The sequence below is a fragment of the Terriglobia bacterium genome (assembly GCA_036496425.1).
Taxonomy (GTDB): Bacteria; Acidobacteriota; Terriglobia; order 20CM-2-55-15; family 20CM-2-55-15; genus 20CM-2-55-15.
Genome location: DASXLG010000367.1, coordinates 1 through 57,671, shown reverse-complemented (window position 1 = coordinate 57,671; position 57,671 = coordinate 1). Strand labels below are relative to the sequence as shown.

The window sequence follows — 57,671 nt, the reverse complement described above, 5'->3', positions numbered from 1 at the left end:
ATCAGCATGACCCGGGCTTTCGGGCCGCCTTCTCCAAAAACGGTCTGGGTACCCCGTTTCCACAGTTCACAGGCGCGGCAATTCGAGGCCGCAAGACGCAGTCTGGGAATCGTCGGATCGGGTGGAATCAAAGGAAGTGCTGTCGTTTCAATTCGTTTCGGCATCGGATTGACTACCATACAAATGTACGGTATAAGAAATCTGTTCTCGATTAACTTTATGCAATCAGTGATCCGCTCCCGGTTGGAATCCGCCTTGAGTGAACGGGTTCCATTGCCATTTACCGACCTCGACCGACGTGTTCTCGAAAGCGTTCCGACAGGAATCGCACCCTTGGACACGCTGACGGGAGGACTGCCCCGCGGCGCCATCACCGAAATTTTTGGCCCGCCGACATCCGGACGCACGTCGGCCATGGTGTCCATCCTTGTGGAAGCCACGGCCGGCGATGAAGTCTGTGCGCTGGTGGATGGAACGGACGCGTTCGATCCGAAATCGGCGGCGGCCGCTGGCCTGGACTTGCAGCGTTTGTTGTGGGTGCGCTGCCACAAACTCGATCAGGTTCTGAAATCCACGGATCTGTTGCTGCAGGGCGGCGGTTTCGGCCGCGTGGTGATGGATCTGACGGATCTTCCGCTGCCGCACGTTCAATCGATCTCCCTGGCATCGTGGTTCCGATTTCAACGCACGATCGAGAAGACGCCGACTGCGCTCGTTGTCATCAGTTCCGACAGTATCGTCAAATCCGCCGCCGCACTCGTGCTCCGAATGAAAACCAGTGGCGCGGAATGGTCGACCCTTCTGGACGGCTTGAATTTGAATATCGAAGTGGTGCGCTCCCGCAGGCCACGCTCTTTGAAATCCCATGAGCGGAGCGAATGTGAGTCCGACAGGGCGAAACCACTAACTCATGAGCGGAGCGAATATGCGCCCGACAGGGCGAAACCAGTAACTCATGTTCGCGTGCATCTATATTCCGAATGCATCCGCTGAAACGGATGCCATCCTGCTCGACTGCGCGGCCGCGTTCTCGCCGCGCGTGGAAAAGACATCGACCGGTACCGTTGTTTTCGATGCGGAAGGACTGGAGCGGCTTTTCGGATCGTATCCGCAGATTGCCGAGCAGGTCGCCGAACGGGTGCGCGAACGCGGCATCCAGGCCAATATCGCGCTGGCGGCGAATGCGGATGCGGCCATCTGCGCCGCGCGCGGGTTCAGCGGCATCACGGTTGTGAATCGCGGAACCGAAGCGGCGCGATTGAACCATCTCCCGCTGCAGGTTCTGTCCCCTTCTTCCGAAATTCTGGAAACGCTCGACCGCTGGGGCATCCGCACGCTCGGCGCATTTGCGCAACTCCCGCCGATTCAGGTGGCGGAGCGTCTTGGCCAGGACGGCGCCAAGCTTCACAAGATGGCGCGCGGCTCTGGCGCCCGCACGCTGGTGCCGCACGTGGATCCGGTTCGATTCGTGGAAGTCCTGGAACTGGATTATGAAATCACGACGATCGAGCCGCTGACATTCATTTTGTCGCGAATGCTGGAACAGATCTGCTCGCGGATGCGATCGAGGAATCTCGCAACGCATGAAGTGCGGCTGGCGCTGGGAAAGTATTTGCGGGTTTTGAATCTGCCGCTGCCTGTAAGGAATGCGCGGCTGCTGACGCGGCTCCTGACCCTGGATCTGGAAGCGCATCCGGCCCGGGAGGCGATTCGCCGAGTGGAGCTGGAAGCAATTCCGGCAAAACCGCGCGTGGTGCAGAACGGGTTGTTCGTGCCGCTCTCGCCGGAGCCGGAAAAACTGGAGCTGACGTTAGCGCGGTTGAAGGCGGTGGTGGGTGAGGAGAATGTCGGTGCGCCGGAGATTCTGGATACGCATCGCCCGGATGGGATTGCAGTCAAGAGGTTCTCGAGTGCCGCGGGCGCTACGGGCCTGTTGCCCAACAGGGCCGGAGGCCCGACTTACACACCTCCGGCGCTGCCCGCTGTTACAGACCGTTCACCCCAGCCTTACGGCTGGGGCTACACTCTGTCGGGCCTCCGGCCCTTGAGCGGGGAGAGCAATCTATCCTGTCGTGTTTTCCGCCCGCCGCTCGAAGCCACCGTCCAACTGCGCGGCGGCATCCCCAGCTGGATCGCGTGGCATGGCAAGCATGGACCGGTGGCCACAGCGAGCGGACCGTGGCGCACGTCGGGTGACTGGTGGCGGCCCAACACATGGGATCGCGAGGAATGGGATATCGAGGTCCTCGATGCGCTTTACCGTATCTATTACGACGTCCATCTGGATCGCTGGTACGCCCACGGAGTCTACGATTGACCGCGCCGTACATCGAACTTCATGCCGGCTCCGCATTCAGTTTTCTCGACGGCGCCGCCCTGCCCGAGGAATTCATCGGAGCCGCCGCGGAATACGGCATGCCGTCCATGGCGCTCATGGACCGGGACGGCGTCTACGGCGCACCGCGATTTCACCTGGCGGCGAAGAAGGCCGGCATTCAAGCCCATATCGGCGCGGAGGTGACCGCCACAACCGGCATCCGTTATCCAGTGCTTGCCGAAACGCGGGAGGGCTACCAGAACCTTTGCCGTCTGCTGACGCGCATGAAGCTGCGCGCGCCGAAAGGCAAAGGCGCAGTCACAGAAGATGAGATGGCCGCGCATGCGCGCGGGCTGATCTGCCTGACCGGCGGTGAGCACGGGCCGCTCACCACCGCTATCCGCAACAGGAACGGCAGCGGTGCGCTCGACCGTCTAACCGGAATTTTCGGTTGCCGGAACGTTTATGTCGAACTCCAGCGCCACTACGACCGCGAAGAAGAAGCCGTCAATCAGCAAGCCATCGCGCTTGCGGAAACATTCCGTCTTCCGCTGATTGCCACCAATGGCGTGCGCTATGCAACGCCCGCTCAACGGGAGATCCTCGATGTCTTCACCTGCATCCGAAACCACCGGACATTGGAAACCGCTGGCCGTCTGCTTTCGAAAAACTCCGAGCGGCATTTGAAAACGGCACAGCAGATGACACGGCTCTTTAAAGACGTCCCCCAAGCGGCCGCCAACACCTGCGAAGTATCCTCACGCCTGCGATTCACATTGAAAGACCTGGGTTATGAGTTTCCGGTATATCCAGTAGGCGACGGCGAGACGATGGCTTCTTTTCTGCGCAAACGCACCTCTGAAAGCGCGCGGAATCGTTTCCAGCCCTACGATGAAAAATCACGGCAACAGATCGAGCGTGAACTGACGTTGATCGAGAAGCTGCACCTGGAAGGTTATTTCCTGATCGTCTGGGATATTGTCCAGTTCTGCCGCAAGAACAATATCCTCATTCAAGGCCGCGGCTCGGCGGCGAACAGCGCCGTCTGTTATGCGTTGGGTATTACCGCGGTCGATCCGGTGAAAATGGGCCTGCTTTTCGAACGATTCCTTTCCGAAGAACGCGGCGAGTGGCCGGACATCGATCTCGACCTTCCCAGCGGCAATCAACGCGAACGCGCCATTCAATATGTGTACGAACGGTATGGCGCGCTCGGGGCCGCAATGACGGCGAATGTCATTACCTATCGCGGCCGGTCCGCGGCGCGTGAAACCGGGAAAGTGCTGGGTTTCGATGCGTCCACGCTTGATCGCCTCTCCAGCCTGGTGGGACATTTCGAATACAAAGACGCCTCCGATACGCTGGAAGCGCAGTTCCATACCGCCGGCTTCGATATGCGGCAGCCACGCATCCGAAAATTCCTCGAGCTGTGCCTGCGATTGCAGGATCTGCCGCGCCACCTCGGACAGCATTCGGGCGGCATGGTGATCTGCCAGGGCCAGCTGGATTCGGTCGTACCGCTGGAACCGGCGACAATGCCGGGCCGCAACGTCGTGCAATGGGACAAGGACGACTGCGCCGATGTGGGCATCGTGAAAGTCGATCTCTTGGGGCTGGGAATGATGGCGGTCATGGAGGATTGCATCCACCTGATCCGGGATCATTATGATGAAGAAGTCGATCTCGCCCATCTTCCCGAAAACGACCCCGCCTCGTACGCCGCAATGCAAAAAGCGGACACGGTCGGCATGTTCCAGATTGAAAGCCGCGCGCAGATGTCGTGCCTGCCTCGGATGCGGCCCGACCGATTTTACGATATCGTCGTGCAGGTGGCGATCATCCGGCCCGGTCCGATCGTCGGCAACATGGTGCATCCATATTTAAAGCGGCGGCAGGGGCGGGAGCCTGTCGCGTATCCGCATCCATCGCTCGAACCTGTACTGAAACGAACGCTCGGTGTGCCGCTCTTCCAGGAACAATTGCTGCGAATGGCCATGCTGACCGCAGGATTCAGCGGCGGCCAGGCAGAAGAATTGCGCCGCGCGTTCGGGTTTAAACGGTCCGAAAGGCGGATGAAGGAGGTCGAGGTCAAACTGCGCCAGGGAATGGATCAGAATGGGATTGCCGGCGAGGTGCAGGATCAGATCATTCATTCCATCACGTCGTTTGCGCTTTATGGATTTCCGGAGTCGCATGCCGCCAGTTTCGCATTGCTTGCCTATGCCAGCGCGTACCTGAAATGTCATTACCTCGCCGCATATACGGCGGCGATGCTCAACAACCAGCCGATGGGTTTTTACAGTCCCGCGACATTGGTCAAAGATGCGCAACGTCACGGCCTGAAGGTCAAACCGATCGACATCACGAAATCGGACTGGCTCTGCACTCTCGAACATGGCGCCATGCGCGTGGGGATGCGTTACGTCAGAAGCATGCGCGAATCCGCCGCGCATGCGCTTGTCGAAGCTCGCAACCGGGCTCCATTCACGTCTGTGGACGATCTGGCGCGCCGCGTTCCGGAATTACAGAAACGGGAATTGATTCTCCTCGCGGAAGTAGGAGCGATGAATTTCCTGAATCTGGAACACCGTATCCACCGGCGCGACGCGCTGTGGCAGGTCGAACGCGCGAACCGGAAAACCGGTCCGTTACTGGAGCCGATCGACGAAGCCGATGGAGACTCGCCGCTGGCGCAAATGACTTCCGAAGAACGCCTCGTTGCGGATTTTCATGGAACCGGCATGACGGTCGGACCACATCCGATGGCGTATTACCGCGATGCAATGAATGAAATGGGAGTTCTTTGCGCCAGCGACCTGACAACAATCCCTAATGGCGCGCACGTTCGTGTTGCCGGCGCAGTAATCTGCCGGCAACGGCCGGGAACGGCCAAGGGATTTGTTTTTCTGAGCCTCGAGGATGAGACTGGAATTTCGAATGTCATCATCACACCCGACATCTTCGAGCAGAACCGGTTCACGATCGTGTCCGGCAAGTTCCTGCTCGTCGACGGCCGTCTTCAGAATGTCGACAACGTGGTTTCCGTAAAGACGGCCAGGCTTGAACTGCTGCCGGTCAGCAATGCCCCGGTAGCGTCGCACGATTTTCACTAACCGCCTGGATCCGGCCGCTCCCTACAGTTCGCACTTCCGTTTCAAGCCGGCAGCTTCCATGGCAAGGTATTCATCCGTCAGCTTGCCGAATGCGAGGCCGGCGAGTCCGCCCAATAAGCCCTTGAACTCCACCGACAAGGTGACGCGGCTGCCGTTGCCGGACGGCTCGATGAGGTGACTTCCGGTCGCCCGAAACAAGCCCGAGCCGCCGGACGTCCATGTGAAACCCCGGCCTGGCTCCAAGTGCGAGACTGTCCAGATCGCCTCTCGCAGTTTGGGTTGCGAGACACATGCACTGCTTCCGACAGTAAACGGACCGCCTTCCAATCGCCTGATGCTCCGGATCGACGGCGTCCATTCATGCCATCGCTCCACGTCGGCCAGGACCGGCCAGACCCGTCCCGGCGGCGCGTCGATCTCTACGGTCTTCTTGATCATTGGTGCTGAAACGTCAGTCTACGCAGCAGTGCCGCCGGCAACGTGACGATAGTCCAGATCAGGTCGAGGGCACCGGTCACCACAATCCCCACCAGCCGGAAAGGAAACAGAATCAGCCACACGATGGGATACAACACCAGCGCCAGCAGCGCAAGCGGCCAGCACAGTACCAGTAGGACGCACCAGAGAAGGAATTTGATCACGCTAAATCTTAACTTTGATGCTGTCGTTCACCTTGGCGCCCGCGAGCCAGACCGCACAGGCTCCGATCGCCACGACCGAAAACCACCGGCCGTAGATGCCATCGGACGAAAACGGCTCGGTCGCATCGTGCAGGGCCTCGCTGTTGGGAAGAACCCGCGCCTCGGAAAACTCATGGAAGGAGTAGATGCCGATCTGCACCATGAACAGCATCAGGAAGATCGCGGTGACCTGGAAAAATCTCTTGATGTTGATGAGATGTCCAAATCTCACCCAACTCCAGGCAAGCGCCGTCGCACCCACGACTCCCAGGAACACGCCCGTCGCCAGGCTTCGGGAACCCTGGATCTGGAACAGCATCAACACCGTCTCCATGCCCTCTTTGGTGATCATCACCAGCGTGAAAAAGAACACGCCGGCAAATGCCCACCGCGAAGAACGCTGGGAAATCTCACTGAGCTTGCTTTCCATATCGCGCTTCATGTGCGCGCCGGCCTTCCACATATGGACGACCAGCGACCCGACCAGAACGATAGTCACAAGACCCAGTATGCCTTCCCACAGGGACTCGTTCACGCCGCGAGACAACATGTATCCAAGACCGGTACTGGCCAGAACGGAGGCTGCGATTCCCCAGTACATCGCCGGCACCAGCCGATGCTGGCCGATGCGGCGAAGGTAAGCCAGAATGACGCCGACGATCAGGAATGATTCGAACCCTTCTCGGAAGACGACGATGAATGCCTGCAACATGGTTACAAGCCTAAGTGAAAATGATTCTCATTTTCAAGGAAAAATAGGAGGGGGAAATTAGCCGCAGATGACGCGGATGGCGCAGATGGGCGCAGCAAAGGTCTTTCGTGCGCGCCCATCTGCGCCATCCGCGTCATCTGCGGCTAATTTCCCCCTTCATAGAATTCACCGGCTTTCATCACTCTGGAAATCTTCCTGGTGTTCTTGATATCGACGAGCGGATCCGCGTCGAGAATGACAAGATCGGCGTACTTCCCTTTTTCGAGCGTCCCGAGCTCGGCCTGGCGTCCCATGACGGCTGCGGCATTCTTTGTCGCCGATACGATGATGTCCATCGGCCGCATGCCCGCATCCGCCATCAGTTCGAATTCACGATGGAGCGAGGCCCCGTGAAGTGTTCCGATATTGCCGGCATCGGTGGCGCCGACAATCCGGACCCCTGCAGCTTCCAGTATCATCAGGTTGTCATAGGCGACCGGCCGCTTCGGCGGCGGAAGGATGTCCGGGATACCGCCGGGAATCTGCTCCGGTGGAATCTTGGCGAGATCGCTCCAGGTGGCAATCACTTCCGGATCGCCGACCTTCTTTTCGAAGTCATTCAAAGAGACCTGCTGATTGAGAACCATGCGGTAGCCTTCCTCGACCCACAACGTGGTCATATAAATAATGTCGCGGCTCTTCACGAGATTGATGAACTGCGCGTCGACCCGTTGATCGCTGACACTGTGGACGAGGATGTCCGCGCCGGCGCGAAGGGCGGCTTTCGCGGTCTCGAGTTCGGTGGCGTGTACGGCCACGCGAACGCCACGGGACTTGCTTTCATCGATAGCGGCCGACATGATCTGGACCTGTTGATCGAGATTATCCCCGGGTGTCCGGATCCACCACAGCTTGATCAGATCCGGCTTATGTTCTAACTGCTTGCGTACAAGCGCGCGGGCCTCGGCCGGAGTATTCGGCTTGACGATGTCGGGGTCGTTCGGCCAGGTCGTCGGGGGAAGATAAGTTGCAATCAACGGCCCTGCGACGGCGACGCGGGGCGCCTTTGCCGTACGATTGGCGATATCGCGCATCTCGAAATTCCACATTGGCCCGCCGCAGTCGACCACGCCGGTAATGCCCGAAGCGATGTAATGCGCAAGGGTGTACGGCAGCCGCTGCTTGATCCAATCCATTTCCTTTTCGTACGGACGCCACTTGCGGAGGTCGATGACGTCCGGCCGCGTATAGAGACCGGCCGACTGTGAGAAATGAACGTGCGCATCGATCAGACCGGGAATGATCCATTTGCCGCGCGCATCGATGACCTGGGCATCTTTCGGCACCTGGACCTCACCTTTCGCGCCAACGCCTCGAATGCGGCCGCCGTCGATCAGGATCGTACCGTTCCGGATGGATGGACTGCCGGTTCCGGTGATGATCGTCGCGCCCTGAATCACGATCACGCCATTCGGGCGCTGCTGCGGTTGCGCGCCGGACACGGGCCCAAGAAGCAGGCAAACCAGGCAGACCAGAGCAGCCTTAATCTTCCACGTATTCATGCTTCCCTTCCTCGAGCAGAATCTGAATCCCTTTTTGCGCCATGAATGGAAACATCACCAGCGCACCCAGCGGATCGCCCCACCGCAAGTTCATCCCGTAGCTCACCAGCAAAGCAGTCAGAAGGACCATCGAAAGGTACGAGTTGCCGAATGTGAATATCGCTGCCGATTTTAACGCCTGACTGCGAAGTTCCACCGCTAAAACTTTCATGTAAGAGCCAACGATGGGAATAACGAGCATCGAGACAGCCGCCAGGACGATCCCGAGGATGCTGGTCCGCGGACGCCGGCCGATCCACAACATGGACGCGCCAAGATAGAAGGACAGCGCGGCGGCGAGCATATAACCGTATGCAATGAATTTATTCCGCCAGTCGCGCTCGAGGCGCGCCGCGAGAACGAGAGCGGCAAACGCGCTGACTGCAGCATCGACGCCGTACGCCATGAGAACGGGGGAACTGGTATTGACCCACAGTAAGAGCGAGGCGAGGAACTGAAGACTGTGAAATGCCGCCGCAAACAGGGCGAGATACAGGAAATGCCGGATCCAGGTCCCGCGATCGTCAGACATGATGAGAGTCTAGGGAACGGAACACAAGAAGCACAAGAGGCACAAGAAAGACCGATTCTTGTGCCTCTTGTGCTTCTTGTGTTCCGTTCTTCTAATATGCTCGCGCAAAAATAACCCGGCGCTCGGAAGGCGCACCGCACTTGATGCATTTTCCGGACTCGGGTGGGGAGTCCCGTGGAATATTCCGGATGGTGGCCTTGGTCTCATCCTTGACCTTCTCCTCGCATTCACCGGAGCCACACCAATGGCACCAGAGGAATCCTGCTTCGCCGTCGAGGATTTCGTTGAACTTCGAGTAATCGTCGACGCGATAGCTGTGCTTTTCCCGAAATTCCTTGGCCCGTTCAAACATGGACGTCTGAATCGTGTCGAGCATCTGGCGCACGGTCTGGCCTAATCCATCCTGCGAAACCGGTGTCTTCTCCCGGTTGTCGCGGCGGGCCAGCATCACCTGGTTCTTCTCGAGATCCTTCGGACCAACTTCGATTCGCAGCGGGACGCCGCGTTTCTCCCACTCGTTGAACTTCCAGCCCGGACTATGCTGATCCCGGTCGTCAACTTTGAAGCCGATCCCGGCGGCCTTGAATTGTGCCGTAAAACCATCCACAGCCTGCATGACACGTTCGCGTTCTTCAGGTTTGCGGGAAATCGGCACGATGACCACCTGTATGGTTGCAAGCTTCGGCGGGATCATGATGCCGTTGTCGTCGCCGTGCGCCATGATCAGTGCGCCGATCATGCGTGTCGAAAGTCCCCAGCTTGTCGCGTAAACGTATTCGCGGGTTCCCTTCTCGCTCTGGAAAGTGACGTCAAATGCCTTGGAAAAATTCTGTCCCAGGTTGTGAGAGGTGCCGGCCTGTAAGGCTTTGCCGTCTCCCATCATGGCTTCGATCGAATATGTATGCTGGGCGCCTGCGAATTTCTCTTTGTCCGACTTCCGGCCTTCGATCACCGGCAGCGCCATGTACTCTTCGGCGAAGCGGCGATACACGCCGAGCATCCGTACCGTCTCTTCTTCCGCATCTTCCGGTGTGGCGTGCGCAGTATGGCCTTCCTGCCAGAGGAATTCCGCGGTCCGCAAAAACAGGCGCGTCCGCATCTCCCAGCGGACGACGTTGCACCACTGGTTGATCAGCAGCGGCAGGTCGCGGTAGGACTGGATCCAGTTGCGATATGAATTCCAGATGATCGTCTCCGACGTCGGCCGGATCACCAGCGGCTCTTCGAGCTTGGAACCTCCCGCGTGCGTCACCACCGCGACTTCAGGAGCAAATCCTTCGACGTGCTCCGCCTCTTTCTGAAGAAAACTTTCCGGGATGAATAGCGGGAAATACGCATTCTGATGCCCTGTTTCCTTGAACATGGCATCCAGTGCCTGCTGCATCTTTTCCCAGATCGCGTAGCCGTTGGGCCGAATGATCATGCACCCCTTGACCGGGGCGTAGTCTGCCAACTCTGCGGCGGCAATTACGTCTGTATACCATCGAGAGTAGTCTTCGCTGCGCTTGGTGATCTTTGCTTCGGCCATAATCTTGCAATGATAGCACCATGCGTATAATGGATTTTGGAGCGTTCTAATGGCCAAAGACATCACTGACCGGCCGTTTACGACGGTTTCCGGCGTACCGATCGACAGGCTGTACACAGCGGACAACGTCCGGGATCTCAACTACGAAAAGGATCTCGGCGATCCTGGTGAAGCTCCATATACCCGCGGCATTTATCCGACGATGTATCGCGGGCGGCTCTGGACGATGCGCCAGTTCAGCGGATTCGGCACTGCCGCCGACACCAACGAACGCTTTCACTACCTGCTGAAAAACGGGCAGACCGGGCTTTCCGTCGCTTTCCACCTTCCCACCCTGATGGGTTACGACTCCGATCATCCCATGTCGGAAGGCGAGGTCGGCAAATGCGGCGTTGCGATCGATTCCCTCGCCGACATGGAGATGCTTTTCAAAGGCATCCCTCTCGATCAGATCAGTACCTCGATGACCACGAATGCGCCGGCCACAATTCTCTGGGCGATGTACCTGGTCGTCGCCGAAAAACAGGGTGTGGACTGGAGGAAGCTGCGCGGCACGATCCAGAACGACATATTGAAAGAATACATCGCGCAGAAGACATACATCTTTCCGCCGAAACCGTCGATGAAGCTGATCGTCGATACCTTCGAGTTTGGGACGCAGCACGTTCCACAGTGGAACACGATCTCCATCAGCGGCTACCACATTCGCGAGGCCGGCTCCACGGCACTGCAGGAACTTGCGTTCACGTTATACGACGGAATCGAATACGTCGAATGGGCGCTCCGCCGCGGCCTCGATGTCGATGACTTTGCGCCGCGACTGTCTTTCTTTTTCAACGCACACAATGATCTCTTTGAGGAACTCGCCAAGTACCGGGCGGCGCGCAAAATCTGGTACAAAGTGATGACCGAACGGTTCCATTGCAAGAATCCGAAATCGGCCGTTCTGCGCTTCCACACGCAGACCGCGGGCTGCTCGCTCACGGCGCAACAGCCGTACAACAATATCGTCCGCGTCGCGATTCAGGGGCTCGCGGCCGTGCTGGGCGGAACCCAGTCGCTGCACACCAATTCGCTGGACGAAACGCTCGCTCTGCCGACCGAACATGCCGCTCGAATCGCCTTGCGGACGCAGCAGATTCTTGCCCACGAAACCGGCATCACGAATACGGCCGATCCTCTTGGCGGCTCGTACTTCCTCGAGCGATTGACACTGGATATGGAGAAAGGCTGCTGGGCATACTTCGATCGCCTGGATGCCATGGGCGGAATGGTTGCGGCGATCGAAAAGAGTTTTCCCCAGCGCGAAATACAGGACGCCTCGTATGAATACCAGCGGGCGATTGAGCGCAAAGAGAAGATCATTGTCGGCGTGAATGACTTCGTTATGGAAAACGAACCGCCGATCGATGTCCTGCTCATCGACGAATCGGTCGAGGCCACGCAAATCGACCGGCTCCGGGAATTGCGTGCAGGCCGTGATCAGGGCCAGGTGAAGAAAACGCTGAAAGCCTTGAGGGAGGCGGCGGCGACGGATCTCAACATGATGCCGTACATTGTCGACTGCGTACGGGCATATGCGACGCTTGGCGAAATCTGCGACGAACTCCGCGCCGTGTACGGCACATATGAGGAGCCGGCATTCTGATGAGTACGACCGAAAAGATTCGTGTGGTTGTCGCGAAGCCGGGCCTCGACGGTCATGACCGCGGCGCCAAGGTGATTGCCCGCGCGTTCCGCGACGCCGGATTCGAGGTGATCTATACCGGCTTGCGGCAGACGCCGGAGCAGGTGGTCAACGCGGCCCTGCAGGAGGATGCCGACGTCGTCGGATTGTCCGTGCTCTCCGGCGCGCACATGACGTTATGCCCGCGGATCATGGAGTTGATGAAAAAAGAGCGGCTCGATGACGTTCTGGTGATTGTCGGCGGTATCATTCCGGACCAGGACGTCACCAAGCTCAAGGAGTTGGGCGTCGCTGAAATTTTTCAGCCTGGCGCCTCGACCGAAGATATCGTCCGTTATGTTCGTTCGCATGTACGCAAAAAATAGCGACGCCATTTTCCAATCCAATCACGCGGCCATGACAGCGCTGGTCGCGAATCTCCGGACAAAACTCGACACAGTTAAAAAGGGCGGCGGGGAAGCTTCGGTCAAGCGCCACAAGGAACGCGGAAAGATGTTCGTCCGGGAACGCATCGATGCGGTGGTCGATCCCGGGACGCCTTTCCTCGAATTCAGCGCTCTGGCCGCCACCGGCATGTATGACGACGAAGCTCCCTGCGCCGGCCTCGTCACGGGCATAGGAGTCATTCAAGGTCATCAGACCATCATCGTCGCCAACGACGCCACAGTCAAAGGCGGAACATACTTCCCGATCACGGTCAAAAAGCATCTGCGGGCACAGGAAATCGCGATGCAGAATCACTTGCCCTGCCTCTATCTCGTCGATTCCGGCGGCGCCTTTCTTCCGCTTCAAGCCGAGGTTTTTCCGGACCGCGATCATTTCGGACGCATCTTCTATAACCAGGCGCGAATGTCCGGCACGGGGATCTATCAGGTCGCTGCGGTGCTCGGGTCATGTACGGCAGGCGGCGCATATGTTCCTGCCATGAGCGATGAAGCTGTCATTGTTCGAAATCAGGGAACCATTTTCCTCGGAGGACCGCCGCTGGTGAAAGCAGCCACGGGCGAAGAAGTCACGGCGGAGGAATTGGGCGGAGCGGACGTTCATTGCCGGATTTCCGGCGTTGCCGACCATTGCGCCCGGAATGACGCCGATGCTCTGCGCATCGTCCGCGATATTTTCCGTTCGATTCCTCAATCCACGAAGCAGGCGCCGCAGGCCGCCGAGACTGAAGAACCGCAGCAGGATCCCCGGGAGCTTTACGGCATCATTCCCAGCGATCTCAGAAAGTCGTACGACGTCCGCGAGGTGATTTCGCGGATCGTCGACGCAAGCTGGTTTCATGAGTTCAAGGCGTTATACGGGCCGACCGTCGTTTGCGGATTCGCGCGAATCTGGGGTTATTCCGTTGGGATCATCGGAAACAACGGCGTCCTGTTCTCCGAAAGCGCATTGAAGGCAACCCATTTCATCGAACTTTGCGCACAACGCAACATTCCTCTCGTATTCCTGCAGAACATTACCGGCTTCATGGTCGGCAAAAAATTTGAAGAAGGCGGCATCGCGAAGGACGGCGCCAAAATGGTCAATGCCGTGGCCAGCGTGGCCGTGCCGAAATTTACAGTGATCATCGGCGGATCGTATGGCGCCGGTAATTACGGGATGTGCGGCAGGGCCTACGGGCCTCGTCAGCTTTGGATGTGGCCGAACGCGCGAATCTCCGTCATGGGCGGCGAGCAGGCCGCGAATGTGCTGCTTCAAGTAAAGCTCGATCAGCTTAAGGCACACGGAAAAACCATGACCGCGGAGCAGCAGCAGGAATTCATGAAGCCGACGCTCGACAAGTACGCCGAAGAAGGTAACGCGTTTTACAGCACGGCACGGCTGTGGGACGATGGCGTTATCGATCCTTTAGATACCCGAATGGTTCTTGCCCTTGGTATATCGGCCGCAATGAATGCGCCACAGGAGGAAACCCGCTTTGGCGTGTTCCGGATGTAACCTACATGAGCGGAGCGAATGCAAGCCCGCCAGGGCGCAGCGTGTACTAGATGAGCGGAGCGAATGCAAGCCCGCCAGGGCGCAGCGTGTACCAGATGTTGAAGATTGATATCCACAAGAAGGTCGCTTTTGTCTTCCTCGACCGTCCCGACGTCCACAATGCATTCAACGACGAACTGATCAAACAGGTCACCGATGAGTTCATCGAGCTCGGCCGCCGCGACGATGTTCGCGTGATCGTTCTGGCCGGAAACGGCAAGTCGTTCTGTGCCGGCGCGGATCTGAACTGGATGAAGGGGATGGTTCAATACACCTACGAAGAGAACCTGGCGGATGCGCGCGCTCTCGGCCGCATGTATCTGGCGATCGCGAAGTGTCCGAAGCCGGTAATCGCCCGCGTCCACGGCGCTGCGCTTGGCGGAGGCGCCGGGCTGGTTGCTGCATGTGATATCGGCGTGGCTCTCGAGTCCGCGCAATTCGGGTTTACCGAAGTAAAACTCGGCATCATTCCGGCGATCATTTCTCCATTCGTCATCGCGCGTGTAGGGCCGGGGCGCGCCAGGGAGTTCTTCATCACCGGCGAGCGTTTTCTCGCCCCCGTGGCGATGAGCATCGGCCTGATTCAGCATGTTGTTTCGCACGAAGCCGCCCTCGACGCGCTGGTCGAGTCGAAAGTTTCCCAGATCCTGACATCGGCGCCCGGAGCGATCGGCGCGGCGAAAGATCTGATCTTCGGCGTCGCCGCCCGCACGCTCGAAAGCTCGCTGGAGTTTGCCGCCGAGGCGATCGCGCAGGCCCGCACGGGCACCGAAGGGCAGCGCGGCATGCAGGCCTTTCTGGATCATCAGAAGCCACCCTGGATCGACAAATAATGCGGAAAGTTCTCATTGCCAATCGCGGCGAGATTGCCATCCGGATCGCTTTCACCTTGCGCGAGATGGGGATCGAACCGGTCGCCGTTTTCACAGACCCGGACAAGGAATCCCTCCACGTCCGGACAACCCGCGAAATACGGGAGATCTCGAGCTATCTCGACGCCGCGGAGATCGTTCGTGCTGCCACGGAGACCGGCGCCGAGGCGATTCATCCCGGATACGGTTTTCTCTCCGAAAATCCCTCACTCGCCGAAGAATGCGATCGGGCCGGCATCCTCTTTATTGGTCCGCAAGCGGAAACAATCCGGACGATGGGCGACAAGCTCGAATCAAAACGGGTGATGCAAGAGGCCGGGGTTCCGGTCGTCCCGACGTGGAGCGGAGATCCGCCGGCCAACGAATTCCCGGTTCTCGTGAAAGCTGTCGGAGGTGGCGGCGGAAAAGGAATGCGCCTCGTGGAATCTCCTGCCGGATTGAAGGAAGCGATGGCCTCCGCCTCGCGGGAGGCTTCCGCAGCGTTCGGGAATGAAAGGGTCTTCGTCGAAAAGTACATCCGGCAGCCCCGGCATATCGAATTTCAGATTCTGGGAGACGCCAATGGCCATGCCGTCCACATTTTCGAACGCGAATGCTCGATCCAGCGGCGCCATCAGAAAATCATCGAAGAGACGCCTTCGCCGGTGATGACACGCGATCTGCGCGCGCAAATGGGCGCGGCAGCGGTCGCGGCGGCGCAGGCCGCCGGATACCGCAGCGCCGGAACGGTCGAATTCATCCTCGATCCGTCCGGGAAGTTTTATTTTCTCGAGATGAACACCCGGCTTCAGGTTGAACATCCCATAACAGAAATGACGACCGGACTCGACCTCGTTCGAGAGCAGGTGCTGATCGCCTCCGGCCAGAAGCTGGGCTACGCGCAATCCGACCTTCGCCAGACCGGTCACGCGCTGGAATGCCGGATTTACGCGGAAGTTCCGGAAGAAAACTTCAGGCCGGCAACCGGTACGGTCGAGATTTTCGAGCCGCCACTGGGTCCCGGAGTCCGGCTCGATTCCGGCATCGCGCGAGGATCCGTCGTAACGCACCACTTCGATCCGATCCTGGCGAAGCTGATCGTGTGGGCGCCGAGCCGCGAGGCCTCGATCGCTCGCATGAAGCGCGCACTGGACGACTTCGTTCTGTTAGGCGTCCGCAACAATATCGACTTCCTGAACCGCGTCATCTCGAGCGAGGACTTTGCCGCCGGGAAACTCGATACCGGATTCATCACGGCGCATGAGCAGTTGCTTGCGCCGCCTTCGGAAATTCCTCCGGAAGTAAGGGCCGTGGCATCCGTCAAACCCCGCGCCGCGGCGGCGAAACAAGATGCCTTTCAAGACGTCTGGACATCGGGCGCCTGGCGGAATTCATGATCGAGTACATTGAAATCGGCGGGAAACGTCACCGTTATCGCGTTCTCCACGGGCGCGGCGCAATTGCGGTCTGGCTGGACGGCAGAACCTACTATCTTCCTCGACCGACCCAATCCGATTCAGCTCACCAGAGCACGGACTCCGGCTCGAACGAAGTCACGGCATTGATGCCTGGCAAGCTGCTGCGTCTCGAAGTCGCGATCGGCGATGCCGTCGCTCCAAAGCAACCGGTTGCCATCATGGAGTCCATGAAAATGGAAACCACTCTCTACGCCGCCAAAGCGGGACGAATATCGGAAATCCGCTGCCAGCCGGGAGAGAGTTTGGAGATGGGCCAGGTTGTTGTTGTCATCGAATAATCGGACAGCGGCAAGAACACGAACGGTTTTCTTTGGCATCCGCGGCGCGGGACTGATACAGTACGCCCGAACTGATGAATATTCTCTTATACAGTCCCGACAATGGCGTGACGCGGAACTTCATGCCCCATCTTTGGATGTTCCTGCTGAAAGCGCTCACGCCGCCTGAGCACGAAGTGTATCTCATTGACGGCAATGCGCATCCGATGACAGAAGCGGAGATCGCGCAATTTGTCCGCGACAAGAACATCCAACTTGCAGGAATCAGCGCGATGACGCGAATGGCGGCTCGCGCCTACCGCATGGCGGACGCGATTCGAGGCGCCGGCGCCAAAGTCGTGTTTGGCGGACCTCATGTTACCGAAGTGCCGGACGAGCCTCTCGGCAGAAGCGGCGAACCGCGGCACGCCGACGCGATCGCTCTTGGGGAAGCCGACCACACATGGCCCAGGATTATCGCCGATGCGGCCGCAGGTAACCTCCAGGAGATATACAAGCCGGTCAATGAAGGCGGCGTCGAGGTGAAACCGTCGCTGGCGGACTATCCGCCAATCCCATGGGAGACGCTGGATCTCCAGCAGTTCAATCTCATGCAAAAGGTTCCCAAACCGATACTCTCCCTGGTCCGCCGATTCACAAACAACTGGGAGAGTCTGTACGTCGTCCCGATCGAATCCGGACGAGGGTGCCCGTACGGCTGCGATTTCTGCACCGTAACGGGATTCTTTGGTGATGCGATTCGATTCCGCTCGAATCAGAGCGTGGTCGACGAACTCTTGAGCTTGAAGCGCCGGGCCGCCGCCGAACGTGGTCAGATGGGAGTCTTTTTCATTGATGACAACTTTGCCATCAACGTCAAACGAACGAAGTCGCTGCTGCGCGACATCATCGCTCAGGGCGCGGCGATGCCTTGGGTCGCGCAGGTCAGCATCAATTTATTGAAGGATGAAGAACTGCTCGATCTGATCAAGGCGAGCGGAGGAAAGTGGATCTTCATCGGGCTGGAATCCGTCGACAGCGCGAATCTCGCTGCCGTCAACAAAGCCTTCAACAAACCGGGTGACTACAAGCTGGCATTAGACCGTCTGGCCGATCGTGGCATTTACGCGATCACTTCCTTCATCTTTGGGATGGACGGTGACACTCCTGGCGTGGCGCAACGGACACATGACGTGATGGACTCGTGGCCTCCGGGCCTTCCGGTCTACGGCCTGATGACGCCGTATCCCGCCACTCCTCTATATGACCGGTTGCTCGAAGCCGGCCGGCTCACGCGGCCTAAACATTGGCTCGACTTTCGTCCATTTCAGATGGCATACACGCCCGACAAAATCAGCATCGAGGCAGCTGAAGCCGAGGTCCGGGAAGCATGGACCCGCGCCTATAGCGCCAGAGCGATCGCCGAAGGTCTGCAGCGGATCCGCAAGCGCCCTTTCCCTGAACGCTCCATTATGTTTTTTGCCAGGCTGGCCTTCCGCGGTATCTATTTCCCGCAAATGAAACGCCGGCACTGGGTCGCGCTGATATGGAAGAATCGTTCGCCGCTGTTCTCGCTCTGCTATGAAGCGTTCGTCTCATTGCGAAAGAACAACGCGCAACCCGGAAACCCGCAGATTCAGACGTCCAGTTCCTAGGACGAGCCGTTCGTTATACAATCGCCTGGAAAACCTATCAGGAGGACGCATGATTCGTCTCGCCGGCATCGTCACAGCCCTTTTTATCGGATTCGCCTCTCTGAGCGCAGCCGAACTCAACCCGAAGGCCATCAATATTCAGCTTCCGAAGGACATTAAATGGGTGAAGCAGGGCCAGGGCGCTGAAGTCGCAACACTGGTCGGCGATCCTTCGAAAGAAGGACTCTACATCGTCCTGCAAAAGTGGCTTCCACATAACAACAGCCGTCCGCACTTTCATCCAAACGATCGCTACATCACGGTTCTGTCCGGAACGTGGTGGGTCAACACGGGCCCGAAATACGATCTCGCGGGAATGAAGCCCGTTCCTGCGGGGAGCTTCGTCGTGCACTACGGAAAGCAGATCCATTATGACGGCGCAAAAGACGCAGAATGCGTCCTCGAAATTGTCGGTATGGGACCGGCAACTTCCACTCCTGCCGAAGAGAAATAACAGGCAGGGGAAGGAACCACAAGAAGCACAAAAGGCACAAGAAAGACCGGTGAATCCTTTACCCAAGCAAGTCCGGATTGTCGAAGTGGGCCCGCGCGACGGTCTGCAGAATGAATCGGCGATTGTCCCGACTGCAAAGAAAGCGGAATTCATCCGCCTGCTTGTTGCCGCAGGAATGAAGGACATCGAGGTCGCTTCATTCGTTCACCCGAAGTGGGTCCCCCAGCTTGCCGACGCCCAGGACCTCATCCAGCAACTCGAACCGCTGCCCGGCATTCGATATTCCGCACTGGTTCCCAACATGAAGGGTCTCGAACGCGCCCTGGAAAGCGGCATCCGCCGGATTGCAGTATTCACGGCCGCTTCCGAGACGTTCAATCGCAAGAACATCAACATGGGTATCCAGGAATCCATCGATGGATTCAAACCGGTTATGGCACGAGCCTTGAAAGAAGGGATGTCAGTCCGCGGCTATGTCTCAACCTGTTTCGTCTGCCCCTACGAAGGCGCGATCGCGAAAGAGAAAGTGGCCGACGTCGCGGGCGCGCTGTTCGATTTAGGAGTTGATGAAGTCTCGATTGGAGACACGATCGGCGCCGCCACTCCGCGCGACGTCGAGAGCACGGTCGGACTCCTTCTTGACCGCTTCCCTGCTTCGAAGCTGGCGATGCATTTTCACGACACCTACGGGATGGCTGTCGCGAATGTCTATCAATCGCTCCAGATGGGAATCACCACCTTCGACAGCTCGGCCGGCGGCCTCGGAGGTTGTCCTTACGCTCCCGGAGCGTCCGGGAACGTCGCGACCGAGGATTTGCTCTATCTTCTCGATCGTCTCGGAATCGAAACCGGCGCAAACCTGAAGCTTCTCCGCCGGGCGTCCCACTTCATCGGACAGGAACTCGCGCGCGATCTGCCGTCCAGGGTGCTGAAAGTTTCCTGATGGGACAGGTTTCTACGAGCCGAATCCGTGTGCGCTACGCCGAAACCGATCAGATGGGAATGGCGTATTACGCAAACTATCTCATCTGGATGGAGGTCGGCCGGAGCGATTTCTGCCGCCACTGCGGCTTCAGCTATCGTGATCTCGAGCGGGAGGAGAAGGCGTTTCTGACCGTCGCGGAAGCCACCTGCAGGTACATCGCTCCTGCTCGTTATGAAGACGAAATCCTCATCGAAACAGAACTCGCGCGAGTGCGGAGCCGCGTGGTGGAATTCACGTATCGGATCAAGCGCGACGAGACGCTCCTGGCCGAAGGCAAAACGATCCACGTTGTGATCGGGCCAGATGGCCGCCCGAAGGCAATGCCGGGGCGATATTTGAATCTTCTGCGCGAGAACTCAAAACCGAGCGAGTGACTCAACATGGTGTGTGGGGATGGTGCAGCTCTCCCCCTGACACAGGGGGAGAGCTGGCCGCGAAGCGGTCGGCAGGGGGTCGCTCACACACCACCATATTCTAAAACGGCGACTGTCCATTCGCATCCCTGGGCGACAAGCTCAGTGCGCCATTCGGTGGGATGGAATAGCTAAAAGCGCTTTGGCGGCTGCCATTCCATAAGATCGCGAACGGGTTTCCGTTTGAGTCGAAGATATCGACGCGCCCGGACATCGGGTAGGATGTGTTGTTCAGGAGGTCCAGTTCGGTTGCCCAGCCGCCGGACATGGCGAACTGCGGAAACATCGTGGCATTCGGGCCTCCGACAAGTCCATTAGCGGGAACCGCTGCCGGATTCGAAACCGGAACCGGCACCGTGCTGAACTCCGCTCCCGAGAATCGCAAGCCGATAATCGAAACATGCGTTGAACTCTGAACGCTGATGCTGCCTCGAAATGCAGCACCGACCGTCGTTGTGGGAAACAACTCGGACAGGAATCGCGCGATTTGCGCCGCTGCTGGAATCGAGAGTGTTACCGGCGATCCCACCGTTGTGCCGTCGAGCCCGCTCAGCGTCAAGGTGATCACGGCGGCGCTCGCTCCCGGATTTGCGATCGCCAGCCCGAGGTTTCGGCCGATTCCCGGAACGATATCCACACCAATCGAAGTAGCGGCAGTCAGCGGCGCCGGCAATACAGCCGCCTGGGACTGAACGATTCCACCGCTGACGCTACCGTACGTGAGAGTGGCCACCGGCAATGCGCTTCCATCTCCCGTCACAACGACATAGCCGGTGTGTATAGAGCCGGTCTCGACGTCCGTTATGGGAAGAGGAACAGTCGCGGTATAGCCGGCAGGTAAAGGCGCCGATCATCAGCAAGCGTCCGTCGAGCAGCTTTACGACAGGGCCAGGTGAAAACGAAGGCAAAGCGGAGGGCGTGACATCTGTCCATGTGCCCGCGATTACAATGTTAAAAGTGCACGGATTTGCACCGCATGTTGTGGTCGATCCGGCCAACCTCGAAATCGTTACGGTTCGTGCACCAAGCGGCGCATCCGGTGCAATGACAACAAACGCAGCCGCCAGGGATGCCGAAAAGCTTGGGGGGCTGCCTCCAGTTATGCCGCTACCTTCAATTGAAACTGATGCTCCAATCAGGTTCTCGCCGTGGGCATTGAGGGAAACCATCGTGCCGGGGGCGGCACCCGCTGGATACATCGAAGTGATCGCGGGGGGTGACGTGCTCTCGACGGCCAGGCTGGGACCGAAGGAGTTTGGAAGTCCCCCATTTGAAACCCTCACCAGCAAGGACTGCGGACTGGCAAGGAAGGCGGCAGGTACAACCGCCTGAACGGTTGAAGAATCGATGAAGGTGGTCAAAAGGTTCTGGCTGGCCGGATTCCAGATCGTCGGATTATTCACCATCACTGAAACGACCGCGCTCGAAATGAAACCATTGCCTTTAACCGTGATTTGAGTATCGCTCGAGCCTGCAAGGACCGCAGATGGCGTCACGGACGTCGGGGTCGGTGTAGTTTGAGCGGACAACCGCTCCGCGAATAATAAAGATAAGGCGATCACCAGAAACCAGCGTGTCGACATACAACGCTAAACCTCTTCGACCCATGCAGCTTCACGCTGGACGGGCGATTCAGCCTAGCACTTTCACTGACAACTGTCTGTAGTCGGTCATGATAGTTAGGAGCCGCCACCATCCGGCGGCTCCCGCCTACTGCCGGAACTGCGGAATCTCTGCAGATAGAGTTTTGTCCTTCGGCGCGCTGACATAGCCGCGGATGTGGTCCTTCTCGACGGAGTTGACCACGACTTCATATCGAAGCTGATCGCGGCCGACCAGGAACTGGACCGGTTCGTTCGCGGTCCGGTCTTTTTTCTCGAGACGGTTGTCATCGACCTGAATCGCAACATTGTATTTGTGTTTCCCCGGATCCGTTTTCAGCAACGAAAGCTGAATGTCGGCGACGCGGTAAAACGGCGGTTTGGAGTTCTTTCGAATATCGAACTCGAAATAATCCCGCTCACCTTTCTTCTTCAGCTGTGCGAGTTCGCCGGAATTCCGTGCGATCCCTTCGCTGAGAACGGTCTTGACGTCCGTCAGCTGGCGTCCCCAGTCTTCGCGGGTGGCGGCGAGATCCTGTTTCAAACCCGCAAGTTCGCCCGAAACGCTTCCGATCTTGCCGCTCGAATCCTGCTGTACCTCGGCTAATTTCGTCGTCGTTTCCTTCAGGCCGTCGATATCCGTGGAGTCCGCTTTGGAAGCCAGCTGGCTGGCCAGCTGTTCTTCCGTTTCCTCCTGCTTCCGTTTCAGCGACTGGGCCGTTTCGCGCGCGCGTTTCAATTCTGTGGAAGTGACGCCGATTTTCTCTTTGATGACGCCGAGATCCGAGAGGATGTCGGCCATCTGCTTTTCATCTTTCGCGGATTCCGCTCTGGAAGATTGCTGTTTAGAAGATTCGTGCTGCCGTTCTTCCTGGCTGTCCGCCGCGGATTCGAGCCTGGCAACGCGATCCGTAAGCGTGTTGTTCGTGGAAAAAAAGGAATAACCGAACGCTATAACGAGTATCAGATTCATGGCCGTCATGGCTCCGAGAACCGGACCCTGCTTGTCTTTCATCGGGACCTCCAGTCCAGGGCTGGGGCAATACCAATGCCATCTTTAACTTGTTGAAGACACAACGCGCCCGATGTCCGGATCTATCAACTTACTGGAGGTTCGGGGTGATGCCCACAGGGGATCTTTCGCCGCGGGAACTCACGACCGAGTGAGCGAAAACAACGGCGAGAACAACGACGACGCCTAAATAAAATCCCGGCGTCAATTGTTGTTCCTCCCGGAATATCAGGATCGCCAGCACGATCGCGTACACCGGCTCCATGTTGAGAGCGAGTGCGGTCGTGAAGGCCGAGATATGACGGAGAGCAACCAGCGATAACGCGAATGGCGCGAGCGTGCAAGCCAGAGCAAGCGTCAAGAGCAGCACTGCGTCGTGACGGGTCGGCACAACGAAAACCGACGCTGCAGGGAGAATCGGCGCGATGATCGCAAAGCAAATGGCGCCGGCAGCCATTTCCAACCCGGTAATAGTCAGCGCCGCCCCGCGATGAATGAAGAGCTTGTTCAGGATACCGAACATGGCGGCGAGGAAAGCCGAAAGCACGCCCACAGCCAGGCCGGTCCTCATATGTGCCGGTGTGCCGCCCACCAGTAACGCGACGCCGGGAATGATGGCGAGACCGAAGAATATCTCCCTCACATCGAATGGCCGCCGGATCATGAAAGGCTCGAAGAATGCAATGAACACGGACGTGAATGCCATGCAGGTCGCCGCGACGGAGGCATTCGACAGCTTGATCGAACCGTAGAACGTCAGCCAGTGCATCGCCACAACCAGACCGATTCCCAGATATACCGCCACCGAATGTCCAGAGAGCTTCGCCAGTCCCCGCCAGAATCCCGGTACGATCACCAAAGCCGCTGTAACAATCAGCATCCGCCACCAGACCAGCGGCAACGCCGACAACGTGATGGCTTTACCCAGAATTGCGGTGAAACCCCAGAGGAAAACACAGAAATGAATCTGCAGGAGCGCCTTACTGGCCGGCCTCATATCGGAGTCAAGGTAACACAGTGCAGGCGCGGACCATGGCCGACCGGTACGCATCGTCGATAATCCGGGCTATCTCGTGCCTTTAAGCTCTTGGAATCCGAACAGCGACGCTTGCTGATTCCTTTACAATCAATAGAGCTTCTTGCGTATTTTAATGGAATAATCGAACTCTACTATGCAAATTGCGGCGGTGAAGCTTAAACATTGGTTTAAGTCTCTGATCTCGGAGACTCTGCCGAAGAAAATCGAGCCTGTCCATGGCTGCCATTTGAACTCAGCACAGAGAGTCTCAGAGGGTGATCTCCGCAGAATCATCCAGAAAATAGAAGAACTCAAACCCTGGTTTCACAACTACGAAATTGCTTCCGGAGTGTGGACCAATCCTTCAGGTGCACAACCAGGCATTGAGTATCCGCTCGCACGATGGAGACTTGTCGAGACCCTGTTGCCGGACGTTAAGGGAAAATCCTGTTTGGATATTGCCTGCAGCTCCGGCTTCTTCTCGCTGAAATTGAAGGAACTCGGCGCAGGGTACGTCCTTGGCCTGGATATGGGAGAACAACCGCAAGCAATCGAGCAGGCTCGGTTCGCCGCGGATACATTGGGATTGGATGTCGATTTCCGCAGCTTGTCTGCTTACGATGTCGCCACTCTCGGAAGGAAGTTTGACATCGTGTTATTCATGGGCTTGTTCTATCACCTTCGACACCCGCTGGTTGCGCTGGAAGCTGCCCGTGCTGTCTGTTCGAAAACGATGATCTTCCAGACGATCACAACCGGACATCATCAACGAAAACTAACAGAAAGACGACGCGCAGCAAGGAATCTTGAACTCAATTCACCTATGATGTCCGACGGTCAAGTCCCGTCCCTGCATTTCGTGGAAGGCGCATTGAACGGCGACGGAAGTTGCTGGTTCGTTCCGAACATCGATGGAGCGGCCGCCATTCTTCGTTCCTGTGGTTTCACTCTCGAACAGATGATATGTACGAACGATCACGACGTGATCGTTCGTTGTGGCTAGATTCGCCCTCGTTGAGGGGGACGGCTCAACTGTTTCAACCAATTGGAGAGGCGAATATCCGCCTGGGCGATTTCCTGCTCGCGGCCGAAACGTCGAGTGGCGATTCCCCTGAGGCAACGGATAGCTAATTGAGCGGCTTTGCGCCCAAGGGGATTCCGGCCGCTCTCTTCCACGATCCGATTCAGTACGAGATAAGCGCGCCAGCGTTCCTCTTGCAGATCGCGCAACTCCCGCTCGCCTGACGTAAATGCATCACGCTCTTCGCGCGTAAGCCGGCTGTCTGAGTCTGCAATCAATGCATCATTCTGAAAGTGGTCCCAGAGCCTGTTGTTGAAATAAACGCGTTCGGAATTGTTATCCAGAAACTCGGCGAATCGATACTCGGCCTCCATACGTTGCTGGTTAGTGAATCCGGCATCTTTAGTCTGATCGAATAAAGCAGCCACCTGGCGCATGCGGGCGGCACGGCCGGATGCACCAATGGCGGCATAAGCCGCAGCAGCTTCCTCATACCGATCTTCGCGAGCCTTCCGGACGGCGACGGCATATCGAACGAGTTCCAACCGCGGCAGGTCCCGGTACCGATTTATAAACTCAACCAAAACATCGACAGGAAGTTGATAGTCCAGAAGCGCTGCCAGATCCCACCCAGAAAATGCCAGGTAAAGTGTGCGATCCTCAACGCGGGTCGGGATTGATACAGATCGTGCGCTTGGAGGTCCGTCCCGTTGTGCCTGCAACCACAGAGCAAAGTGAAGTTGCTCAACCGGGTTATTCACCTTTTCGTACACTCCGACCAATCCGTACGCGGCGGCAGCTTTATCGTCGGCCGACGCTCGTCGGGACATAAACATCTTTTGCAGGGGTTTTTCTGCCTCCTGATAGTCATGCAAAATGAAATACGCGGATGCCTCCATCCAATTCAGATCGACATCTTCGAAAAGGCTGGAATCCGCCGGCAGCATTCCGGCGACGTTCCGGGCGCTTTGCGGGTCGCCCATCCGCAATGCGGTTCGCATCAAAAGCAGCGTTAAGGCCTCCGGTCTGGATGGGGAATCGAACAGGTTTCTATGCTTGTCCGCCAGTTCCATAATGGCATTGTAAGCCTCGGTATCCGCCTTCAACTCATCGGGCGTCCTGTTCTTTGTATGAGGATTTGATACGAGTTGTATCGCAAATGCCGCGTGGGCCGCCGTGTCAAAATAATCGGCGATATGGGATCTCAGGTCCGCTCCGCCGTCGTAACCGTAAACGAGCTGTAGTGAATTCAAGATCGTTTCCCGGCTTAGATTCGAGCCGTCACGGTTCAGTTCATCAAGATAGATCTTTCCCGCCGCAGTCCGATCCCCAAGCAGCCAATCGACATGACCAATCCACCCGCGGGCTTCACTGGCAAACGCGCGGCTCCGTGCGGAGCGGACAAACGACTGAAACTTCTGGCGCGAGCCGCGGAGACCTTGCGGGTCATTTGCATTAAGTTCCGCCTGCCGCATATCGATCTTCGCGGCAACCAGAGCGACTTCCTCTTTTTGTGGAGCCGTCAGTCGGGTATCCGCGGAAGCCGCTTCCAATGCCTTCCTCGCCCCACTGATTGCTGTTAGCCGTTCCACTCGCGAAGGACTGCCGAACCCTCCGTAATACTCCCCGCCATCGATATCCGAAATATCCTCGTATGCCCTGCGCAGCGCAACCAGCCTGTCATTACCGGGATGATCGGCATCCATTCCCGCATAAGGTGTGGAGGCGCGCCGCACATTTTTTCGTTCGAAGGGAACGGAGTGCCTGCTGAACTGCAACCAGAAGTGACGATTGAGATATTCGCGAAGAGTATCGTCGAAGGCGCAGCTTTCCAGAACGACCACCGCGCTCAGCAGCAGCAACAGGGCAAAGGGTATTCGTCTCACCCTCAGTTCTCCTTCTCAACAGAAAAGACGGACGGTCCAGCAGTGACGACGCGGCCAAGGTCAACATGATCCGTACCTGGAAAAGGTGGGAGAACAAGTTCCAGCGCGTCGGAACCCGACGGGCGAGCACCGGCTCCCGCTTCCGGCAAGAAGTACTCCAGCGGAATCGAACTCGTTATTTTGTACCGATGACGGGTGTTGGACTGCCGATCGATGTTCACCACCGACACATCCGCGCACTGTACAGCGACACAGCCGCCATCCCTTGCCGCCACCCGTGGTGGACCTGCCTTCACTTGAGACGCTCCAATCGCTTCGAGCACCTCTTTCGGACTCAAAGAAATCTCACGGTCCGGTATCGGCCAGCGGAAGAAAATGACTCCAGCGAAGTTGCCGCCCAGGGATTTCGCACTGCTGTAGGCATCCCGTACGGATTCCGCTGTCGGGATCACAAATTCGATGAGATCACCCTCCTGAAACGTTGTATAGGAGATACTCACGCTGCGGTTTGCGCGGTACTTGAGAAGAAGCTCACCAGCGGGCGTCCGGGAGGGCTGCAGCGAAAAGGCAGAGTTGTTTGCCACGGTCAGCGGAACCAGGTCGCCATAAACCATGAGGCTGCCCTGAGAAACGACGGCGGAGCGGCCAAATGTGGAGATTCCGATACGATACCGCTTCGCGTACTTATTGAACCGCCCACGCCAGACATTACTATCAATCCTTGCAGCAATGGGCCGAATATCGTCCGGCTGACTCGCAGACAGATTGACAACGCTGCCGGGTTGCTGCGCGGGAATGTTGCGGCCGACATACCATCTCGACGGGGGTGTCTTGCTCAATGCGCCCCGCATAAAAGTAGTCGGCGTCGAGAGGGACATCGAGCGACAGGCTGCCGGATTCCGGTGTTAAATCGACGTCATGCCAATACCAGAACGAAATACCCGGCTTCGATGGTGGTGTCCGAGTCTCGCTACGCGCAGTACAAGATATGAGACCTACGACGGATAGGCCGATAACCAGGAAGAAATATCTTCTAACGAAAAACTCCACGCAATTGCCCCCATCGAATTGGCCTCGAACAGTTTAACTGCAAATGAGCAATTTCCAGAATTGCTCACTGTCCCCCCATTTCCCGAAAAAACCGCCTCGCCATGCTCAGTACGGCAAGTTGCCGGGGCGGCATTCCCTCCGGAGAAATGATTGCAAGATCGAGGTCCGCGAATGGTTTCGAGCTTTTTCGAACTCGCGAACGAAAGCCCATATTCACAGGCCGGCGCATATTCCTTGAGAATCTTTTGGACCCTGCGAAGAAGGTCAGCGTCCAAATCAATCGGCATTTCGCTTTTCCATGGGTAGCGTAGTAATTGCCACCGCCCTTTCCCGTAGTCAAAAATATCAGGGATTGCGTTGTATTTCCCGAAAGTCCGCTTGCCTGAGGTTCAGGGCTGAGCCAGACTGTAGATGGATTGCGGAGAAGACCCGTCATGCCTGCCGTTGAGATGTCCGAGAGAGAAGACGAAGTGCTGCAGATTGCTGTATCGATACTGAAACACGAAATCGATCCGCGGCGGATCCTCCTGTTCGGATCGCGGGCTGAGGGCACGCATAGGCCGGGCTCGGATTTCGATCTTGCTGTCGACGCGCCCAAGCCGCCCGACAAGGCATACCGTATCCGCGAAGCGGTCAATGATTCTGTGGGTCTTTACAGCGTCGATATCGTTTACTTGCCGGACGTCGAACCCGGCTTACGGAATCTCATCCTGAATACGGGAAAGGTCGTTTACGAGCGAAAAGTCTGATCTCGCAATATCGAAGTTCTCCAAAGCGGCCGGGCGTCTCGGCGAAGCCATCAACGCGCCCGAGTCGCCAATCCGGTCGGACGCCATCCTTCAACGCTTTGAATTCACCTTTGAGCTGGCATGGAAAGCGCTGCGGGTGTACCTCGCAGAAAACGAGGGGATTGTTGTCTCGTCACCCAAGGGCGTTCTGAAGGCTGCGTTCAAGCAGGGACTGATCGAGACCGTCAGCGAATCCGGGTTTCTCAAGATGCTGGAGGACCGGAACACCTCGACACACGTCTACGACGAGTCCGAAGCCAACGAGATTTCTGTTCGCGTGCGTGATAGCCACCTGTCGGCATTGCAATCCCTTCTGGCTCGACTTCAACGGCCGTAGTTACCTCGATATCACACAGTATGTTCATCATGACATTCGCGTGCCTCGGTTACGGCCTGCATCTGACCGAGCCTTTCCCGGCGCTTCGCAGGAGCCGGCCCTGTACCCGCACCGGGCGATAGATCGTTCAGGCGCCGGTCAAAGCGGCAGCGCCCGAAAGTACCGTTACGGAAAACCTTTCAGCTTTGCCAAAGCTCAATGTTGTGGCGGTCGGCCGCGGCGGCGATCAGGCGGTCGGCCGGATCCGTGGAAGAGTTGCTGGTCGGATTGGTGGATAACCAACTGCTGGAGCCGAAACAGTTGCAACGACTGGCGGCGAAGATTGCCTCGCGAAAGGAAAAGAAAATATGACAGCCATGAGCTTTTTAGTGGAATGGCCGTTACGTTCCTCGATTCTGATCCTGAGTGGGGCACTGTTGCTTCTGGCGGCGCGAGTAAAGGACCCCGCGATCCGCTGGGCCGCCTGGACAGTAATACTGAGCGCATCGCTGGCAATTCCGCTGCTCGGCGCAGTGCTGCCGGGCATTCCCTTCGCGACGTCGATGACAACTCGTTTTGAAAAACCGGTCGCCCTTCAGGATGGTCCGGCAGTGGCATCGCTTGCAGGTCCTCAGGCGGACATGGGGATGGATCAGCGCAATTGGGGCATATTCGGGCGCCTTAACTGGGGTCGCGCGGCTCTGTTGATATACGTCGTTGGCGTTTTGGTGCTCATGCTGCGGCTGGGCGTAGGTATAGCGATCAGTATCCACTTGCTGCGCAACAGCCGCGCAACCGATCGTGCGCTGGAAGGAATTGAGGTTCGTGAATCAGAAGACATTACTGCTCCAGTGACACTCGGGATCTCGCGGCCCGCAGTCGTGCTTCCTTGCGATTGGCGTCAATGGGACGCCGCAAAGGTCAATGCCGTACTGGCGCATGAGTGCTCCCACGTCCGTCGCCGCGATCCGGCAGTACAGTTCGTCTCGGCGATTCATCGGGCTCTGCTGTGGCACGACCCCCTGAGCTGGCTCCTTCACCGGCGTATCGTACAGGTGGCAGAAGAAGCGAGCGACGATGCGGCCATCGCTGCAATGCCTGAGCGCGCCGCGTACGCTGAAATGTTGCTGGACTTCATGCAGCGGGGAGTGCGCAGAGCCGGCTTACAGGGCGTTCCGATGGCGCGATACGGCCGGCAGAAGGATCGCATCCAACGCATTCTGGATGGAACGAAATGTTCGCGCGGAGTCACTCTCTTCAGCATCATAGCGATTCTGGCATTGGGAACGCCTCTCGTATACGTGGCAGCGGCTGCATATCCACAGAACGTCTCACAGACACCGGTAACGGTTACCCCCAAGGTCAAAATCCAAAAGATCAATATCCAGGGGAATCATGTCTTCACTGCTGCCCAGATCAAAGGCGCGATGAAACTGATCAAGGAAGGGAGCAATTCCAGTGTGCTGGTGGGAAAAGATACCCCTGATTTGAAGCTGCAGGATGATGTGACCAGGATAAAGATACTCTACGCCGACCACGGTTACATCCGCGTCAACCTCCCCGATCCGGTTGTCGAAGTAAAAAGAGTCCAGGTCGGCCGGAGGTTGGAGAATCAATATTTCATCACGATCAAGATCGAAGAGAACGATCAGTATCGGATCGGCGATGTCAAAGTAACGGGAAACCGGGAAACAAACAGTTCACAGCCGACGAAGTCCGACGTGTACTCGGCCTGGTTCCCGGCCAGGTCTACAACGAGACGATGTTGAGGAACAATTTCGACAAACTAATCAAGATGTACGGTAGCCGCGGGTTCTTCAACTTTGTGGCGGTCCCCATTCAGGATTTGGACGAGAAGAAGAAAGCCGTCAACCTGACGATCAACATTCAAGAGGACGAGAAAACCACCGAGAGAACCGGGAAACGGGGACAGTGAGTAATTTCCCTCTGAAATTGCTCTCTGTCCCCGTTTTTAGAAGATTCAGGAGATTGTCGCGAGACGACAATGTGCTTGGACCTGTCTCAGGAGATTGTCGTGAGACGACAGTGTGCTTGGACCCGTCCCAGGAGATTGTCGCGGCACGACAGTGTGCTTGGACCCGTCCCAGGAGATTGTCGCGGCACGACAATGTGCTTGGACCTGTCCCAGGAGATTGTCGTGAGACGACAGTGTGCTTGGACCCGTCCCAGGAGATTGTCGCGGCACGACAATGTGCTTGGACCCGTCCCAGGAGATTGTCGCGGCACGACAATGTGCTTGGACCCGTCCCAGGAGATTGTCGCGGCACGACAGTGTGCTTGGACCCGTCCCAGGAGATTGTCGCGGCACGACAATGTGCTTGGACCCGTCCCAGGAGATTGTCGCGGCACGACAATTGTCCCCCCTCTAACTTCCAAAGTCGCCTCGTCAGATATATTTAACAATCACTTACGGATTTTGAAAAAAATCAAAAAATCTTTACTACCTGCTCGCATATCAGTTTTCTGTCGGCTCGCGTTCTATGGAATCAATGATGAGTTGAGGGAAGGAATGGGTAGCGGACTCCAGTTTCAAGCCGAGCTGTTCCTCAACAGAGTTGAAGACGGTTGGAGCGGGATCCGGCGCGGCTCCGGGGGTAGGGGCGCGGTTGACCGTCTGGAGGTGAATCTTGAAATCGTAGCGGCCCGTGAGGCCGGTTTCATCCACGATGGGCCTGCCGGCGCCCTCGCCCTCGATAAATCTCACAATGTCTGCCATTGGGACGGCTTGCCCCGTCCAACACATTTCGCCGGGACCGGTTCCCAGGCCGACGATGCCCTGACGGGCCGGCGGCAGGACCGGACAGCCCTGCGGGTCGAGCGCTCCGATTCGACCGGGTGCTGCCGTTGGGTCGTCAGCGCTGTGCTTGATCTGTTTGACTTTCGGCCCGTTCTTTCCTACGCGCAACATATAGATCGGGCGAATCGTCGAGTCCATATGGAAACGGAGACGGAAGCGATCGATGAGCAAATTCCCCAGCATGAGGTTGAACTGGTCTTTTGTGGCGGCCATGGGAATATTGGCGACAATGTCGTAGCGTTCTCTGGTGAGCCACGCTGGTCCGGTAACCTGGTCCGATCGAACGCCAAAGGCTTCTGCGATCAATGGAATAAGCCAGGTAGCGTGGTAGGTAATGCGGCCCGGGTCCGAGGTGCCTATGCCACCCGTGGGGAGAAACACTGGGACACCCCTGTCGGTAGCCGGGATCTCCACACGCCTGACCGAAGCGACTTCGAATTTTTCGGCAGACTGAGCACGAAGCACGGGCGCGGCCGTAACGCCAAGGATAACCGGAATCGCGACAGCCAGGATTCGGGCGATCGCCAACGCCGTCTCTTTTTCGAAGCTCAGCTTTAGAGTCATGCGGCAAGATCCTGATAATGAATGGTACGGCGGATTTCGCGCCGATCCTAACGGATTGGTGGTGGGTTAGCCTTTGCACAAAATAAGAGGAAGGAACCACAAGAAGCACAAAATGCACAAGAGAGACGCGACGTTCCTTCGCATTTTGTGCTTCTTGTGGTTCCGAAGATGGGTCACTTGCTGCAGGACCATCGCCGATAATGGATTTTCACGCCACGAAGATCACACAACTCCCACATTGTGGACGACTTTGCCGCCAACGACAGTCAGCAGCGACTTCGTGCGCTTGAGATCTTCATCCGGCACGGTGAAATAATCCCGGTCCAGGACCGCCAGATCCGCGCGATTTCCCGCCTCGATCGAACCGATATCGTCTTCCCGGATGAACCATTTGTTGGCGGTGGTGGCGAGCCACATGGTTTCCTGCCGGGTCAGCTTCTGGTCGCCGAGAATCTGGTCTCCTGCGAGGTTCTTGCCGGTTGTGATCGTATAGAAATTCACCCAGGGGTTGATGATGGTGATATCGCCTCCATCCGAGTGATAGCCCTTGTGAATCGGGTGATTCATCAGCATCCGGTACGGCGGCCCGAGGCTGATGCCGGCCGCGGCATTCCGGGGAAGAGTGCGCAGCGGTCCCCATCCGACCAGAACGCCCATTCCCATGGCGTTGGCTCGATTTGCCAGATCGATGGGAAACTCGGGAATGTGGGAAACGATCCATCGAAGGTTGGTAATCGGGATCTCCGCGTTCACGGTCTCGCGGTCTTTAATCTCGTTCGTAACCATCGCGAGATTCAGGGCGTGGTCTTCGGCGCGCCATCCCGCCTTCGCGATCGCGCGTAATCCGTCGACGCCGCCTCCGGTGAACTCTCCGATGCCGCCGGTCTTGAGCCACTCATCGCCGAAGAATGGAAATGAGTTCTTCAGCCGTTGGGACAACGTTGGCAATGGCGGATTGGCGTTCGGCGGGTCCTGGTGGAGAAAATCAATTCGCAGCCGGGTTGGCATCCTCCCTTCACTGTGGAGCGCCAGAAACGGGTTGTGCATCGTGTAGGTGTTTTCGTCGGCAACGCCGGTCGACGGTTCGTCTTTATGGAACGCGCCCGCATCGCGAATGGTCGTAATGCCGAGCGACGCGTAATACTGAAGTGCTCCGAAAGCACTTCGTTTTCGGGTCTCCGGAGTCAGCAACTCTTTCCGCAAGGTTTGAAGCGCGAGGCCCGACTGATTGCCCGCAAGAACGCCATCCGCTCCAACGGTGATTCCTTTCGCCTCGAACCAGATCTTCCCCTGTGTATTCGTGCGTGTGCCGCCTTGGGCCGCGATGATGAAGACCGGCCGGTTCACCGCGTCGAGTTCCGTCAAGTTCGGCAGGCGTTTTTCTTCGAACTGCATTGCGGCGATCGGACCCACGGTGGTGATGAATTCGCCGGCTGGAACTTCCATGCTGCGCGCTTTGAGAGCCGTCACTGCGTCGGGGATCGTGAAGACGTGCTCCAGCGGCGTGTGCCATCCGGGTCTGTTGCCGACAAGAACGATATGGTTATGCGCATCGATGATGCCGGGAATGACGGTTTTTCCCATCAGGTTGACGGTTCGGACATTGCCTGTACGGGAAACATTGTTGCCGACGGCGGCGAAGCGGCCGTTCCGGATCAGCAACTGAGACACGACGCGGTTGCTCCCGTCCATCGTATGAATTTTACCGTTGATGAGCGCGAGATCGCGGCCATCATCCGCAACCTGCGCGGCTTGCGCGTAACCACTCAGGGAACCCAGCGGTGTTCCGAAACCGATCGCGGCGGCAGCCGCGCTGCCCAGGAATGTTCTGCGAGAGAGTCTTTTACCCACGTCTTCTCCTTTTCGGTAGCGTAGCTAAACACAATCGGGGTCATCGCGGCTATGATTCTTTTATATGGTTCCGCTGTTGATTGACGGCGAGATTCTGACAATCGAAAACGTTTTGGAGGTCGCGATGGAGCGGCGCCGCGTGGCGCTGCATCCGGACGCCGCCGGAAAGATGTCGCGCTCCCTCGCCGTCATCGAAACGATCGTCCGCGACGACCGCGTGGTTTACGGCGTTTCGACCGGCTTCGGCAAGCTTTCGGACGTTCATATCGGCCGCGACCAGATCACTCCACTGCAGCACAATCTGGTCCGCAGCCACGCCTGCGGAGTGGGCGAGCCTTTCAGCGAAATCGAAGTCCGCGCATTGATGCTGCTGCGCGCAAATGTCCTGGCCAAGGGTCTCTCCGGAGCGCGGCCGGTGGTGGCCGAGCGGCTCTGCGATCTGTTGAACCATCACGTGTACCCGGTGATTCCCTGCCGCGGCAGCGTCGGCGCCAGCGGCGATCTTGCGCCGCTGGCTCACCTCGCGCTCGTCCTGATCGGCGAGGGTGAGGTCTTCAGCGCCTCGACGAGGATCACCGGACGCGAAGCGTTCGAAGGCATAGGAATCGCGCCTCTGGACCTGGAGGCGAAGGAAGGCCTGGCTCTGCTAAATGGGACGCAAGTTACTCTGGCAACCGGCATCATCAGTTCGATGAAAGCCACGCAACTTGCGGATCTGGCCGATCTGGCCGGAGCGATGTCGCTCGAAGCATTGAAAGGCTCTCCAGTCGCTTTCGACGCGAGAATCCATCAGGCGCGGCCGCATCCCGGGCAGCTTCAGGTGGCGGAGAGGCTGTCACGCTTTCTCCGGGGCAGCGAGATCCGCGAGTCGCACCTCGATTGCGGCCGTGTTCAGGATGCCTACAGCCTCCGGTGCATGCCCCAGGTTCACGGACCCGTGCGCGAGTGTCTGGAAAACGTGCGGAAGACGGCGGCCATCGAAATCAACAGCGCAACGGACAATCCCCTGGTCTTTGCCGATACCAGCGAGGTTCTTTCCGGCGGCAATTTTCATGGCCAGTACCTGGGGCTGGCGTTCGACTTCCTGGCGATATCGCTGTCTGTTCTCGCCAACATCTCGGAGCGGCGCATCGAACGTCTGCTGAATCCAGAATACGGAGACCTGCCGCCGTTTCTGGCCGATCAGCCGGGATTGAATTCCGGATTCATGATCGCCCAGGTCGCCGCCGCCGCGCTTGCCAGTGAGAACAAAGTGCTGTCGCATCCGGCGTCCGTGGATTCGATTCCCACTTCCGGCAACAAAGAAGACCACGTGCCGATGGCCATGGGCGCGGCGCTCAAGCTGAAACAGGTTGTTACGAATGTGGAGCGGATTCTGGCAATCGAGTTTCTGTGCGCCGCTCAAGGCATCGACTATCTGCGGCCCTTGAAATCCAGCGCCTCGATCGAGGCAACACACTCGCACATCCGCAAAAACATTCCGCACGTTGCCCTCGATCGTGTTCTCTCTACCGATATTGAACGCATGATTCGCATCATGAATGAACCGGACTTCATCCGGCTCGCCGAGGATCCATCATGAACTACACGCCGGTACGGGCCCCCCGCGGTACGGCCATCTGCTGCAAGGGCTGGCATCAGGAAGCCGCAATGCGCATGCTGATGAACAACCTCGATGAGGACGTCGCTGAAAATCCGAGGAAACTCATCGTCTACGGCGGATCCGGCCGGGCGGCGCGCAGCTGGGATGCCTATCACGCGATTGTGCGCGCGCTCCGCGCTCTGGAAAACGACGAAACCCTTCTCATTCAATCCGGAAAACCGGTCGGGGTGTTTCGCACCTTTCCGCATTCGCCACGGGTGTTGATCGCAAACGCCAATCTCGTGCCGCACTGGGCGACTCGCGATGAATTCAATCGCCTGGAAGCGTTGCAACTCACGATGTACGGACAGATGACGGCGGGCAGCTGGATCTATATCGGCACTCAGGGAATCGTTCAAGGAACGTATGAAACATTTGCGGCGGCGGCGCGCCAACACTTCAACGGTTCCCTGGAGGGAAAGATCCTCCTGACCGGCGGCCTTGGCGGAATGGGCGGAGCGCAGCCGCTTGCAGGAACGATGAATGGCGCGGCCGTTCTGGCGGTCGAGGTGGATCCCGCGCGCGTGCAGCGGCGCATCGATACCGGATACCTCGACACCTGGACCGATTCCCTCAACGAAGCATGGAAGCTCGTGACGGCCGCGCGCGACGCGAAAAAAGCACTCTCGGTCGGACTCGTGGGCAACTGCGCCGACGTCCTTCCGGAAATGGTGCGGCGGGGCGGCATACCGGACGTGCTGACCGATCAGACGAGCGCGCACGATCCGCTCAACGGATACATCCCGCGAGGACTGACACTTGATGACGCCGGCAAGCTTCGTGAATCCGATCCCAAGGCCTACACCGCGCGGGCGATCGAGTCGATGGCGATTCACGTCCAGGCGATGCTCGACATGCAGAAGCAAGGAGCCGTCACCTTCGACTACGGAAACAACATCCGGACGATGGCTTTCGAGGGCGGTGTGAAGAACGCGTACGACTTCCCGGGATTCATCCCCGCCTATATCCGGCCGATGTTTGCGGAGGGACGCGGGCCGTTCCGCTGGGCCGCGCTTTCAGGCAATCCGAAGGACATCGCCATCACTGATGAACTCGTCCTGGAACTCTTTCCAGAGGACGAGGTCCTGAATCGATGGATTCACCTCGCCCGTGAAAGAGTCCACTTTCAGGGACTGCCCGCGAGAATCTGCTGGTTGGGCTATGGCGAGCGTGCGCAATTCGGCGAGCGTATCAATGATCTCGTGAAGAAGGGCACGGTTGAGGCGCCGATCGTTATCGGACGCGATCATCTCGATTGCGGATCCGTCGCATCGCCGTATCGGGAGACTGAAGCCATGAAAGACGGCAGTGACGCCATCGCCGACTGGCCGATCCTCAATGCCCTCTTGAATACCGCATCCGGGGCGAGTTGGGTTTCGTTTCATCATGGCGGCGGGGTGGGAATCGGATATTCGCTGCATGCGGGCCAGGTGATCGTTGCGGATGGTACGGACGAGATGACAGAGCGGCTCAACCGCGTGTTGACAAACGATCCGGGTATCGGCGTCGCGCGGCATGCGGATGCGGGATACGAAGAGGCGAAGGAATTTGCGCAGCGCAAGGGGATCAAGATTTAGGCCGTGAGGGGGTGACGGTCGGAGAGATGTTTGGGTGGTGGCCGATTCCCCGCCTTTTCAAGGCGGGGTGCCCGAGCAGTCAAAACGTTAGAACGCGCGGGCGGGGCGGTTATCAAGGAACCGCGCAGCGCACCTTATTTGTTTGTAGTTACTAACCACCCCGTCTGCGCCGCTAAGGAACGGGATCTTCTTCTTGGTGGCGCAGACACCCCTCCTTTGAAAGGAGGGGAATGTCCACCTCCGGACTTCAGGCCATGACTTTCAACATCGTCCACGCGAAACAGCTTCTAACCCTGAAAGGACCTGCGCCCCGGCGGGGCCGCGCATTGCGCGACCTCTCCATCATTGCAGACGGCGCAATCTCCGTTCGCGACGGATTCATCGACTGGACCGGTCCAACCGACCAGTTGCCGGACACGAAGGCGCCCGCCTTCGATGCGTCCGGCAAAATCGTTCTGCCCGGCTTCGTCGATTCCCACACCCACGCGGTTTTTGCCGGGACGCGCGCTGACGAATTCGAATGGCGAATCGAAGGCACGCCTTACATGGATATCCTCGCGCGCGGCGGCGGCATTTTATCCAGCGTGAAAGCGGTGCGCGCCATGCCGGATCTGCGCGTGCAGTTTGCCGATCGCTTCCTGGAGTACGGCACCACCACAATCGAAGCCAAGAGCGGATACGGGCTGAATCTGGACACCGAGGTTCGAATGCTTGAAGCGATGCGGTCGGCCGGGCAGCTCGAAGTCGTGCCGACCTACCTTGGAGCCCACGCCATTCCTCAGGAGTTCATTACAGACCGGCAGGCTTTCGTCGGCGAGGTTCTCCACGATCTGGAAACGATTCAGGCGAAGCGCCTGGCGGAGTTCTGCGATGTCTTCGTCGAACCCGGCGTTTTCACGCCGGAGGAAGCCCGGCGCATATTTGCGAAAGCGAAATCTCTCGGCATGCAGATCAAGATTCATGCCGACGAATTTCAGTCTTCGGGCGGCGCCGCACTCGCCGTTGAAATCGGCGCGACGTCGGCCGACCATCTCGGCGCCATCACTGCCGAAAATATCGAGAGGCTGGCCGCCTCGAACGTGATCGCCACCCTGCTTCCGGCGACGCTGTTCAACACCGGCGCCACACACTACGCACCGGCGCGCCAACTCATCGATAGCGGCGCAGCCGTCGCGCTCGCGACCGATTTTAATCCGGGTACATCGCCGACGCTGAATATGCAGTTCGTCCTGTCGCTGGCATGCACCCAGATGAAGATGACTCCCGCAGAGGCGATTGCCGCCGCCACGATCAATGGCGCGTGCGCGCTGCGGCGTCAGGATCGTCTCGGATCGATCGAACCGGGCAAGCAGGCAGACTTCGCGGTCTATGACGTTGCGGATTACCGCGAAATTCCCTATTTCACCGCGGTAAACTTCTGTGTCGCAACGTTCAAGCGCGGAGAACTCGCATGGAGCAGAGATGAATCGACTGGTTGAATGCGTCCCCAACTTCAGTGAAGGCCGGCGGCCCGAAGTCGTCGAAGCGATAGTGAAAGCGATCACATCGGTCAGCGGCGTCTATCTTCTCGGCCATGAGATGGACGGCGACCACAACCGCGCTGTCGTGACGATCGTCGGCTCACCGGAAGTGATCGGTGAAGCGGTCTTCCGCGGCGTTGAAGAAGCCGCAAAGTCGATCGATCTGACAAAACACCAGGGCGAACATCCGCGCATCGGCGCGACGGATGTGGTTCCGTTCATCCCGATCCGCGGCATCACCATCGAACAATGCATCGCGCTTGCGACACACACGGCGCGCGAGATCGCCGAGCGGCTTCACATCCCGGTGTATCTCTACGAATCCGCTGCGGCACGGCCCGATCGCGTCAATCTGGAAAATATCCGGCGCGGCCAGTTCGAAGGGCTGCGCGACGAAATCTCCAGTAATCCCGAGCGTAAGCCGGATTTCGGCCCCTCCCAGATTCATCCCACGGCAGGCGCCACCGTGGTCGGAGTCCGCAAGCCGCTGATCGCCTATAACATCAACCTGAACACCAACAATGTCGGAATCGCAAAGTTCATCGCGAAACGGGTCCGTCACTCCAGCGGGGGTTTTCGTAATGTCAAAGCGATGGGCGTCCTGTTGGCGGAAAGAAATCTGGCGCAGGTCTCCATGAACCTCACCGACTACGAACAGACGCCGATGGGCATCGTCTTCGAAGCCGTGCGGCGCGAGGCCGAACGATACGGCGTCGGCATTGCGGGCAGTGAAATCATCGGCCTGATCCCCCAGAAGGCGCTGAATCAAGCAGCCGAGTATTACCTGCGGGTCGAGAACTTCCGGCCCGACATGATTCTCGAGAATCGTCTCGACGCGGTGATTGAAAGCGCCGGGCAGCAGGCGCAGCATCCGTCCATGGCCGACAGCTTGCGGCCGTTCATCGACCAGGTCGCGGCGGGAACACCGGCTCCGGCCGGCGGCAGCGTCGCCGCCCTGGCAGGCGCGCTCGGCGCATCGCTCGGACAAATGGTGATCCGGATCACGAAAGATAAAAAGAACCACACCCAGCACGCCGAACGCTACAACGACGCCCTCGACCGGCTGGCGCCCTACGCCTCAACCCTGCTGGAACTGGTCGATGCGGACGCTGCCGCATATGGGCTTGTGCTGGCCGCCTACAAACTACCCAAAGGTTCCGCGGAACGGGAAAAAGGTGTTCAGGATGGCCTCATTCGCGCCACGGAGATCCCGTCGCGGGTTGCCAGCTGCGCGGCCGAAGCCTTGAAGGTCATGGAGGATCTGCGCTCGATCATTTACCTCAAAGTTGCGTCCGATCTGCAGGTCGGACTTCAAATGCTCCGTTCCTCACTGAGGAGCGCCATCGCCGCCATGCGGACCAACCTCACGGAAATCAAAGATACGGAACTCCGGATGCGCTATGAAGATATGATCGCGGGCTGGGAGCAGACCCTGCGGGGGAATTAGAACTTATTGCAGATTGCATCATTGGAAGTTGCTGCAATTCAAATTTAAAATGAAAAAACCTCGAATGATGCAACTTGCAATGAGTCCCCTCCCCCCTTCCAAACCTTCAGTAAACCACCAAGGTCCTCTGTTATAATTCGCAAATGGCTGAACGCAAGCCGGTACGAGCTCGGCCGACGAAGAAGGCTAAATTTTCCAGCTTTTTTAGATCCCCGCTGTTTAAAGTTCTTCTCTCGCTTTTCCTGTTCTTTTTCATCGGTGCCTCGGCGCTCGTCCTCTATTACTACAACTACTACTCGAAGGTCATCGACCGGCGGCTGAGCGGCGAAATCTTCAAGAACACGGCGCAAATCTATGCCGCTCCGTACCGGATTTATCCCGGACAAAACCTCTCGCCGAATGATGCGGTTTTGCGCCTTCAGCGGGCGGGTTTTGACAGTTCCGACAAGGGTGGCTCCGAGGACGGCGAATACGAGGTCTCGGGAAGCCGGGTCACGATCAAACCGAAGATCGGCGATGCCATGCGTCTCGACTTCACCAAGACATCCCTGACGAAAATCGTCAAACCCGGTATTGGCGAGGTTTCCGAAGCCTGGCTGCCGGCCGAGCTGGTCACGAATCTTTACGACCAGTCGCGGGAAAAGCGGCGCGTGATCGAGTTCAACGATCTGCCGAAGGTGTTCATCGACGCTCTCACAGCCGCTGAAGATCAGCATTTCTTTACCCATTGGGGCATCGATCCCGTCCGGCTGGCGGGAGCCGTGATTCACAGCGTCCGTTCGTCCGATCGAATCAGCGGCACCAGCACGATCACGCAGCAATTTGCACGGAACTTCTTCCTGACGACCGACCGGACCGTGAGGCGCAAAGTCGCCGAAATCTTCATCACGCTGATGCTGGAGCAACGCCTGACCAAACAGCAGATTTTGACGCTGTACGTCAACCAGACCTACATGGGTCAGCGCGGCTCTTTCAGTATCAACGGGTTTGGCGAGGCGGCTGAAGCCTATTTCGGCAAGGATATCTCCAATCTCACGTTGCCGGAAGCGGCAACACTGGCAGGCATCATCCCGGCCCCGAACGGACGGTTTTCGCCCGTCAAACACCCGGATGAAGTGAAGCGCCGGCGCAATACGGTGCTTGCGGCGATGCATACCATCGGAACCATCAACGACAAGGAATACGACGCGGCAAAGAATTCCGATCTGAAAGTCATTCCGCCAAAAGTGGATGCGAGCGACGCGCCGTATCTGGTCGACTATATCCGCGATGAGCTGCTGAAGACCTTCAGCGAGGAAGAGATCACGAATGGGGGCTTCCGCGTCTACACGTCGCTGGACCCGGCGCTCCAGAAGATTGCCGTCGATGCCGTTCAAAACGGTTTGAAGTTCGTCAACGATGAAATCGCGCAGCAGAAGAAGCGCCAGAAAGGCCCGGACAACCTGCCGGGGCCGCAGGCCGCGCTGATTGCGCTCGATCCCCATACCGGCGAAATCAAAGCGATGGTCGGCGGCAGCGACTATGGCATGACGCAGTTGAACCGGATCGTTCAGGCATCGCGGCAACCCGGATCCATTTTTAAGCCGATCGTTTACGCGACGGCTCTGGAGACGGCATTCGATCAGGGAAAATCGGATGATGCCGACCCGGGAGCGGACACGCCGAAGCCGGAGCCGAACCTGACGCCCACCGCCGATCCGGCGCCGAACGATTTATCAGATGGATCGACCGCCTCACAGCCAGAATCCCTGACGCACGATACCGTCGTCACGCCGATAACGACGATCGTGGATGAGCCGACCACTTTCGTTTACGAGAACGGCCGCAGTACCTATCAGCCGAACAACTATCACCAGGAGTACCGTGGCATCGTCACCGTCCGGACAGCTCTGGAGCATTCGCTGAACGTCCCGACCATCAAAGTTGCCGAACACATCGGTTACGGCCGCGTTGCGGCAATGGCCAAACGGCTGGGACTCAACGCAAAAATCAAAGGCTATCCATCGGTTGCGCTGGGAGCATTTGAGGTCACGCCGATCGAAATGGCCGGCGCCTACACCGCTTTTGCAAATGAAGGGCAGCGTATGCAGCCTCATGCGCTTCTCCGGGTCACCAGTGGGGACGGCTCCACGAACAAGTCCTACAAATACCAGCCGCAGGAGGTCATGCGGCCGGAACTCGCATATCTCATGACCTATCTCATGGAAGGCGTCATCAACGAGGGCACCGCGGCCGGTCCCACCGGTGTGCGCGGGCGCGGATTCATGCTTCCGGCGGCGGGCAAGACCGGCACTTCACGCGACGGCTGGTTCGCCGGCTACACGAAGGATCTGCTGGTCATCGCCTGGGTCGGTTATGACGATAACCGCGACTTGAACCTCGAGGGCGCGCGCTCGGCGCTGCCGATCTGGACCGAATTCATGATGAAGTCAACGGCTCTGTATCCGCCGAAAGATCCGGAGCATATGAACTTTGATGCGCCTTCCGGCATCGACTTCGCCCGCCTCGATGCGGATACGCTGATGCTGGCGAACCCCTCCTGCGAACATACCTTCGAAGAGGCCTTCATCTCGGGAACGGCGCCTACCACGTACTGCACACTGCACGGTCTTCATATCTCCGAGACGCTCGACAGAACGATTGCTGAACCTGCCAAAGACGCCGCAAAGGATGCCGGCAAAGGCGTCGGAAAAGTTTTTCAAGGGCTCGGAAAAGCGATTGGCGGACTGTTCGGCGGCGGCGGCGGCGACGACAAGAAATAAGAAAATTAGCCACAAAAGGCACATAAGGGATCCATTGGCTCCTTTATGTGCCTCTTGCTTCTTGTGTTCTTCCCCTCTTATTTCACTTCGATCTTATCTTTGATCGCCTTCCACTTCTTCTCGCTCATACCGGGAATTGCCAGCAGTTCCTCGACCCGTTTGAATCCGTGCTGCTTCTCCCGGAACTCGACAATCCGCCTGGCCAGCGCGGGGCCGATGCCGGGTAGCGTGCGCAGCTCCGCCTGCGTCGCGGTGTTCAGATTGATCAGGAGAAGAAACATTATTGCCAGTCTCATGCGCGCACAAACTCCCGCTTCACGAAGTTGACAGCTTCCTCGCGGATCCCCAATCTCCCTTCCAACTGCTCATCCTCCACACGCGTCAGAATCTGTTTGAACGACGGTCCGGGGGCGAAGCCCATCGCGATCAGGTCGTCTCCGGTGATCAGCGGCTCCGGCCAGATTTCCGGCTCCCCCCAATCCTTTCGCTTGCGCAGCGCAAACTCGTAGTCGTCGAGGTTTTCATTGCCGGCGACGCGATGAATCTGAGCGAGCTCCAGATGATCCTGGAATCGATCCAGGCGGAAAAACCGTTTGAGGGCGCTGACGGTCATCTGCCGGATTTGCGAGAAGCGGGGGAGATTCTCGACCAAGGCGATAATATGATGCATCTCCGCGCGAGAGAACTTCAAGCGTTCGACGATCTGAGCGACATGCGGCAGCGCGGTTTCGTGCAGCAGGACAGCCATAGCAAAATCCGGCTCCGCTTTCGACGGCACCAGCTCGAGCGCTTTCCGGATGTGATCCGTCCACTCCAATTCCGGCAGCACCTGCGCCAGCAGACCGGCCTCATCGAGCATCCGGAACCCGTGCGCCGCCTGGCCTTCCGTCAAAATGCGCGTGATCTCTTCCCTGATGCGCTCCTTGCTGACCTGGTGAATTTTCGGAGCCATCGCGCGGACCGCATCCCAGGTGGCCGGTTCGATCGAATAACCGAAGCGCGCACCGAAACGGACGGCCCGAAGAATTCGCAGCTTATCTTCCTCAAATCGGGCATGCGGATCGCCGATGGCGCGGACGATCCTGGCGGCGATATCCTCCTGGCCGTGGACATAGTCGATGATCCGGTCTTCGGCGGGATCGTAAAGCAGCCCGTTGATCGTGAAATCCCGGCGGAGCACATCCTGCTCCGCATTCGTAAAGACCACACCCGTCGGCCGCCGGCCGTCGACATAGGCCTCATCCGAACGGAAAGTCGCCACCTCGAACGGATGCCCGCGATGGATAACGAGAACAACTCCGAACTGCGCGCCAATGGCTTCCGTGCGCGGAAAGATGCGCATCACCTCCCCGGGCAGCGCATCCGTCGCAATGTCGTAATCCGCCGGTTCCACCCGCATCACCATGTCGCGAACGCAGCCGCCGACAAGGTACGCCTCATGTCCATGCCTGCGCAGCTCGCGAATAATCTGGATAGCCGAATCCGGTCTCATATGAGTCCGTTATGATAGCTTTTTGTATGGAGGACGCGGATGTCATTTAAAGGTGTCGACTTTTACCGGATCGACGATCTCCTGTCGGACGAGGAACGGATGGTGCGTGATACGGTGCGCCGCTTCGTCGATGACCGCGTCATTCCGGTCATCGATAAACATTTCGAGGAAGCGTCATTCCCCAATCAACTGATTCCTGAAATGGCAGAAATGGGGTTGTTCGGCGGAAACCTTCCTGAAGAGTACGGCTGCGCCAACATGAATAACGTCGCATACGGCCTCGTCATGCAGGAACTCGAGCGGGGCGACAGCGGGCTTCGCAGTTTCGTCAGCGTTCAGGGCGCGCTGGTGATGTATCCGATCTTCACGTTCGGCACGGAGGAGCAAAAGAGGAAATGGCTGCCGCTGCTGGCCAGGGGAGAACAGATCGGTTGTTTCGGACTCACCGAACCCGATCACGGCTCCGATCCCGGCGGCATGGAGACTCGCGCGCGGCGCACAGACAAAGGCTGGGTGCTGAACGGGACAAAGCGCTGGATCACCAACGGAACCATTGCGGACATCGCGATCGTCTGGGCAAAAGCCGGCGAAGAAATCAAAGGATTCATTGTCGAAACGAAAACTCCCGGATTTCAGGCGCCGGAAATCAAAAACAAGCTCTCGTTGCGCGCCTCCGTCACCTCCGATCTGATCCTGGACGATGTGCTGGTGCCCGAAGCGAATGTTCTTCCGAAAGCGGAAGGACTCAAGGGCCCGTTGATGTGCCTCAATCAGGCCCGCTACGGAATCGCCTGGGGCGGCATCGGCGCCGCGATGGCATGCTACGAATGCGTTCTGGAGTACACCAAGGGCCGGACTCAATTCGAAAAACCGCTCGCGCAATTCCAACTGGTCCAGGAAAAGCTCGTGCGCATGGTAACCGAGATCACCAAAGGCCAGCTGCTCGCGTGGCGGCTCGGCCGGCTGAAGGACGAAGGCAAGCTCCACTTCGCTCAAACCTCCATGGCCAAACGAAATAATGTCTGGGTGGGATTAGAAACCGCCCGCCTGGCTCGGGACCTGATGGGAGCGAGCGGGATCACGCTGGAGTACCCGGTCTTCCGTCATATGTGCAATCTGGAGTCGGTGTATACGTACGAGGGAACAGATCATATCCATGCGCTGATCCTGGGGGAGCACATCACGGGGCTGGCTGCCTATAAATAGGAGGGCGGGAGCATTGGATCATTGCATCAATTCGACATTGCTTCATTTCTTCAATTGAAGAAATGAAGCAACTTGCAATGATGCAATTTACATTAGGTCTTAATCCCGGGATTTGGTTTCTTCCGCCAATGCGGCTTGTTCCTGGAATGAAATAATGCGTTCCGCTACGCGGAGCCTGGCCTTCAGCTCATCGGGGTCGAACGGCTTCGTCACGAAGTCATCCGCGCCTGCTTCCATACCCTCGAGGTAGTCTTTCTTACCGATCAGAGCCGTGATCATGATGATGTAGGTGTATTTCGATTGCTTGTGCTTGCGTATGCGCCTGCAGAGTTCGAGGCCGTCGATCTCGGGCATCAACACATCTGAAATCACAAGACGGAAACGACTCTTGCGAAACGCATCCCACGCTTCTTTCCCGTTAGTCGTCGCGACGGTTTGATAACCGAGCTTTTCCAGCATCCACGCCAGCAATTCACGGGAATCGCGGTCGTCTTCAGCGATGAGCACTTTCATTTCTCAAATAACTATCAGAAATGCGCAAGTCCAAGCAAGTTTATGGATTCCCTGCCGGTGGAATCACGCAACCACCTGTGTTTCTAAGGCGGAGCTGGTTGGAGCCGGAGGTGCAATTTGGCGGGCGGGGACGCGACTAACCACGGGTGCATCTCCTGAAACTCGATTTGGAATGAGAGGAACCAAGATGCCCTTGCTCAATCAAACAAACGGCGTAGTTAACCTCAACGATTTACGGCACTTGCAGCCGACGGAATCAAGCTGGAAGGACTCTTGCAACTTCCAGGGTGTTATGGCGTATTCGAATAACTTCACGCCGCGGGGTCGCGATCAGGACGATTCTCGCGCCGTACTCTTTCAATCACTCGAATTCAAAGGATCTCGCAAGCGTTCCCTGGTGATGAGTGTAGCGGTTCACGGTGTGTTGCTATCCGTTCTGCTGCTGATTCCTCTCATCTTCACGGAGACGATGAAGGCGAGATATACCACAGTGCAGCTTGCTCCTCCGATACCGAAGGCGCAGCCGCTCGAAGTCACCCATTACAAGGAACCGCCGCGGCCGAAGCCGGTAATTGAACCGAAGCCGATCGTGGCGCCGCCTCCGCCGAAGCCTGTGGTGGTTCAGCCGCCGGTTGAGAAAAAACCGGAACCGCCGAAAATCGCCGCAATCAAGCTGCCGGATGTGATCGAGCGGGAAAAACCAATTCCCGTCGTGCGCAACACTCCGCATCTGGATTCGAACGAACCGGCGATCGCTGCTCCGAAGGCGCCTGAAGTGAAGACCGGGATGTTCTCCACCGGAAGCTCTGCAACGCCGACCACCAATCTGCCAGCGCAAAAAGTCCAGACCGGCGGATTTGGCGATCCAAACGGAGTCAAGGCCGTCGGCAAGCCGGGAAAAGTCGGCAATATCGCCGAGCTTGGCTCGTTCGATCTGCCCACGGGTGCGGGAGCGGGGAATGGAACCGGCGGAGCGCACGGCGCCAGGGGAGTCGTGCACAGTTCGGGATTCGGCAACGGCGTCGCGCCTGTAGGCGGCGGAGGCAATGGCGGTGGCGGTGGCGGATCGGGCCGCGCCGTTCAGCAGGGCGGTTTTGGTGATCTGGATGGCGCAGCCAAGGCTGAAGCGCCGAAGAGACACCTGGAAACCGGTTCGGCACAGGTGCCTGTAGAAATTCTATCCAAACCGAAACCCGACTACACCGCAGAAGCGCGGACACAAAAGGTCGAAGGTGAAGTCCTGGTGCGTGTCATGTTCACGGCCGCCGGGGAAGTGCGCGTGCTTGAGGTGGTGAAGGGGCTCGGACACGGACTTGACCAGAACGCTTTACGCGCCGCTCAACAGATTAAGTTCAAACCTGCACAACGAGACGGACAGCCGGTGGATTCAACGGCCACGGTCCACATTGTTTTTGAATTGGCGTACTAGCCAGGGCAACAGAAAGCATGGAAGGAATATGCGTAATCTAAACTTCAAAATATCGATTTGGGTCTTTATTCTATTCTTTTCTATTGGCGGCGGATTCGCCATTGCTGCGCAGAAGCCTCAGCAAGCCCCGCCGTCGAACACGACCTCGGCAGCGCCGGTGGACCCGACAGCTCCGTCTACGGTCAGCCAGATCCTGGACCGGGTCGTCGGACGTGAAGCGATTCTCGCGTCGAAGATGCGTACCTTGCATCCGCTCGTCGAGACCTACCTGCAGAGCCTCGACAAGGATGACGCGCTTGCGTTCCGTCCCGTGGACGATCAGTACTTCCTCGGCAAACTTGATTTCAACGCCGAGGAAAAGGAACACACGCTGCTCGGCGGCGAACCTGCGCCGGACAAGATCACCGGCAAAATAACGCAGCTTTACTCCGTCAAATATCTTCCCGGCGGATTTGCGCAGATGCTTGTGGTCGACGGCCACTTCGACAAAAATCACTATCAATTCGAGTATGTCCGCCGCGAATTTCTCGGTTCGGTGCGCACCCTTGTTTTCGATGTGCTTCCCAAAAAGGGTTCCTCCGGTTCGTTTCGCGGACGCATCTGGGCTGAGGATCAGGAATACAACATCGTCCGCTTCAACGGCACATACGGGCCGTCGTCCTCCACGAAGATGTACTTCCACTTCGACAGCTGGCGTGAATACATGGGCCCCGGAATCTGGCTGCCAGCCTATGTGTACACCGAAGAATCGAACATGGGCTATCTCGTCGGCCTGCGGCATCTGCGCTTCAAGGGCCAGACGCGCCTCTGGGGATATAACGTCGGTAAAGCCAGCGGCCAGAATGAGCTGACGGCATTGATCGTCGAATCCGACGACGTCAAAGACAAGATCGAAGACGCCGAAGGAACATCTCCTGTCTATGCGCTTCGCCAATGGGAGCGACAGGCTGAAGATAATGTCATTCAACGCCTGGAGAAAGCCGCGCTGATCGCACCCGATGGCGAGGTCAACAAAACGCTCGAAACCGTCGTCAACAACCTCGAGGTGACCAACAATCTCGACATCGAACCGGAGGTTCGCGTCCGCGTTCTCCTGACGACGCCGCTCGAGTCGTTCACCATCGGCCACACGATCGTCCTCAGCCGCGGATTGATCGATGTACTGCCCGATGAGGCCAGCCTTGCGACAATACTGGCTCACGAACTCGCTCACATCGCGCTGGGCCATCGCCTGGACACCATGTATGCCTTCAGCGATCGCATGCTCTTTCAAGATCCGCAGGCTTTCCAGAAGCTCTACCTGAAACGCGATCCCAAAGAAGAAATCGACGCCGATGCGAAGGCCGCCGAGCTCCTGAAGAACTCTCCGTACAAAGACAAGCTCGGAAACGCCGGCCTGTTCCTGGAAGCGGTGAATGCCCGCGCTTCACAATTGCCGAATCTGCTTCGCGCTCATATCGGCAACACCATGGTCAAAGGCAATCGCGTACAGCGCATGACGAGTCTGGAAACCGGCGCGCCCAAACTCGAGATGACGAAGGTCGATCAGATTGCGGCCTTGCCGCTGGGTGGACGCGTACGCGTCGATCCCTGGACTGCCAGGATCGAAATGCCGAAGACCAAACCTGTGGCCCTGCTTTCAGCGCGGGAAAAGATGCCGTTCGAAGTGACACCGTTCTACATCTACCTTACACGGCAGACCGGTGACACGCCTGCAAAGACGGCACAAGCCACGCCGGCCACGCCCACGGGGCAACCGGCCACGGTGAAACAGGAAAATTAGCTATAAGCATATTGCACCGTCGCATCATTGGAAGTTGCTGCATTTCAAATTTAGAACTGCAGCAACCTCCAGTGATGCGATGGTGCAATAATTCCCCGTCATAACCTCCGCCACACTTTTAATATCCCCGCCAAGGCATCCGCCATCCACTGACTGCGCACCCGCATCAGCATCGAATCGTACCCCCCGCCCGCAGCCACGCTGCTGACGATGCTCTGCGCCTGCGTATAACGAAGGATACCCTGCTCCCCGTGCCTGCGTCCGATCCCGCTGAGCTTCACGCCGCCCATCGGAACATCGAAGCTGTTGTAGATCAGAAGCGTCGAATTGATCACTGCCGAGCCAGTTTCGATCTGGCGCGCGATTTCCTGCGCCTGGCCGCCCTTGGCCCAGATGGACGCATTCAATCCGAACTCGGAATTGTTCGCCCGGGCGACTGCCTCCTCGGCCGTGCGGACGGGATACAGCGCAATAACCGGGCCGAAGGTTTCTTCCTTCGAGATCGGCATGTCGTCGCGCGCATTCGTCAAAACCGTCGGCTCGACAAATGCGGGACCGAGTTCGGATCGCGCACGGCCTCCGGCAATCGCCTGGGCTCCCCCCGCGACAGCCTTCTCGATGCGTTCCAGGACCTTTTCCGCATGTTCCCTGCTGATCATGCTGCCCATATCCAGATTCCACGACTTCGACCAGCCCAGCTTCAGCGCCGCCGTCTTCCCGGCGACACGCCTGGCGAACTCCGCATAAATCGATTCCTGAACGTAAGCCCGCTCCACCGAAATGCATGTCTGCCCGCTGTTCGCGAAGGCTCCGGCAATCAGCCCCGTCGCCGCCGCATCGAGCGGCGCTCCTTCGAGAACGATCATCGGATTTTTGCCTCCCAGCTCGAGCGAATACGGAATCAAGCGCTCCGAAGCGGCGACAGCCACCTTGCGCCCGGTGGCCGTTCCTCCTGTGAATCCGATGTAGTCCACCCGGCCGATCAGCTCGCTGCCCACCTCTCCCGCCCCGTGGGCCAGGGCGAACAGATCCGGATCAAGGCCGGATTCAACGAGCAGTTCGCGCGCCAGCACAGCCGAGAGCGGAGTCAATGCGGACGGCTTGACGACGACGGCATTTCCGGCCAGCAACGCCGGAATCGCATCTCCGACACCCAGCAGGAAGGGATAATTCCACGGCGTGATGAGGCCCACGACGCCGTGCGGCTTGTAGATAATCTCGGCGGAGGTCACCACGGGAACCGCCGGACGGCGCCGGCGGACTTGCAGATGCCCGGCGCCATTCGCCAGATAATATCGAGCGGTTCCGGCAACCGTCACGATCTCGCCCAGCGCATCCCGGCGGGCCTTTCCGGTCTCCGACTGAATCGTGTCCAGAACCATTTCACGCCGGGACAGCAGCAAATCGTGAAAGCGGCGGACAATCCGGGCCCGCCCGGCAAAAGGCAGGGCTCTCCACCTGGCCTGCGCCTGGCGTGCCCGTTCCACGGTTTCGGCCAGATCACCGGCGGTTGTCTCGGCGACCTGCCCGACAACTTCCCCGGTAACCGGATTTCGTACTTCGATAAGAACTCCTCTCGGGTCCATGAATTATAATCCGCGCATGGAGAAAGACGGCCTGCGCAGGCAGTTGGAAGAGATGGAAGAGGCGGCGGAACGATGGCGTACCGAGCGCCGCAAACTGAATGCGGAAATCGATAAGCTCGAATCCGAACTCGCCGATGCGAAAGCGGCGCTGGCTCGAAAGCGCACCGCAGCCCCGGCGGAGTCCAAGGGGGCGGATGCCGCTTCGATCCTCAAGGTCCAGGAAGCCGCCGAGGAACGAGTGAAGAAGGCCGCCGCCGAATGGGAGACCGAGCGCGCTCAGCTCAAATCCCAGGTGAATCGGCTCGAAGGCGCGGTCGCCGAAGCGATTGCCCGGGCGTCGAATCCGATGCGCGCGACCCAGTCCGTCAAGGAGCAGTTCGAAGTCGAAGTCAGCCGCATCGCAAAGGAAAAAATAGAGCTCGAACAGGCCTTTCTGCGCGGAAAGGCCGAGTGGGAACAGGAGCGGCTGAAGCTGGCGGGCGAGATGGTGAAGCTCCGGCGGGCGGCACAGATCATGGGCCGCCCGATACCCAAAGGGGAAGCTCCCGAAGTCAATCCCAAGGTTCGCGACCTTGAAAACCAGCTCCAGGAAACGCTGGCGAAGTGGACGGCGGAGCGGGAACAGCTCGTCGGTCAGATCCACAAACTGGAAGAATCCGCCCGCCAGTGGGACACCGAACGCCGGCAGCTCAACGATCATGCGGCACAGCTCCAGCAGGCCTTCATTCAGGCCGAAGCGAAAATCCAAGGCTATGAAGCTGCGGCGCGGGCACCGAACCCCTCCCAGGAAAAGCTTCAGGATCTCAAGAGTGAGAAAGACGCGTTGCAGCGCCAGATGCAGGACGCCCAAACTTCCTGGGACGCCGAGAGGCGGCGGCTGGAACAGCAGCTCCAGCGAATGTCGGAAACCAGCGAGCGTGTCAGCACCGAGGTCGTGGATCAGCTCCGCATGCAGTATGAACAACGGCTCCAGGAAGCCATCCTCCAGAAAACCCAGCTCACCCGGGAACTCCAGAGCGCAAGCTCGCTTCTCGAATCCGAACGTTCGCGGCTGAGCGCCGCTCAGGCCGGCAGCAGCAGCGGACTCGATACCGAAGCTATCAAAGCCGAAATTTCGCGGGTCGAAACGTCGATCAGCGAAATCATAGCGATCATCGACAGCCCGGATACCGAACTCGCCACCGTCATTCGAAAAAACGTGGAAAAGGCCGAGCTCGATTCATATCTCCGGGGAATACTTTTCTCGCTCACTGGGAAGAAAGACGATTAGTCCAATCCGGCGACCACGCCGACAAGTGCCAGCAACCGCTGAATACCGATCTCGCGCCTCGCCGGATCAAACCATTCTTCCGGAGTGTGCACATTTCCGGAGCTCCCCCCGCCCCCCAGGGCAATCGCCGGAATGCCCAGCGAGATCGGCAGGTTTGCGTCGGTCGATCCGACGTCGGGAAGCGGTTCGAACCCCAGCCGCCGTGTGACGTCCATTGCAGCCTGAACCAGCGGCGCCCCGGTGGGCGTCATCCCGGAAGGCCGCTCGCCCATCAGCTCAATCCGGCACTCGACGCCGGACGCGCGTGTGGCCTCATTAACGCAGCGGCGCAAGCGCTTCTCCAGTTCAGCGAGATTCGGCGCCACGATCGAGCGGAGATCGACTTCCATGACCGCGTCCCGCGGAATGGCATTTACCGAAATGCCGCCGCGCACCAATCCAAAGTTGAACGATTCGCCGCTGCGGCGCACGCCGCTTGCCGTCGAGAACAGGTGAATTGCCGACGCCATGGCCTGCACCGGATTCGGCCGCCCGAAATCCGCCCAGCTGTGGCCGCCCGGACCCGCCAGGTGCACGCGGAACCGGCGGCTGCCGAGCGCCTGATGCGTGATCCGCTGAAATCCGGCGCCGTCGATCGCAATAAACTCGCAGCCGCGGCCGTCCCAGCGCGGATTCTCGAACAGGTAACGGATGCCGCGAAGATTCCCTTCTCCTTCTTCGCCGACATTGCCGACCAGAATCACTGGACGCCGGAATCCAATGCCGGCTTCCTTTGCCGCCCGCACCATCCAGAGCAACGCAGCAATGCCGCAACCGTTGTCCGAAATTCCGGGAACAAGAACCGCGCGGCCCTTCCGGCGCAATTCCAGGGGCGTCGACGCCGGAAAAACCGTATCCAGATGTGCGCCGACCACAACCGGATTCCTGCCGGGACCGTCGTATGCCGCGACGACATTGCCAATCCCATCCGCTTCGGGCCGCAAGCCGGCCCGCGACAATTCATCAGCGAAGGCGCGGGCCCGCTCGCTCTCGCCAAAAGGCGGCGCCGGTATCTGAGTCAGGCGGATCTGTTCTGCTTCGATGGCGGGCTCATTTTCTGCGATGAAGCGGAATGCCCGCTGGACCCGCTTGTCACTGAAAACGTTATCGACGCTGCTCTCCACTAGTGAACTTCGAACACGACCGGCGGGGATTCCATCGGCGGATGACTGGCGATACTGCCAACGACCGTGTACTTGCCGGGATGGGCGATGTTGAGCTCGTTGTCCCGGTGGTTCCACGTGACTTCGAAAGTCCAGTTCTTGTTCGGACGCATCGCTTCCTGCCGGATGACCTGGGTGAAGAACATCCGGCGCGACCAGCGCCAGATCTCCTGGCCGTTTGCGTCGGTGATGACGAAATCGTACGTTTGTCCCGTGGTGAAATTGAACGGTATGAGCTTGTCCGTGGTATTGATCACGGTCAGCAGGAATTTCGTGCCGCCGGCAATGTCGCTGGCCTGCACATCCAATGCAACGGTCTCTTCGGTGGCCTTGGCCACGTTTTCGATCTCGGTCCGCGGCCGCTGTGGTTGTGGAGCCTGTTGCGGCCGCTGGCCCGGCTGCGTCTGCGGCTGTCCCGGCGGAATCTGCGCTGTCTGTTGAGGCGGCTTCGGCTGCGTAGAGATCTGGGCGCCCTCGGCCTTGGCATCGGCCAGCTGTTGTTCACTGGTATGGAGTGCGGTCAGCTTGGCGATCTCGACTGCTCCGGAATGCATTCGGGCTTCGACAATGCCGATACCCCGCTGAAACGTCAGGTCGACCAGATCGCCATACATTACAAACTTCGACGGCAGGCCGGAATCGTCCGCTTTCAACACTTCGACACGCGCGCCGTCCGCGAGGAACAAGGGGCCTTCGTCGTTGTCCAGCAGGCGAAGATATGTGTGCTCCTGCCGGTCATAACGGACGAGCCGGATTTTGTCGCCCTCGCTGGCGAACGGAAATTGATTGAGGACATAGAAACTGCGGCCGCTCACGATCCGGTATTCCTGGACACTGAAATCCAGGTGATCGACTTTCGTCCCGGCCTCATTGAAGACGTCGTACTCCCACCGGTTCCCTACTTCCAGCGGCAGGAAATCCGCAGACATCCGGACGCCGGGCTGAGCGAATAAGGTTGCCGGCAAAAGCAGAAATAGCAAAGCCAGCTTGGAAACCGATTTCATGGCCGATGCTCCACAGTGTAGCATGCGGCCATGTACATGGAATCCGACTCGGAGTACATGCATCTGGCCCTGGCGGAAGCCGCGAAGGCCGAGTCCCTGAACGAGGTGCCGGTGGGCGCGATCGTTGTCTTCGATAACAAAATCATCGGCCGCGGATTCAATCAGCCGATCTCGGCGCACGACGCCACCGCTCATGCCGAAATCATGGCCATGCGTGAAGCCAGCCGGACGCTGAAGAACTACCGGCTCTCGGGCGCTACCATGTACTGCACCATGGAACCCTGCATGATGTGCGCCGGCGCCATGATTCACGCCCGCATCGCGCGCCTGGTTTTCGGGACCGTCGATCCGAAAGCCGGTTCGGCGGGCTCCATTTATAACGTATTGACGGACCCGCGATTGAATCACCGCGTGGATGTGGTGACGGGAATTCGCGAAGACGAATGCGCCGCAATCCTGCGGGAGTTTTTTGCCCGGCGGCGAGCCTGAAGCCAATGCAAAAACGCCGTGCGTTCTATGGCAAGGAACCGCTTCAATTCGGGGACCTGCGTGTGCCGGATGAGGCGAAGCCGCCGGTTGCGGTGGTGATTCACGGAGGATTCTGGCGCAACCGCTACGGCCTCGATTACATCGAGCCGATTTGCGAGGCGCTGACCGCGGATGGGATCGCGACATGGAACATCGAGTACCGCCGGATCGGCGATCCGGGAGGCGGCTGGCCCGGAACATTTGAAGATGTCGTCGCGGCGGAGGATCATCTGACGTCGCTCGCAGCCGAATTCGCGCTCGATCTGAAACGCGTTATCACGATCGGTCATTCGGCCGGCGGACATCTGGCGCTCTGGCTGGCGGCGGAAAAGGGCTGGATTGCTGGAGCGGTTTCGCTTGCCGGGGTTGTGGACCTTCGCCGCGCCTGGGAATTGAAATTGAGCAAGAATGTGGTGGCGGAGTTTCTCGGCGGAAGTCCGGATGAAGTTCCGGCTCGCTACAGCATTGCCTCGCCGATCGAGCGGCTGCCGCTGGGTAGACCGCAGAAGTTATTTCACGGCACCGCCGACAGCAGCGTCCCGTTTGAAATCAGCGAGCGATACGCTCAGGCCGCGCAACTTCGCGGCGACGATGCGGAGTTGGTGAGGCTCGAGGGGGCGGGACATTTCGAACTCGTCGATCCGAAGACCGGAGAATTTGGGCGGGTGCGAGATGCGGTCAAGAAGCTCGTGCGATAGTCGCGCCAGGAACCTGGCATCGACCTGAGGAAGGTTTTGCACAAAAGTCGATGAGAGGGACATTCCCCGCCTTTCAAAGGCGGGGTGGCTGCGCCCCTAACAAAATGGTCCCGTTCTTAGCGGCGCAGACGGGGCGGTTAGTAACTCCAACAAAAAAGGTGCGCTTCGCGGTTCGTTGGTAACCGCCCCGCCCGAGCGTTCTAACGTTTGATCGCTCGCGCACCCGGCCTTGAAAAGGCGGGGAATGGAGGCCAAATTGGAGTTAGGATTATTCCAACGCGATGAACATGCTTCCGATCGCCATCATTACTGCTCTGCTCCAGTTTCAACCGGGCTCTATCGCCGGAATTGTGAAGACGACGGCCGGCGATCCTGTGTCAAAAGCCACGATCACGCTGAAACAGGACGGGCAGCAAGCGGCAGCCTCGGTGTTGACCGGCTCCGATGGCAGTTTTCTATTTCCATCGATACCGGCCGGCCGCTACCGGCTGGAGGCCAAGCGTACGGGCTACATGGATGCCGCATACGGGAAACACAGCCGCGACGGCGCCGGCAGCGCGATCACGGTTGCACCCGCCGCAAACCTGAAGGATCTGAACCTCACCATGACTGCCTACGGTGCGATATCCGGACGAGTCACAGATGCGGATGGCGAGCCGGCAGGGGCCGTAAGCGTGGAAGCTCTTCGATATTCCTATTCCGGTGGGCGAAGCACCTTAACCCAGGTGAAGACGATCAGCACCAACGATCGTGGGGAGTACCGGCTCTTCTGGCTGCCACCTGGCCGGTACTACATACGATGTGGCGGCTCGAATGACATATTCATCAATACAGTCGAAGGAGCCGTGGCCGTTCATCTCGCGCTTCCGGACAATTCCGGAGTGCGTCAAAATGTCGTGCCGACATATTTCCCGGGCACGCCGGATCCGCAGCGTGCGTCGTCGATGGACTTGCCGCCGGGCGCGGATTACGGTGGCGTCGATTTCACGCTTAATCCATCCATCGGGCGGCGTGTCCATGTCACCGTTGTTGATGGAAATTCTGGACAGTCCGGACCGCAACGCGTGGCGGCTTTGACGCTCGTTCCCAGGAATGCCGCTGCGGCGATGGATGTGAAACGCGCGGCGGCAAATGCCAACGGCGACGGACAGTTCACCGCGGTCCCTCCCGGCTCGTACACTCTCATCGCAACCGGCGGCTCCCCGCAGAGAGGCCCAAACGACGTCACCAGACGGACCGGCGCCAGCATTCCAGTCGACGTCGGCGATCAGGACGTTGACGTGACGGTGAACCTGGAACCCAGCGTCAATCTCGCGGGACGGCTGACGATCGAGGGCCTGCCCAACGGCACTCGCGTGGATTCTCATCCGATCGTGAGCGTACTGGGTCAGGGCGCCCGCTCCACCTCTCAGGGTTTTGGCGATTTCGCGGATTTCCAGGGGAACGACGCGTTCGATTTCGTCGATCTGATCGAAGGCGACTATTCGGTCCTGGTCGAAGAGATCCCCCAGAATCAATATCTGAAATCCGTCCGGTTCGGCTCCACCGATGTTCTCTCAGACGGTCTGCACGTAGATCCACGGGCCGGCGGCACGCTGGACATCGTGCTTGCGGCGAATGGCGGGACAGTCACCGGCACCGTCACGGATGCCGGCCGGCAGCCTGCGGCGAACCTTTCAGTAACGCTTATACCCGACGAGAGCCGCCGCAATCGCGACGACCTTTATAAGAAGGTTTCGACAGACGCCGCAGGCCGCTTCACTGTGCAGGGCATCGCGCCCGGCGACTACACTGTTTTTGCCTGGGACAATCTCGATCCCGCCAAT

Annotated in this window: 52 protein-coding genes and 1 pseudogene (1 of these 53 running past the window's edge); 32 read left to right on the top strand and 21 right to left on the bottom strand. The window is 58.4% G+C overall.

Annotation, left to right across the window (positions count from 1 at the left end; translation table 11 throughout):
- On the bottom strand, positions 1 to 164 hold the 5' portion of the coding sequence (locus tag VGK48_27245; protein ID HEY2384888.1) for a UdgX family uracil-DNA binding protein. The gene continues 484 nt to the left of window position 1, outside the view; only the first 164 of its 648 coding nucleotides appear in the window; it begins with the start codon at positions 162 to 164; its stop codon lies off the left edge, out of view.
- A gap of 55 nt (positions 165 to 219) precedes the next feature.
- Between VGK48_27245 and VGK48_27240 the strand changes: the two genes are divergently transcribed.
- The 3 genes from VGK48_27240 to VGK48_27230 are packed head-to-tail and all read left to right on the top strand — an operon-like array spanning position 220 to position 5,430.
- On the top strand, positions 220 to 993 hold the full coding sequence (locus VGK48_27240; GenBank protein HEY2384887.1) for a hypothetical protein: 774 nt from the start codon (positions 220 to 222) through the stop codon (positions 991 to 993).
- On the top strand, positions 956 to 2,317 hold the full coding sequence (locus VGK48_27235) for a hypothetical protein (GenBank protein ID HEY2384886.1): 1,362 nt from the start codon (positions 956 to 958) through the stop codon (positions 2,315 to 2,317). The genes VGK48_27240 and VGK48_27235 overlap by 38 nt, the downstream gene beginning before the upstream one ends.
- A complete protein-coding gene (locus tag VGK48_27230; protein ID HEY2384885.1) occupies positions 2,314 to 5,430 on the top strand; it encodes an error-prone DNA polymerase in 3,117 nt (1,038 codons plus the stop codon). Before VGK48_27235 ends, VGK48_27230 begins: the two co-directional genes overlap by 4 nt.
- A 21-nt stretch (positions 5,431 to 5,451) precedes the next feature.
- On the opposite strand, the gene VGK48_27225 is transcribed toward VGK48_27230, so the two are convergent.
- From VGK48_27225 to proS, 6 genes are all read right to left on the bottom strand, one after another.
- Positions 5,452 to 5,868 carry an SRPBCC family protein gene (locus tag VGK48_27225; GenBank protein HEY2384884.1) on the bottom strand — a complete coding sequence of 139 codons (417 nt, stop codon included), beginning with the start codon at positions 5,866 to 5,868 and terminating at the stop codon, positions 5,452 to 5,454.
- On the bottom strand, positions 5,865 to 6,071 hold the full coding sequence (locus tag VGK48_27220) for a hypothetical protein (protein HEY2384883.1): 207 nt from the start codon (positions 6,069 to 6,071) through the stop codon (positions 5,865 to 5,867). The genes VGK48_27225 and VGK48_27220 overlap by 4 nt, the downstream gene beginning before the upstream one ends.
- Position 6,072: 1 nt before the next feature.
- On the bottom strand, positions 6,073 to 6,822 hold the full coding sequence (locus VGK48_27215; protein HEY2384882.1) for an FTR1 family protein: 750 nt from the start codon (positions 6,820 to 6,822) through the stop codon (positions 6,073 to 6,075).
- Between the two features lie 143 nt (positions 6,823 to 6,965).
- Complete coding sequence (locus VGK48_27210; protein ID HEY2384881.1) at positions 6,966 to 8,363, bottom strand: amidohydrolase family protein; 1,398 nt, start codon at positions 8,361 to 8,363, stop codon at positions 6,966 to 6,968.
- On the bottom strand, positions 8,344 to 8,934 hold the full coding sequence (locus tag VGK48_27205) for a cation transporter (protein HEY2384880.1): 591 nt from the start codon (positions 8,932 to 8,934) through the stop codon (positions 8,344 to 8,346). The genes VGK48_27210 and VGK48_27205 overlap by 20 nt, the downstream gene beginning before the upstream one ends.
- A 91-nt stretch (positions 8,935 to 9,025) precedes the next feature.
- Positions 9,026 to 10,462: a proline--tRNA ligase gene (gene proS, locus VGK48_27200; protein ID HEY2384879.1), complete on the bottom strand. Its 1,437-nt coding sequence runs from the start codon at positions 10,460 to 10,462 to the stop codon at positions 9,026 to 9,028.
- Positions 10,463 to 10,511: 49 nt separating this feature from the next.
- Between proS and VGK48_27195 the strand changes: the two genes are divergently transcribed.
- The 10 genes from VGK48_27195 (at position 10,512) to VGK48_27150 (ending at position 20,222) form a co-directional block, all read left to right on the top strand.
- Positions 10,512 to 12,110, top strand: coding sequence for a methylmalonyl-CoA mutase family protein (locus VGK48_27195; protein ID HEY2384878.1), 1,599 nt, complete (start codon positions 10,512 to 10,514; stop codon positions 12,108 to 12,110).
- Positions 12,110 to 12,514 (top strand): cobalamin B12-binding domain-containing protein, encoded by a 405-nt coding sequence (locus VGK48_27190; GenBank protein ID HEY2384877.1) that lies wholly within the window; start codon positions 12,110 to 12,112, stop codon positions 12,512 to 12,514. The genes VGK48_27195 and VGK48_27190 overlap by 1 nt, the downstream gene beginning before the upstream one ends.
- Positions 12,498 to 14,090 carry a carboxyl transferase domain-containing protein gene (locus tag VGK48_27185; protein HEY2384876.1) on the top strand — a complete coding sequence of 531 codons (1,593 nt, stop codon included), beginning with the start codon at positions 12,498 to 12,500 and terminating at the stop codon, positions 14,088 to 14,090. The genes VGK48_27190 and VGK48_27185 overlap by 17 nt, the downstream gene beginning before the upstream one ends.
- A gap of 95 nt (positions 14,091 to 14,185) precedes the next feature.
- Positions 14,186 to 14,962, top strand: coding sequence for an enoyl-CoA hydratase-related protein (locus tag VGK48_27180; GenBank protein ID HEY2384875.1), 777 nt, complete (start codon positions 14,186 to 14,188; stop codon positions 14,960 to 14,962).
- Positions 14,962 to 16,377 (top strand): biotin carboxylase N-terminal domain-containing protein, encoded by a 1,416-nt coding sequence (locus VGK48_27175; protein ID HEY2384874.1) that lies wholly within the window; start codon positions 14,962 to 14,964, stop codon positions 16,375 to 16,377. The genes VGK48_27180 and VGK48_27175 overlap by 1 nt, the downstream gene beginning before the upstream one ends.
- Positions 16,374 to 16,736, top strand: coding sequence for an acetyl-CoA carboxylase biotin carboxyl carrier protein subunit (locus tag VGK48_27170; GenBank protein HEY2384873.1), 363 nt, complete (start codon positions 16,374 to 16,376; stop codon positions 16,734 to 16,736). The genes VGK48_27175 and VGK48_27170 overlap by 4 nt, the downstream gene beginning before the upstream one ends.
- A 74-nt stretch (positions 16,737 to 16,810) precedes the next feature.
- Positions 16,811 to 18,370, top strand: coding sequence for a radical SAM protein (locus VGK48_27165; GenBank protein ID HEY2384872.1), 1,560 nt, complete (start codon positions 16,811 to 16,813; stop codon positions 18,368 to 18,370).
- A 49-nt stretch (positions 18,371 to 18,419) separates the two neighbouring features.
- Positions 18,420 to 18,863, top strand: a complete 444-nt coding sequence (locus VGK48_27160) for a cupin domain-containing protein (protein ID HEY2384871.1) — start codon at positions 18,420 to 18,422, stop codon at positions 18,861 to 18,863.
- Positions 18,864 to 18,912: 49 nt separating this feature from the next.
- Positions 18,913 to 19,806: a hydroxymethylglutaryl-CoA lyase gene (locus VGK48_27155; protein HEY2384870.1), complete on the top strand. Its 894-nt coding sequence runs from the start codon at positions 18,913 to 18,915 to the stop codon at positions 19,804 to 19,806.
- A complete protein-coding gene (locus tag VGK48_27150) occupies positions 19,806 to 20,222 on the top strand; it encodes a thioesterase family protein (GenBank protein ID HEY2384869.1) in 417 nt (138 codons plus the stop codon). The genes VGK48_27155 and VGK48_27150 overlap by 1 nt, the downstream gene beginning before the upstream one ends.
- Positions 20,223 to 20,322: 100 nt before the next feature.
- Here VGK48_27150 and VGK48_27145 read toward each other — a convergent pair whose 3' ends face one another.
- Positions 20,323 to 20,994 carry a hypothetical protein gene (locus VGK48_27145; GenBank protein ID HEY2384868.1) on the bottom strand — a complete coding sequence of 224 codons (672 nt, stop codon included), beginning with the start codon at positions 20,992 to 20,994 and terminating at the stop codon, positions 20,323 to 20,325.
- A gap of 224 nt (positions 20,995 to 21,218) precedes the next feature.
- Between VGK48_27145 and VGK48_27140 the strand changes: the two genes are divergently transcribed.
- On the top strand, positions 21,219 to 21,593 hold the full coding sequence (locus VGK48_27140) for a hypothetical protein (protein ID HEY2384867.1): 375 nt from the start codon (positions 21,219 to 21,221) through the stop codon (positions 21,591 to 21,593).
- A gap of 378 nt (positions 21,594 to 21,971) precedes the next feature.
- Here the strand turns inward: VGK48_27140 and VGK48_27135 are convergent, their stop codons facing one another.
- Together VGK48_27135 and VGK48_27130 are read right to left on the bottom strand one after the other, a co-directional pair.
- A complete protein-coding gene (locus tag VGK48_27135) occupies positions 21,972 to 22,877 on the bottom strand; it encodes a hypothetical protein (GenBank protein ID HEY2384866.1) in 906 nt (301 codons plus the stop codon).
- An 88-nt stretch (positions 22,878 to 22,965) separates the two neighbouring features.
- Complete coding sequence (locus VGK48_27130) at positions 22,966 to 23,871, bottom strand: DMT family transporter (GenBank protein ID HEY2384865.1); 906 nt, start codon at positions 23,869 to 23,871, stop codon at positions 22,966 to 22,968.
- A gap of 190 nt (positions 23,872 to 24,061) precedes the next feature.
- Here VGK48_27130 and VGK48_27125 point away from each other — a divergent pair, with 190 nt between their 5' ends.
- Positions 24,062 to 24,895: a DUF1698 domain-containing protein gene (locus VGK48_27125; protein ID HEY2384864.1), complete on the top strand. Its 834-nt coding sequence runs from the start codon at positions 24,062 to 24,064 to the stop codon at positions 24,893 to 24,895.
- On the opposite strand, the gene VGK48_27120 is transcribed toward VGK48_27125, so the two are convergent.
- The 3 genes from VGK48_27120 to VGK48_27110 form a co-directional block, all read right to left on the bottom strand.
- The gene (locus tag VGK48_27120; protein ID HEY2384863.1) at positions 24,892 to 26,799 is read right to left on the bottom strand and encodes a hypothetical protein; all 1,908 of its coding nucleotides are present in this window, start codon (positions 26,797 to 26,799) and stop codon (positions 24,892 to 24,894) included. The two genes, VGK48_27125 and VGK48_27120, sit on opposite strands and share 4 nt — an antisense overlap.
- Before the next feature lie 2 nt (positions 26,800 to 26,801).
- On the bottom strand, positions 26,802 to 27,638 hold the full coding sequence (locus VGK48_27115; GenBank protein ID HEY2384862.1) for a hypothetical protein: 837 nt from the start codon (positions 27,636 to 27,638) through the stop codon (positions 26,802 to 26,804).
- Between the two features lie 156 nt (positions 27,639 to 27,794).
- Positions 27,795 to 28,136, bottom strand: a complete 342-nt coding sequence (locus tag VGK48_27110; protein HEY2384861.1) for a hypothetical protein — start codon at positions 28,134 to 28,136, stop codon at positions 27,795 to 27,797.
- A gap of 147 nt (positions 28,137 to 28,283) precedes the next feature.
- Here VGK48_27110 and VGK48_27105 point away from each other — a divergent pair, with 147 nt between their 5' ends.
- The 4 genes from VGK48_27105 (at position 28,284) to VGK48_27090 (ending at position 30,889) form a co-directional block, all read left to right on the top strand.
- The gene (locus VGK48_27105; protein ID HEY2384860.1) at positions 28,284 to 28,598 is read left to right on the top strand and encodes a nucleotidyltransferase domain-containing protein; all 315 of its coding nucleotides are present in this window, start codon (positions 28,284 to 28,286) and stop codon (positions 28,596 to 28,598) included.
- A complete protein-coding gene (locus VGK48_27100; protein HEY2384859.1) occupies positions 28,564 to 28,974 on the top strand; it encodes an HI0074 family nucleotidyltransferase substrate-binding subunit in 411 nt (136 codons plus the stop codon). Before VGK48_27105 ends, VGK48_27100 begins: the two co-directional genes overlap by 35 nt.
- 356 nt (positions 28,975 to 29,330) lie before the next feature.
- Positions 29,331 to 30,722 (top strand): M56 family metallopeptidase, encoded by a 1,392-nt coding sequence (locus VGK48_27095; protein ID HEY2384858.1) that lies wholly within the window; start codon positions 29,331 to 29,333, stop codon positions 30,720 to 30,722.
- Complete coding sequence (locus tag VGK48_27090; GenBank protein ID HEY2384857.1) at positions 30,686 to 30,889, top strand: POTRA domain-containing protein; 204 nt, start codon at positions 30,686 to 30,688, stop codon at positions 30,887 to 30,889. The genes VGK48_27095 and VGK48_27090 overlap by 37 nt, the downstream gene beginning before the upstream one ends.
- Positions 30,890 to 31,429: 540 nt before the next feature.
- Here the strand turns inward: VGK48_27090 and VGK48_27085 are convergent.
- Positions 31,430 to 32,335 carry a TIGR03435 family protein gene (locus tag VGK48_27085; GenBank protein ID HEY2384856.1) on the bottom strand — a complete coding sequence of 302 codons (906 nt, stop codon included), beginning with the start codon at positions 32,333 to 32,335 and terminating at the stop codon, positions 31,430 to 31,432.
- Positions 32,336 to 32,557: 222 nt separating this feature from the next.
- On the bottom strand, positions 32,558 to 34,186 hold the full coding sequence (locus VGK48_27080) for an amidohydrolase family protein (protein HEY2384855.1): 1,629 nt from the start codon (positions 34,184 to 34,186) through the stop codon (positions 32,558 to 32,560).
- A 64-nt stretch (positions 34,187 to 34,250) separates the two neighbouring features.
- Between VGK48_27080 and hutH the strand changes: the two genes are divergently transcribed.
- The 6 genes and pseudogenes from hutH (at position 34,251) to VGK48_27050 (ending at position 43,134) form a co-directional block, all read left to right on the top strand.
- Complete coding sequence (gene hutH, locus VGK48_27075) at positions 34,251 to 35,768, top strand: histidine ammonia-lyase (GenBank protein ID HEY2384854.1); 1,518 nt, start codon at positions 34,251 to 34,253, stop codon at positions 35,766 to 35,768.
- On the top strand, positions 35,765 to 37,405 hold the full coding sequence (gene hutU, locus VGK48_27070) for a urocanate hydratase (GenBank protein ID HEY2384853.1): 1,641 nt from the start codon (positions 35,765 to 35,767) through the stop codon (positions 37,403 to 37,405). Before hutH ends, hutU begins: the two co-directional genes overlap by 4 nt.
- 230 nt (positions 37,406 to 37,635) lie before the next feature.
- Positions 37,636 to 38,883 (top strand): imidazolonepropionase, encoded by a 1,248-nt coding sequence (gene hutI, locus VGK48_27065; GenBank protein HEY2384852.1) that lies wholly within the window; start codon positions 37,636 to 37,638, stop codon positions 38,881 to 38,883.
- Positions 38,867 to 39,775 (top strand): annotated as a pseudogene (gene ftcD, locus VGK48_27060) (glutamate formimidoyltransferase). Before hutI ends, ftcD begins: the two are co-directional and overlap by 17 nt.
- A gap of 27 nt (positions 39,776 to 39,802) precedes the next feature.
- Complete coding sequence (locus tag VGK48_27055) at positions 39,803 to 40,372, top strand: cyclodeaminase/cyclohydrolase family protein (protein ID HEY2384851.1); 570 nt, start codon at positions 39,803 to 39,805, stop codon at positions 40,370 to 40,372.
- 143 nt (positions 40,373 to 40,515) lie between these two features.
- The gene (locus VGK48_27050) at positions 40,516 to 43,134 is read left to right on the top strand and encodes a transglycosylase domain-containing protein (GenBank protein HEY2384850.1); all 2,619 of its coding nucleotides are present in this window, start codon (positions 40,516 to 40,518) and stop codon (positions 43,132 to 43,134) included.
- A 77-nt stretch (positions 43,135 to 43,211) separates the two neighbouring features.
- On the opposite strand, the gene VGK48_27045 is transcribed toward VGK48_27050, so the two are convergent.
- Together VGK48_27045 and VGK48_27040 are read right to left on the bottom strand one after the other, a co-directional pair.
- Positions 43,212 to 43,430: a helix-hairpin-helix domain-containing protein gene (locus tag VGK48_27045; protein ID HEY2384849.1), complete on the bottom strand. Its 219-nt coding sequence runs from the start codon at positions 43,428 to 43,430 to the stop codon at positions 43,212 to 43,214.
- Positions 43,427 to 44,626, bottom strand: coding sequence for a CCA tRNA nucleotidyltransferase (locus tag VGK48_27040; GenBank protein ID HEY2384848.1), 1,200 nt, complete (start codon positions 44,624 to 44,626; stop codon positions 43,427 to 43,429). Before VGK48_27040 ends, VGK48_27045 begins: the two co-directional genes overlap by 4 nt.
- A gap of 39 nt (positions 44,627 to 44,665) precedes the next feature.
- Here VGK48_27040 and VGK48_27035 point away from each other — a divergent pair, with 39 nt between their 5' ends.
- A complete protein-coding gene (locus tag VGK48_27035; GenBank protein ID HEY2384847.1) occupies positions 44,666 to 45,832 on the top strand; it encodes an acyl-CoA dehydrogenase family protein in 1,167 nt (388 codons plus the stop codon).
- A gap of 99 nt (positions 45,833 to 45,931) precedes the next feature.
- On the opposite strand, the gene VGK48_27030 is transcribed toward VGK48_27035, so the two are convergent.
- Entirely contained in the window at positions 45,932 to 46,345 is a 414-nt protein-coding gene (locus VGK48_27030) for a response regulator (protein ID HEY2384846.1), read from the bottom strand.
- Positions 46,346 to 46,745: 400 nt separating this feature from the next.
- Between VGK48_27030 and VGK48_27025 the strand changes: the two genes are divergently transcribed.
- A complete protein-coding gene (locus tag VGK48_27025; protein ID HEY2384845.1) occupies positions 46,746 to 47,774 on the top strand; it encodes an energy transducer TonB in 1,029 nt (342 codons plus the stop codon).
- 28 nt (positions 47,775 to 47,802) lie between these two features.
- A complete protein-coding gene (locus VGK48_27020) occupies positions 47,803 to 49,557 on the top strand; it encodes a M48 family metalloprotease (GenBank protein HEY2384844.1) in 1,755 nt (584 codons plus the stop codon).
- Positions 49,558 to 49,655: 98 nt separating this feature from the next.
- Here the strand turns inward: VGK48_27020 and VGK48_27015 are convergent, their stop codons facing one another.
- The gene (locus VGK48_27015) at positions 49,656 to 51,143 is read right to left on the bottom strand and encodes a succinic semialdehyde dehydrogenase (GenBank protein ID HEY2384843.1); all 1,488 of its coding nucleotides are present in this window, start codon (positions 51,141 to 51,143) and stop codon (positions 49,656 to 49,658) included.
- A 16-nt stretch (positions 51,144 to 51,159) separates the two neighbouring features.
- On the opposite strand from VGK48_27015, the gene VGK48_27010 reads away from it, so the two are divergent.
- The gene (locus VGK48_27010) at positions 51,160 to 52,413 is read left to right on the top strand and encodes a hypothetical protein (protein ID HEY2384842.1); all 1,254 of its coding nucleotides are present in this window, start codon (positions 51,160 to 51,162) and stop codon (positions 52,411 to 52,413) included.
- Here the strand turns inward: VGK48_27010 and VGK48_27005 are convergent.
- Positions 52,410 to 53,576 carry a M20/M25/M40 family metallo-hydrolase gene (locus tag VGK48_27005; protein HEY2384841.1) on the bottom strand — a complete coding sequence of 389 codons (1,167 nt, stop codon included), beginning with the start codon at positions 53,574 to 53,576 and terminating at the stop codon, positions 52,410 to 52,412. The two genes, VGK48_27010 and VGK48_27005, sit on opposite strands and share 4 nt — an antisense overlap.
- Positions 53,576 to 54,619 (bottom strand): BsuPI-related putative proteinase inhibitor, encoded by a 1,044-nt coding sequence (locus tag VGK48_27000; GenBank protein HEY2384840.1) that lies wholly within the window; start codon positions 54,617 to 54,619, stop codon positions 53,576 to 53,578. The genes VGK48_27005 and VGK48_27000 overlap by 1 nt, the downstream gene beginning before the upstream one ends.
- A 36-nt stretch (positions 54,620 to 54,655) precedes the next feature.
- Between VGK48_27000 and tadA the strand changes: the two genes are divergently transcribed.
- From tadA to VGK48_26985, 3 genes are all read left to right on the top strand, one after another.
- Entirely contained in the window at positions 54,656 to 55,108 is a 453-nt protein-coding gene (gene tadA / locus VGK48_26995; protein HEY2384839.1) for a tRNA adenosine(34) deaminase TadA, read from the top strand.
- Between the two features lie 5 nt (positions 55,109 to 55,113).
- Positions 55,114 to 55,845, top strand: coding sequence for an alpha/beta hydrolase (locus VGK48_26990; GenBank protein HEY2384838.1), 732 nt, complete (start codon positions 55,114 to 55,116; stop codon positions 55,843 to 55,845).
- Between the two features lie 281 nt (positions 55,846 to 56,126).
- Positions 56,127 to 57,671, top strand: a 1,545-nt coding sequence (locus VGK48_26985) for a carboxypeptidase-like regulatory domain-containing protein (protein ID HEY2384837.1), incomplete at its 3' end; no start/stop codon positions are given.

What these genes read in the sequence shown, in the direction of transcription:
- VGK48_27095 (HEY2384858.1), top strand. Translation starts at nt 29,331, where the DNA reads ATGAGCTTTTTAGTGGAATGGCCGTTACGTTCCTCGATTCTGATCCTG.
- VGK48_27165 (HEY2384872.1), top strand. Translation starts at nt 16,811, where the DNA reads ATGAATATTCTCTTATACAGTCCCGACAATGGCGTGACGCGGAACTTC.
- VGK48_27040 (HEY2384848.1), bottom strand. Translation starts at nt 44,626, where the DNA reads ATGAGACCGGATTCGGCTATCCAGATTATTCGCGAGCTGCGCAGGCAT.
- VGK48_27160 (HEY2384871.1), top strand. Translation starts at nt 18,420, where the DNA reads ATGATTCGTCTCGCCGGCATCGTCACAGCCCTTTTTATCGGATTCGCC.
- VGK48_27170 (HEY2384873.1), top strand. Translation starts at nt 16,374, where the DNA reads ATGATCGAGTACATTGAAATCGGCGGGAAACGTCACCGTTATCGCGTT.
- VGK48_27205 (HEY2384880.1), bottom strand. Translation starts at nt 8,934, where the DNA reads ATGTCTGACGATCGCGGGACCTGGATCCGGCATTTCCTGTATCTCGCC.
- VGK48_27235 (HEY2384886.1), top strand. Translation starts at nt 956, where the DNA reads ATGTTCGCGTGCATCTATATTCCGAATGCATCCGCTGAAACGGATGCC.
- VGK48_27010 (HEY2384842.1), top strand. Translation starts at nt 51,160, where the DNA reads ATGGAGAAAGACGGCCTGCGCAGGCAGTTGGAAGAGATGGAAGAGGCG.
- hutI (HEY2384852.1), top strand. Translation starts at nt 37,636, where the DNA reads ATGTCCACCTCCGGACTTCAGGCCATGACTTTCAACATCGTCCACGCG.
- VGK48_27225 (HEY2384884.1), bottom strand. Translation starts at nt 5,868, where the DNA reads ATGATCAAGAAGACCGTAGAGATCGACGCGCCGCCGGGACGGGTCTGG.
- hutH (HEY2384854.1), top strand. Translation starts at nt 34,251, where the DNA reads ATGGTTCCGCTGTTGATTGACGGCGAGATTCTGACAATCGAAAACGTT.
- VGK48_27050 (HEY2384850.1), top strand. Translation starts at nt 40,516, where the DNA reads ATGGCTGAACGCAAGCCGGTACGAGCTCGGCCGACGAAGAAGGCTAAA.
- tadA (HEY2384839.1), top strand. Translation starts at nt 54,656, where the DNA reads ATGGAATCCGACTCGGAGTACATGCATCTGGCCCTGGCGGAAGCCGCG.
- VGK48_27210 (HEY2384881.1), bottom strand. Translation starts at nt 8,363, where the DNA reads ATGAATACGTGGAAGATTAAGGCTGCTCTGGTCTGCCTGGTTTGCCTG.
- VGK48_27045 (HEY2384849.1), bottom strand. Translation starts at nt 43,430, where the DNA reads ATGAGACTGGCAATAATGTTTCTTCTCCTGATCAATCTGAACACCGCG.
- hutU (HEY2384853.1), top strand. Translation starts at nt 35,765, where the DNA reads ATGAACTACACGCCGGTACGGGCCCCCCGCGGTACGGCCATCTGCTGC.
- VGK48_27015 (HEY2384843.1), bottom strand. Translation starts at nt 51,143, where the DNA reads ATGGACCCGAGAGGAGTTCTTATCGAAGTACGAAATCCGGTTACCGGG.
- VGK48_27190 (HEY2384877.1), top strand. Translation starts at nt 12,110, where the DNA reads ATGAGTACGACCGAAAAGATTCGTGTGGTTGTCGCGAAGCCGGGCCTC.
- VGK48_27055 (HEY2384851.1), top strand. Translation starts at nt 39,803, where the DNA reads ATGGCCGACAGCTTGCGGCCGTTCATCGACCAGGTCGCGGCGGGAACA.
- VGK48_27030 (HEY2384846.1), bottom strand. Translation starts at nt 46,345, where the DNA reads ATGAAAGTGCTCATCGCTGAAGACGACCGCGATTCCCGTGAATTGCTG.
- VGK48_27130 (HEY2384865.1), bottom strand. Translation starts at nt 23,871, where the DNA reads ATGAGGCCGGCCAGTAAGGCGCTCCTGCAGATTCATTTCTGTGTTTTC.
- VGK48_27000 (HEY2384840.1), bottom strand. Translation starts at nt 54,619, where the DNA reads ATGAAATCGGTTTCCAAGCTGGCTTTGCTATTTCTGCTTTTGCCGGCA.
- VGK48_27215 (HEY2384882.1), bottom strand. Translation starts at nt 6,822, where the DNA reads ATGTTGCAGGCATTCATCGTCGTCTTCCGAGAAGGGTTCGAATCATTC.
- proS (HEY2384879.1), bottom strand. Translation starts at nt 10,462, where the DNA reads ATGGCCGAAGCAAAGATCACCAAGCGCAGCGAAGACTACTCTCGATGG.
- VGK48_27180 (HEY2384875.1), top strand. Translation starts at nt 14,186, where the DNA reads ATGTTGAAGATTGATATCCACAAGAAGGTCGCTTTTGTCTTCCTCGAC.
- VGK48_26990 (HEY2384838.1), top strand. Translation starts at nt 55,114, where the DNA reads ATGCAAAAACGCCGTGCGTTCTATGGCAAGGAACCGCTTCAATTCGGG.
- VGK48_27020 (HEY2384844.1), top strand. Translation starts at nt 47,803, where the DNA reads ATGCGTAATCTAAACTTCAAAATATCGATTTGGGTCTTTATTCTATTC.
- VGK48_27105 (HEY2384860.1), top strand. Translation starts at nt 28,284, where the DNA reads ATGCCTGCCGTTGAGATGTCCGAGAGAGAAGACGAAGTGCTGCAGATT.
- VGK48_27035 (HEY2384847.1), top strand. Translation starts at nt 44,666, where the DNA reads ATGTCATTTAAAGGTGTCGACTTTTACCGGATCGACGATCTCCTGTCG.
- VGK48_27240 (HEY2384887.1), top strand. Translation starts at nt 220, where the DNA reads ATGCAATCAGTGATCCGCTCCCGGTTGGAATCCGCCTTGAGTGAACGG.
- VGK48_27110 (HEY2384861.1), bottom strand. Translation starts at nt 28,136, where the DNA reads ATGCCGATTGATTTGGACGCTGACCTTCTTCGCAGGGTCCAAAAGATT.
- VGK48_27150 (HEY2384869.1), top strand. Translation starts at nt 19,806, where the DNA reads ATGGGACAGGTTTCTACGAGCCGAATCCGTGTGCGCTACGCCGAAACC.
- VGK48_27135 (HEY2384866.1), bottom strand. Translation starts at nt 22,877, where the DNA reads ATGAAAGACAAGCAGGGTCCGGTTCTCGGAGCCATGACGGCCATGAAT.
- VGK48_27175 (HEY2384874.1), top strand. Translation starts at nt 14,962, where the DNA reads ATGCGGAAAGTTCTCATTGCCAATCGCGGCGAGATTGCCATCCGGATC.
- VGK48_27195 (HEY2384878.1), top strand. Translation starts at nt 10,512, where the DNA reads ATGGCCAAAGACATCACTGACCGGCCGTTTACGACGGTTTCCGGCGTA.
- VGK48_27085 (HEY2384856.1), bottom strand. Translation starts at nt 32,335, where the DNA reads ATGACTCTAAAGCTGAGCTTCGAAAAAGAGACGGCGTTGGCGATCGCC.
- VGK48_27185 (HEY2384876.1), top strand. Translation starts at nt 12,498, where the DNA reads ATGTACGCAAAAAATAGCGACGCCATTTTCCAATCCAATCACGCGGCC.
- VGK48_27025 (HEY2384845.1), top strand. Translation starts at nt 46,746, where the DNA reads ATGAGTGTAGCGGTTCACGGTGTGTTGCTATCCGTTCTGCTGCTGATT.